This window comes from Clostridium sp. AM54-37XD, from assembly GCF_003478225.1.
GTDB lineage: Bacteria > Bacillota > Clostridia > Lachnospirales > Lachnospiraceae > Coprococcus > Coprococcus ammoniilyticus.
On sequence record NZ_QUEV01000013.1, the window covers coordinates 1 to 57,671 of the forward strand.

Here is a 57,671-nt window from a genome sequence, read left to right on the forward strand (position 1 = left end):
ATTTGATTAAGGATAGACGATACCGCATATCTTGTGTTATAGTAGCCATAGCAGAGAACTCCTTTTTTGTTTTTTTGTTGTGGTGACTAAAATATAACACAAAAGAAGCTTCTCTGCTTTTTTTATATTCAGTTGTAACACATGTATTGTAATCCTACAAAAATCTTTAAGGGAAGGTAAAAACTTCCTTGACATATACAGGCTGCTCAGCTAAAATTTTTATGGGTAAACGCTTTAGTGTGGAAAAACATAAAAGCGAAAAAGCAAAGCCAAGATCAGACATGAGGATAGTCACATATGAGACAGAAGAAGATTCATTACATCTATAACGATGCAATGGAATGTATGGATTTTGATGAAAGAAAAAAGCTTCAGGGAGAGAGACTGAGAGCTACCGTAGAGTTGGAATATAATAATGTTCCGGCTTACAGAAAGAGAATGGATGAAGCCGGAGTAAAACCGGAAGATATTAATGGAATTGAAGATATCGTAAAGCTTCCATTTACGCAGAAAACCGATTTGAGAGATAATTTCCCATATGGACTATTTGCTGCAGATCTTAAAGATATTGTACGTATTCAGGGTTCTTCAGGAACAACCGGAAAGCCGATCGTATCAGGATATACGGAAAATGATATTAAGGTATGGACAGAGATGGTTGCCAGAGCACTGACTGCTGCAGGCGGTACAAAGGATGATATCATTCAGGTTGCTTATGGTTATGGTTTATTTACCGGCGGACTGGGGGCACATCAGGGTGCAACAGAGATTGGGGCTACAGTAATTCCAATGTCATCCGGTAATACACAGAGACAGATTATAATGATGAAAGAGCTTGGTGCTACGATGCTCTGCTGTACACCGTCTTATGCAACATATCTGGCAGAAACCATCCATGAAATGGGAATCAAGCCGGAAGAATTAAAACTGAAATCCGGTTGTTTTGGTGCAGAGCCATGGACAGAGGAAATGAGACAGCATCTGGAAGATCTGCTTGATATTGATGCACTCGATATCTATGGACTTACGGAGATTGGTGGTCCCGGTGTTGCATTTGAATGCATGGAAAAGCATGGTATGCATATCAATGAAGATCATGTGCTTGCAGAGATCATCGATCCGGTAACAGAAGAACCGCTTCCGGATGATACACCGGGTGAACTGGTATTTACTACACTGACCAAGACAGGTGCGCCTATGATCCGTTACAGAACGCATGATATCTGTACTTTACATCACGGAACATGTGCTTGTGGAAGAACAACAGTTAAGATGAGCCGTATCACAGGACGTACCGATGATATGCTTGTTGTTCGTGGCGTCAATGTATTCCCAAGTCAGATTGAAGCTGTACTGATGGGTGTGAAAGAAGCATCTGCACATTATATGCTGGTAGTTGATCGTGTGAATTCACAGGATAAGCTTACTGTTCAGGTGGAATTAAAGGATGATGTTGATATAAACGATGCGGATAAGCTTGAGAAGCTGGTTGCATATATCAAGACACAGATCAAGCAGACTCTGCTGATCAGTGCCAAGGTAGAACTGCTTCCGCCGAAGTCTATTGCTCGTTCCGAGGGCAAGGCAAAGCGTATTACCGATAACCGAAACACCGGCTTCTAAACGAATGTGGCGGCATCCACGATAAATTTTATATCTTGAATATTATTTACACTATAAATGACTCGCGGGGATTTCTATTCGCTGCACATGTCGGATTCGTAAATACTCCTGTGCCAACTCGCCTTTGGCTCAGACAGGCACCCGTATTTACTGACAATGTGCAACTCATAACGAAATCCTTGCGAATGTCATGTTATAGCGCAAATAATATCCTGAGATATTAAAATTTATTGTGGGTGCCTTTTTGTATAGTGCGTTACGGTAAGTACGATTAATTGTGTAGAACATTTCCCCGGTTTTTATATATCGTCAGAAGCCGGATGTGTTCGGTTGTCAGATTATTGTGGCAGAGAAGACTTGCAGATAGCTTCGGTTGTGCCTATAATATAGACTATGAGATGAAACAGGCAATTGCAGAAAGCATAGTATATTCTACAATGCCTGTTTTGAACAGACAACCAGGAGGCAGACAGATATGAAAGCGGAATATATGCTCCGGATCAGATATTTTCTGGCACATAATAAAATAAGGGTGGTACTATGTCAGCTTGCTTTTCTACTGGTTTCGTCGTTTATTCTGGTTCCGGTTGTATTTCGTGGATTCTATCTGGCGATCAAATTGTCCGGATACAGTTCGATCACGAAAGAGAACTTTCTGGATGTCCTGATTAAGCCGGGATCTATTATTTATATATTGCTTCTTATTGTGCTGCTCATGGTGTTTATGTTGTTGAACCTTACGATGTATATTGTATTGTTTGATGCATCACTCCGGCACAGCAGACATGGCTTGATTGAATATCTGGTACAGGTCGAGAAGCATTTCTTCCGTTTCTTTGGGAAAAGGAAAATTGTGCGTATTTTCTACATGCTTCCATTTGCGTTTGCAGTATACATGCCACCGTTCCTGATGGCGTTAAATAATAATACGGTCACAAAATACCTGTTGAAATTGTGTATTCGGGGAACCGGAAAGAAAGCATTTTGGATCGGATTTGCAGTGATCTATCTGATCTGTATCTGGGTTATGTCCGTAAAGATTCCATATATCCGGTTGCTGATCCTTGGAAATGTCGATGCATCGAAAGCAAAAGAGCAGACCCGGCTGACACGGCGGGAAAGATTTCATCATTTTATGTTCCAGATGTTATGGGAATTGTTTATTGCTTTATTCTGTGCGGTATTATATGCAGTATTTATTCTGGTAAGTGTTCTTGTTATCAAGGCGAAATCTGATGGCGACAATGTTCTGATACTGTTTTATGAAGTGTATAATCGTATAAACATCGTTGTCGGAGGGTTGCTGCTTTTTATCTGTGGTATGTTCAACATTTCTGCAGCATTACAGCTCGCACGACCAAAGATGCTTATGTATTATGTAGATAATGCTGATCTTAACAAGCAGACCCATTATGTACTGGTCAGTATGGTTGCTGTTGCCTGTGTATTGGCAATATATCTGAATGTCAGATTTTTGTCTGCAGGTACGACACCGACATACGCTTCCCTTGGAGCAACGTTGATCACCGCACACAGAGGTTCCAGCAGTGAAGCTCCGGAGAATACGATCCCTGCGTTTGAAAAGGCAATCGAAGAAGGGGCAGATTATGTGGAGATGGATGTCCGGCTGACTTCAGATGGGGAACTTGTGCTGATGCATGACCCATCAACCGAGCGGACGACAGGCGTTGATAAGCTGGTATGTGATACTACTTATGAGGAACTGCAGCAATTGGATGCCGGAGCAGAATTTTCAGATGAATATGCCGGAACAAAGATTCCGACCTTACAGGAAGCAATCGATACCTGTAAAGGCAAGGTCATGATGAACATAGAACTGAAAACGGTCCGGAATGACGGAGAACTGGAAGCAAAGGTTGCGCAGGTGCTCAAAGAGAATAACATGGAAGAACAATGTATTGTCACATCCTTTAAGCAACGGTCTCTTGTACGGATCAAGAAAGATGATCCGGATATCGTGACGGGCTATATATACAGCTTCGGATACAGCAACCGGACAAATTATGAAGCAATGGATGTGTTAAGCATTGATGCCAGATACCTGACCAGGCAGGTGGTAACCGGAGCACATAAAAAAGGTATTATGGTCTGCGCATGGACGGTAAATACCAGCAGCGAGATGCGTCGCATGATGGCAATTGGCGTGGATAATATCATCACGGACCGCGTGCCGCTTGCAAAGAGAACCTTAAAGCATAAGGACAGTAATGCCGTATCAGATATGGTAAAATATATATTTGAGCAGTAAAAAAATTATCAATACTATGGAAATTGAGAAAAGAATGTGCTATAACAGAAACTATGAATATTATTTTTTTGCGAAATAGAAACTGAAAGGATGAATAGTTATGGAGAAGAAAAATATTGACTGGTCAAGTATCGGTTTTGGTTATATCAAAACGGATAAAAGATATGTATCAAATTATAAGAATGGTGCATGGGATGAGGGAACATTAACAGATGATGCAAACATTGTATTAAGTGAGTGTGCAGGTGTTCTTCAGTATGCCCAGACAGTATTTGAAGGATTAAAGGCATATACAACAGAAGATGGCAGAATCGTATGTTTCCGTCCTGATCTGAACGCAAGCAGAATGGCAGATTCAGCAAAGAGACTTGAGATGCCTGCATTCCCGGAAGATAGATTTGTAAAGGCAGTAGAAGAGACAGTAAGAGCAAATGCTGCTTATGTTCCACCTTATGGTTCAGGTGCAACTCTTTACATCAGACCATATATGTTTGGTTCAAATCCTGTAATCGGTGTTAAACCGGCAGATGAGTATCAGTTCAGAATGTTCTGTACACCAGTAGGTCCTTACTTTAAGGGTGGTGCAAAGCCAATTACGATCAAGGTTTCAGATTTTGACCGCGCAGCACCTCATGGAACAGGCCATATCAAGGCCGGTTTGAACTATGCAATGAGCCTTCATGCAATTGTTACAGCTCATCAGGAAGGTTATGATGAGAACATGTACTTAGATGCAGCAACCAGAACAAAGGTAGAAGAGACAGGTGGAGCAAACTTCATCTTCGTAACAAAGGATGGAACAGTTGTAACCCCTAAGTCAAACAGTATCCTTCCATCAATCACAAGACGTTCACTTATGGTAGTTGCTGAGAAGTACCTCGGACTGAAAGTAGAGCACAGAGAAGTATACTTCGATGAGGTAAAAGATTTTGCAGAGTGTGGTCTGTGTGGTACAGCAGCCGTTATCTCACCAGTAGGTAAGATTGTTGATCATGGCAAAGAGATCTGCTTCCCAAGTGGAATGGAGAAGATGGGACCGGTTATCCAGAAGCTCTATGATACATTAACAGGTATCCAGATGGGCAGGATCGAAGCTCCGGAAGGATGGATCAAAGAGATCAAAGTAGACTAATTATTAGAATAGTTTCTATAAAGAAAGAAAAAAGATATGGCGTAAATTCCTCTGGTGGGATTTGCGTCATATCTTTTTTTAGGCATTTCCATGAAAATCCAGAAGCTCACGAACGTCTACCTCAAGCGCATCTGCAATATTAAACAGCAGATCCAGCGAAACGGATCGAACGATGTTAGGGGCTTCGACGGCGCCCAGATGTTGTCTTGAAATGTCCAGTTTTTCTGCAAGCTGTTCCTGGGTATAGCCCTTATGTTTGCGATAATACGAAATATTATACCCCAGTTCTATATATCGTTTATCATTATGAGTCGCTTCAGCGTGTTTGCTCATATAATCACCTCAACTATGTATTTTATGTAAATTTTTATAAAATATAAATTAGACGTAATATTACATATGATATTAGTTATACGACATATGCCATTTGAAAATATCCGGTTTCCGTTTTCAGGTTAATTATTAAGTCGGATAAAGACGGAAATTTACATAAATATTAAGTTTGTAATTAGCCATATGGTACAAAAATGCCCTTAAAAACAACAAAATGCGTATACTTTATGTGCATCTAGACGAAAATGACCTGGAAATTGTTTTTATTATTGATATTTAAAATACGACAATGTATACTTCTATATTGTGAATTGTCACAAAATAAATAACAAAGAAAAAAGGATGCCATAAGGGATGGTATCCGGAAAATGAACTGTAAAAAAGAAGGAAGGAACAGTTCAGAATGAAGAATGGAGGTAAACTATGAAAAAGGATTTTTTCAAACGTGGAACAGCATTGGCGCTAAGTGCTGCAATGGCGATTAGTTTATTGCCGGTCATAAGCCCACTTTCAAAAGTTGACGCTGCGACAACTGAAACCGAAAAAACGATTACAGGCCTTGGTATAGCTGGAATTGGGAATCCATATGGATCTCATAATGGTGACAAGTTGAGTACAACAGATTCCTGGAAGGGAAGTTATGTGTACTATGGTAAGTATGATGGGGAACCGATCAAGTATCGTGTATTAGATACAGAAAGCCGGTATTCATTTTCTACTGGTGCTTCCAGTATGCTGCTTCAGACAGACAAAGTGGTTGGACCGCAGGTATACTCCTATACTTTTGCAGGTAAGACGACATCTACAGAGCAATATTCCTATGCTGACAGTTCATTAGTTAAATGGATGAATGAAACCGGTTATAAAAAAATGACCTGTTCCATTACAAATAAAGAGATGCCTTATTTTTTAAATGGATTTTCTTCAGTTGAATTGAATGGAATCCTGGCAAGTACAAAAGCATCAAAAAACAGCAGTGATGGCGGCTTAAATTCTGCTGTAGGCGGTTCTGAATATATATATACACCGTTAAATAAGGACAAGGTGTTTGCGCTTGATGTTTCCGAATACAGAAATACACATTATGGATATCCTGATACAGCAAACAAGGCAAAGCAGAGAGAACAGGATGTAAATAAAACACTGTATGGATATTTTATAAGATCTACTGCTAAGAATACCGGACGCGCAGGTGCAGTGGGTGTTCAGGTAAAAGATGGTGTTGAGCTTTGCTTCCAGGGACCACTGGCATCTACACCGGCATTTAACTTGAATAAAAATAATGTATTATTTACATCACTGGTATCCGGTACAGCCGGTCAATATGGAGCAGCATATAAGTTTACAATACTGGATCCGTCAATGGAGCTTTCTGTAGGAGGTTCTGTTGATCGAACCGGTAATGTTGTAACAGTGCCATATTCCGTGGCAGGAGATACGGGAAATCAGATATCATATCTGGTAACAGACAAAGCATATAACGCATCAGGTGTAAAAGTGCTTGCATATGGAAAAGCAGCAACAGCATCTATGGCAGGCGATGTAAGATTAAATCTTGCATCTATAGCAGCGAAGATTGGAAATAGCTGTACCGTTGATCGTTTAGTAAACAATTATAAAATTTATCTGGTTGTTGAAACAATAAGAAAGGATATAGCATCGACATCTGATATTGATGAGAGCCTGTTTACAGATTATGCAAGTAAGCCTGTTCAGGTATCTATTCCAAAAGCGGAAAATGAACCAGATGTAGATCCAGACGGTCCGATCATTGATCCGGATCCAAAGCCAGATCCAACAGAAAAATGGAAAGGAAATTATGTCTGGTTTGGTTCTTATAAGGGCGAACCATTAAAGTTCCGTGTACTTGATACAGATTCCGGAGCAGATTTTAATACTGGCAACAGTTATCTGCTTGAATATGATTCAACCATTAACCACAAATATAATAGTGAAGATACAAATAATAATGTATTTAAGAATGAATGGATGAATGATGACAGTACCGGTTTCCTGGAGACATTTACATCGGTAGAAAAGAGCACAATTGCATCCAGTACAAAGACAGGCGTATCTGCAACAGATGGTGCAGGACTTGCCGGTAAATTATCAGATAAAACACAGTTGAAGGATACCAAGGTTTTTGCATTGAGTGTGGGAGAGGCTACGAATACCAGCTATGGATATCCGGATACGATCCAGGCTTCTATGCAGAGAGTAAAGGGAACCGGTTATAATTTAAGAAGTACTTATACTCCGCCTAATTATCATATAGTGGGAAGTTATGTTACATCAGATGGACAATTGGACAATGTATACGATTTTCAATGTAGAACATCACCGGCTATGAACATCAACAAGGATGCAGTTCTGTTTACGAATCTTGTAGCAGGCAAGGCTGGAACTTATGGTGCAGAATATAAGCTGACACTTTTAGATGATGGAATGACAACAGCAGTTACAGAGACTCCTTCCATGTCCGGTAATGTGGTTACAATTCCGTATAAGATCAGTGGAACCAATAAGAAGAGTGTAAATCAGCTTTCATATCTTGTAACAGATAAGAATTATAATGCAAAGAATGCAAATATCTTGGCATATGGAAAGCTGGAGGATGTAGCAGCAGCTACATTGTCAGGCACAACAAAACTTAATCTTGCAGCAGTTGTTAACAAGATTGGCAAGGCTGGAATAACAACAGAAAATATTTTTGACAAATATAAAGTTTATATTGTTGCAGAAAAAATCAATGTGGATGATCTTACAACGGTGGGTATTGATGAAGGTTTATACACAAATTATGCAAGTGAGCCGACATCTGTTTCAAAGCCTGTTAATACATCCGATGAAAATCTGAAACGTGTAGAAACACCGACCGTAACAGTGTCATCGGACAAGAAGACATTTACTCTTGCTACAAAGACAGCAGGTGCAACCATTTATTACACAACAGATGGAAGTGATCCAGGCAGCAAGAATGGAACCAAGTATACAGGAGCATTGTCAGTTAAGGATAATGTAGGAAAGAAGATTACCATGATCGCTGTAAAATCTGGAATGAAGGACAGCTATATTGCGTACTTCACAGTGAAGGAGCAGCTGGATCCACCAGTGATCGTAATCAAACAGGTTGATAAGCCAACTGCAAAACTGACAGATGATAAGAGTGCAGTAATCCTTTCTACAACTACAGAGGGTGCAGATATCTATTATACAACAGACGGAACAACTCCAAGCAAGACACACGGTAAGAAATATATAGGACCATTTTCTGTACTAGGAGCAGATGGTAAGCAGATTAAAACAGTAAAGGCGGTTGGTGTTAAGGCTAACATGAAAGACAGTGATGTTCGGGAATATGCGGTAGAATCATTGGAGCCTGGCAAACCATTTGGAGGGGATGAAGCTCAGGTTGGTAAGCCATCCGTTAAGGTTTCCGATGATGGCACATCACTGATCATCACAGCAGATCCGAAGGATGCAGATATTTACTATACAACAGATGGATCAACACCAAGCAAGAAGAACGGAACCAAATATACAGGGTCAATTCCTGCAACAGATAAGAATGGAAAGACGATTGATACGATTAAGGTTATTGGTGTAAAAGATAACATGAAGGACAGTGATATTGCAACTGTCAAGGTAGCAGATCTGAAGACCCAGAAGCCAACGATCGCAGCAAGCAGTGACAAAAAGACAATTACTGTTTCAGCAGTAAAGGGTGCAACGATCTACTACACAACAGATGGAAGCACACCAAGCAAGAAGAATGGCAAGAAGTATACAGGCCCGATTGATGCAGCTTCTGTTGCCGGTAAGACAATTAAGGCAATTGCATCTCTTCCGGGTAAGTTAAACAGTGATGTGGTATCAGCAGAAGTAAGCAAACTGATTCCGTCTACACCTGTAAATCCTGTTAAGGAACAGGTTGCAGCACCAACAGGAACACGTTCTAAGGATAACAATACATTTACCCTTGCAACAAAGACAGCAGGTGCAACGATCTACTATACAACAAATGGAAGTTACCCAACAACCAAGTATGGTACAAAGTATACAAAGCCACTTACAATTAAGAAGAATTCCACAACTACGATCACAGCGATCGCAGTTAAGAATGGTATGGAAGACAGTGATGCAGTACAGTTTGTTGTAATCCGTCTTTCAGATGGAAAAGTAACCGTTAGTAAAGAAGAAGTAACACAGCCGGGACCAAAGCCAGGTACAAAAGAAGCCGATAAGTGGATTTCAAGCGACAAGGTAGACAAGTATACCAAGGGACAGCTTACAGGCAGAGCTTCTGCTACAACAAGCAAGGTGACCTTACGTTGGGAACGTCTGAAAGAGGCTGATGGATACATCATCTACGGTAACTATTGCAATAAGAAGAATAAGATTTACAAATATAAGAAGATCAAGACTGTTTCTGCAAGTAAGTTAAAGGGTAAGAAGAACATTAGCTATACACTTACAAAGCTTGCAGGCGGTAAGAAGTTCAAGAAGAATACATTCTATAAATTTAAGGTTATTGCTTATAAGAATGTAAGAAATTCCAAGACTGGAAAGATAGAAAAGAGAATGATCGGCAAGTCCTTCCAGTTACATACAATAACTGCAACAAAGAAATACAAGTACAACAACCCGATCGGTGTTACTGTAAAGAACACAAAGGGTAAGACGGTTTCAAAGGTTACAGTTAAAAAGCGCAAATCCGTTTATCTTGATGCAACAGTCAAGATGGCTAAGAATAAGAAACTGAAAGTTCACTGTGAGAAGGTTCGTTGGATCTCAACAAATAGCAAGATCGCAACTGTTTCACAGGGAGGCAGAATCAAGGGTAAGAAGAAAGGTACATGTTATGTATATGCACTTGCTCAGAATGGTGCCCGTAAGAAACTGAAGATTACAGTAAAATAAAGCCCCAATATATTATGTATTAAATATACAAGGAGACTCGTCTGTCCAAGTTGGCAGACGGGTCTTTTTTTATTCATTTTTTATGGGAATTTAATTGACTTTTATATAGGTAGTGATAGAATACCTCTACATGCGAAAATTATAGAGAGGTGAAAGTATGCAGATAATTAAGAATTTGAAGCCATATTGGAAATCGGTTCTGATCATTGTTCTGTTATTGATCGTTCAGGCATATTGTGATCTGGCATTGCCGGATTATACGTCGAAGCTGATCGATACCGGTATCCAGAATTACGGCATTGATCATTGCAGTCCGTTGCAGATTCCGGAAAAAGCGTATACCATTATTAAAGGGTTTATGGATGAAGATGATGTGACGGTGTGGGAAAAGTATTATGAGCAGTCGGATGATGGCATATACCATATGACAGATGACGGCAAGGATCATATAGATGAGATCGATCAGGCGTGTATGGAGCCGATGATGATGTATTATTATCCATATACGATGGTGGATTCGGATGAAGATAATCAGTTAAAGCAGATGCTTGCAGCAAGCGGTATGACATTGGACGAGCTGCCGCCTGAGATGTGGAGTCAGATGGGAACGCAGATGAAGCAGATGATCGATTCCATGCGTGACAGTATGGGGGATGATATGATGATGTCATCTGCCATTACCTGTACAAGAACCTGTTATGACAGTATGGATTATAATTATAAGGATATCCAGATGTCCTATCTGAAACGTGTCGGTGTAGAGATGATTCTTATGACATTGTTAATGGTTGCATCGGCGATACTTACCGGTCTGGTAGCCGCAAGAGTAGCTGCAGGTGTGGGCTGTGATCTGCGAGAAAGCATTTTCAAACGGGTTATTTCATTCTCGGATGCAGAGATCAACCGGTTCTCGACTGCATCCCTGATCACGCGTTCGACAAATGACGTTCAACAGATCCAGATGGTTACGGTTATGCTGCTCCGTATGGTTTTATATGCACCGGTTCTGGCAGTTGGCGGTATCATAAAGGTTGTAGAGAGCGGCGCCAGCATGGGATGGGTGATCGTAGTTGCGGTAGCAGGCATCCTGGTTGTTCTCGGAGTGTTAATGGCGATTGCACTTCCAAAGTTCAAGATCATGCAGGATCTGGTTGACCGTGTTAATCTTGTGTCCAGAGAGATCCTGACCGGTATTCCGGTTATCCGGGCATTTGGCAGAGAGAAGTTCGAAGAAGAACGTTTTGATAAGGCGAATAAGGATCTGACAAAGACATCATTATTTGTAAACCGTGTAATGACATTTATGATGCCGGTTCTGATGTTTATTATGTATGCGGTTACGATCCTGATCGAGTGGGTTGCGGCTCACAGAATCGATTCGGGTGAGCTTCAGGTTGGATCCATGACAGCGTTTATTACTTATACGATGATGATCATTATGTCCTTCTTAATGATCGGTATGTTATCCGTTATGCTTCCAAGGGCAGGCGTGGCAGCAGACCGAATCAAGGAAGTTATTGATACAGAGAGTACGATCTGTGACAAGCCGGATTGTAAGAAGTTAGAAGCTGTAAAGGGTGTTGTCCGTTACGAACATGTAAGCTTCGCATATCCGGGAGCGGATGAAGATGTTCTGACAGATCTTGATTTTGAAGCAAGACCGGGCGAGACGACAGCGATCATAGGAAGTACCGGCTGTGGTAAATCTTCCCTGGTGCAGCTTATGCCAAGATTCTATGATGTCACAGGTGGTAAGATCACGATCGACGGAACGGATATCCGGGATGTATCAATTGAGAGTCTTCGGGAGAATATCGGTTATGTGCCGCAGAAGGGTGTGCTGTTCTCCGGCACGATCGCATCTAATATCCGGTTTGGTGCAGAGGATGCAAGCGATGAACAGATGAAGAAAGCGGCAGCGATAGCACAGGCAACAGATTTCATCGAGGAAAAGGATAAACAGTATGACAGCAGCATTTCGCAGGGTGGTACAAATGTTTCCGGCGGTCAGAAGCAGAGACTGGCGATTGCCAGAGCAGTAGCCCGGAATGCAAAGATCTATATATTTGATGACAGCTTCTCCGCTCTTGATTTCAAGACGGATGTAGCAGTCAGAAAAGCACTTCGTGAAGACATGACAGACAGTACGGTATTTATCGTTGCCCAGCGTGTCAGCACGATCTTGCATGCAGACCAGATACTGGTACTGGATGAGGGAAAGATCGTAGGCAAGGGTACACACAAAGAACTGATGGAGAATTGTCCGGTATATGAACAGATCGCCCGTTCGCAGTTATCTGAAAAAGAGATTGCGGCGAGCATAGCGTAAGAACTCAGGAAAGGAAGGCAACAGACATGGAAGAAAACAGACCAAGACGTGGTGGACGACATATGGGACCTCCTGGAATGGGAGGCGGCGAGAAAGCAAAGGATTTTAAAGGAACCATATCGAAGCTGGTTCGTTATTCAAGAAAATATCTGCCGGCAGTGATCGTGGTCATGGTCATTGCGGTGTTCAGTACAGTATTCAATGTTGTCTGCCCGAAGGTACTTGGTAAGGCAACGACAGCGTTATCAGAAGGCATTATGCGGAAGATAAATGGAATCGGCGGAATCGATTTCACCTATATCGGTAAGATTCTCCTGTTCTGTCTGGGACTGTATCTGTTAAGTGTATTATTTAACTTTACACAGGGTATCATCATGACAGGTGTGACCCAGAAGTTATGTTATAAGATGCGTAAGGATGTATCTGAGAAGATCAACCGTATGCCACTTAAGTATTTTGAATCCAGAACCTATGGTGAGGTATTATCCCGTATTACAAATGATATTGATACGATGGGAAACGGATTAAATCAGAGTATCACACAGCTTATTACTTCGGTATCGACTGTTATCGGTGTATTTATCATGATGCTTACGATCAGCCCGCTTATGACGATGATCGCAATTATTATCCTGCCGATCAGTGTGGCATTAATGGGTATTATCATTAAGAAGTCACAGCGTTTCTTCAAACAGCAGCAGGAGTATGTCGGACATATCAATGGACAGGTTGAAGAAGTTTATGGCGGGCATACGGTAATCAAAGCATTTAACAAAGAGGAAACAACCTTAAAGGAATTCCATGAGACAAATGAAGTCTTATACAAATCCGCATGGAAAGCCCAGTTCTTTTCCGGTCTGATGCAGCCGGTTATGATGTTTGTCGGCAACCTCGGATATGTAGGCGTAGCTATTTCGGGTGCGGCGCTTGCCATTCGTGGCACGATCACGATCGGTGATATTCAGGCATTTATCCAGTATGTAAAGAATTTTACACAGCCGATCCAGCAGGTAGCACAGGTTACAAATATGATGCAGCAGATGGCAGCAGCGGCGGAACGTGTATTTGAACTGTTAGAGGAAGAAGAGGAGGTTCAGGTTGTTGAGCATCCTGCTTCTGTCGAGGATATAAAGGGTGAAGTAGATTTCCGTCATGTAAAGTTCGGATACGATCCTGAGAAGATCATTATTCATGATTTCAGTGTTCATGTTGATCCGGGCAAACAGGTAGCGATCGTTGGTCCGACCGGAGCAGGTAAGACCACTATGGTTAAGCTGCTGATGCGGTTCTATGATGTAAATGAAGGAGCCATCCTGTTAGATGGTCACAATGTTAAAGAATATAATCGAAGAGAGCTTCGTGATGCTCTCGGTATGGTTCTTCAGGAAACATGGCTGTTTAAGGGGACGATCATGGAGAATATTCGTTATGGAAGACTGGATGCGACGGATGAGGAAGTAATTGCGGCAGCAAAGGCAGCTCATGCACATCGATTTATCTCGGCACTTCCGGGTGGTTATCAGATGGAGTTAAATGAAGAAGTGACGAATATTTCACAGGGACAGAAACAGCTTCTTACGATTGCAAGAGCAATCCTTGCAAATAATCCGGTTCTGATCCTGGATGAAGCGACCTCTTCCGTTGATACCAGAACAGAACACAGCATTCAGCGTGCAATGGATAATCTGATGAAGGGCAGAACAAGCTTTGTTATTGCGCACCGATTATCAACGATCAAAAATGCAGATATCATCCTGGTCATGAAGGATGGCGATATCATTGAACAGGGTAACCATGAGGAACTGATGGCACAGAACGGATTTTATGCAGAGCTATATAATTCACAGTTTGAACAGGTATCTTAGTGCAGTATATAAGATATAAAAACAGAATATGAACAAGTACAGAACAGTCCTGTTTTTCTTTACAGGACTGTTATTTATAATATGACAAATAATATTTTTTTATGTGATACTATGTCGAAATTGTATAAAATGCACAGAAAATAACGCGGTGTAAACTTTTTTTAGTCATTTTTATATACTTTTCTGCTTAATTATGCTAAACTGAAAAAGGATTTTGTATTTTAGAGGGGAGCATATATGGAGCGCAGAAAAATTGGAGTTATTATCGCACAGGCAGAAGAGAATTCACAGAGTCTGTTTATGAAAGGATTAATGGAGGAGGCATATGTCTATGGATATGATATATGTGTATTTTCCATGTACTTAAGATTTCAGGATACGCTGTATAGACAGATTGGGGATTCGAATATTTATAATCTGATTCAATGGGATGCATTTGATGCGATCATTGTTCTTCCGGATACCATTCAGGCAACTGATATAGCAACCCGGTTAGAAGACAAAATTCACGAGGTATTCTCAGGGGTTGTTCTTTTCGTAGATAAGGATAGTCGTTATTTCCCGACTGTAAAGATAAATCATTATAAACCATATAAGAAATTGATCGATCATTTGATCGAGGTTCATCATTATTCCGATATTATGTTTTTAGACGGGTGGAAGAATCATGTTCATTCCATACAGAGAGAACAGGCATATAGAGACAGTCTGACGGAGCATGGAATTCCGGTTGATCCGAATAATATTTATTATGGCAATTACTGGTATGATTCCGGCAAAGAGGTTGTGAAGCTGATATTGGATTCCAGAGAGAAACTTCCGGAGGCGATCGCATGTGCAAATGACTGTATGGCGATCGGGGTAGCGGCGGAATTATTCAGTAATCATATTCATGTACCGGAGCAGGTAGCAGTGATCGGTTACGATTCTACCGAAGAAGGGAAAAACCTGAAATGCAAGTTAACATCCGCTGATATTCCGGCCAGAGAATGCGGCAGATATTGTGCGAAATATATCCATGCATCCTTTGAGAAAGAACCGATACCGGAATTTGAATCAGAATCCGTGATCTTTCAGGGGACAAGCTGCGGATGCGAAGGGAAAATGCAGCCGGAAAAATATTTTGATGAAAAAGAGAATTTCTGGAATACGGATCATGCGAAGACGGGATACTCTTCTTATTATAACAAGTTTATGGAGGATTTGTTATCTGAACGGGATCACAGAGGTTTTTTCAATACGATATTTCAGCATGTATATCAGGTGCGGCCATTCCATTCGCTTAGTATATGCATGAATGATTACTGGAATTCATCGGAGGTTATGACCAGTGAGGATGCGTTGCGCTCTAACGGCTATACGGATAAGATATATCGTATCATAAAATGTGGACCGAGTGAACACACAGACAATCGTATCAGCTTTGATGATATATTTGAAATGAAAGAGATGATACCGGAACTATCTGAGCAAAGAGAATATCCGGAGACATTTTTCTTTACACCATTGTATTTTGATAACCGAAGCTTTGGTTATGCAGTTATTGGTTTTACAGATATAGAAGCACAGTTTACAGAGGTTTACAGAAACTGGTTAAAGAGTATTATGCAGAGTATGGAAGCATTTTATCGTCAGAATGGTCTGCGGGAGTTGCTGCGCCAGATGGAAGCAACACAGATTCGTGATGCAATGACCGGTTTGTATAATTATAAGGGCTTCTTACAGAAGGGAAATGAACTTTGCGAGAATGCGACATTTGATGGTAAATCAATAGCAGTGATCGCGATTGATATTAATAAATTAAAGGATATCAATGCAGGCTATGGAAGAAAAGCAGGGGATGCTGCTATTTTGAAATTGGCACAGCTGATATCGGAAAGTCAGGATGATGATGCTATATGTGCCCGTATCAGTAATGATGAATTCGTTGTTGCGTTCCCGGTTGAAGCATCCGATGAAACATGTGGAGAGGCGTTTATCAAACGTCTGTCGGATAAGATAAAACAGTATAATGAATTGCGTAAAGAGGCATATGAGCTTGAAATCTGCACGGGTATCCGCTGCGATATGATCTCCGGTTCGGAAGCCCTGGATCATCTGATCAATGAAACTATCAATGTGAAGAATAATAAGAAAGCCATAGAGCAGGGAAAAGAGGAAAGGGCAGGTGTTCTGACGGATAAACAGAAAGCGGATGACCATCTGATGGAATTTATTCTGGATAATAACCGGTTTGTTTATCATTTCCAACCAATTATCAATGCCAGAACAGGAGATGTTTATGCATATGAGGCCCTGATGCGTGCGGACACAGAGCGTAGGATTTCGCCGCTTGATATGTTGGAAAGTGCAGATCGTCTGAATCGTTTATATGATATAGAAAAAGCGACATTTTTTAATGTGGTTGATTACATAGAGGAACACTATCAGGATTTTGAGGGTAAGAAAGTATTTATTAACAGTATTCCGGGGTATCAGCTGACAGGTAAGGATAAGAAGAAATTAACAGAGATTATGGAACAGCACGCAGGAGAGCTTGTTGTTGAATTTACAGAAGAAACAGAGATGGGGGATGATCAGTTAAAGGAGCTGAAGAACTCCTTTGCAAAGATGAATATTGAGACTGCTATTGATGATTACGGTTCCGGTTATTCCAATGTAAATAATCTGCTTCGGTATATGCCTCGGTTTGTAAAAATCGATCGTATGCTCATGACAGATATACACAAAGATATCCAGAAACAGCATTTTGTAAAGGATATTATAGAATTTGCGCATGATAATGATATTCTGACGCTGGCAGAGGGAATTGAATTGACGCAGGAACTGAGGGAGGTTATTAAGCTGGGCGTTGATCTGATTCAGGGCTATTATACATCAAGGCCGCAGCCGTATGTTGTGCGTTCAATCGATGAGCGTGTGATGAATGAAATTGTTCAATATAATCAGAGCCTGAATGCCAGACTGTATAAGAAAGAATATGAGACGGATTATAATGATACGGTTTCCATGGTTCAGCTTGCCGCTAATAAATATACAAGCATTAAGGTTAAGAAAGCACGGGGAATCAATAAAAAGATCATAATCAAAGGTTCTGTCGGCTTCCAGCCGAATATACTGATGTCTGTAGAAGATGGATTCCGTGGTACCATCATACTTGAGAATGTCAGTCTTGCGGGAGAACGCGGAATTCCGTGTATTGATATCGGTAAGAAATGTAATGTAAATCTTCAGATTGCCGGAGAAAACGAACTACGTACAGGAGGTATCAGAGTTCCGGATAGTTCAGTGCTTACGGTTGTAGGAGACGGTAATCTGACGATCAATCTGAATTCGGGAAAATACTTTGGCATTGGTAATTCATTGGATGAGTATCATGGCGAACTCAACTTCTATCAGGATGGTGGAATCATCATTAATGCAAATGGTATGAAGGGCATTGGTATTGGTTCCGGACTTGGCGGTGTTATCAATATCAAACGCGGGCATTATGAGTTTGATATGAAAGGTCAGGAAGGAACCTGTATCGGATCTGTAAATGGTGATTCCGAATTGTTTATAGAATACTGCGACATGGATATTTATTCCGGTATATCAAACGGTACGATCATTGGATCTGTAAATGGTGATGCAGATATTAAGCTTGAGAATATATCGGCAAAGCTTCAGGGAGCAGGTAATATCATAACCGGTATCGGAACGATTGCCGGTAACAGCTGTATGGTTCGTCTGGAAAATGTAAATATCTCGTCGAATATCCGTGCAAAGGAATGTTATGGCATCGGATGCCGTGCAGGAAGAACGAATATCTATATCGGATATGCGGCAGTTAAAAGCGTGGTACAGGGCAAGGCGGCGGTTGCCTTTGGTAATTCGATCATGTCTGCCAAGCTGTACTGTTCCAATGCTGATGTTGGGACGAATGCCGTTACAGAGTTTCATTCGGATATCGGAGCACTTGAAAAGAATATACAACTGGAGAACGGTCGTGCAGAGTTTATCCTGAATGGACAGGAGGTCAAACGTCAGATTCTCGCAGCAAGATTATAAATAATTCCCGGCAGACTATTTCTGACAGATGGAATTGCCCCACGACAAATGACGAATTAAGATTTCGTTGTAGGCAGTTCCATTTGTCAGGAAATGTTTGCCGGGACTTTTTGAATTATAAAAAGGCTGTTCGTAGGTGACGGTGTTGGAATAAAAAAACAGGTTTGCTTTTTTGAAGCAAACCTGTTTCAGTTTACGTGCATGAGAGGATTCGAACCCCCGACACCTTGGTCCGTAGCCAAGTGCTCTATCCAGCTGAGCTACATACACACGTTGTTCAACAACAGATAGTATTCTATACCAGTTCTATAAATTTGTCAAACAAAATCTAAGATTTTCTTAAAAATTTTCTGTATTTTTTTCAAGACACAATTTGATCTGTGGCTGAGCACCATCTCCGTAGATCATATTTTTAATCTCCTGCATTTCGAGGTCTGTCTGAGAGATAACATCAGCACAATGTTTTAAGCGACCGGAGATAAGTTCGGGATCGGCGACATCCTTTTTATAACGGAGCTGGTGGTCAAGACTTGCCCAGAAGTCCATCGCGATGGTACGGATCTGAACTTCTACCCGCATATTTCTCGTATGGTCGGCAAAGAAGACAGGAACTTCTATGATCAGATGAAGACTACGGTAACCATTTGGCTTTGGATGGCTGATATAGTCTTTTGCTTCAATCAGAGTAATGTCATTCTGACTGATGAGCTTCTCTGCAACGGCGTAGATGTCATCGATAAAGGAGCAGATAACACGAAGCCCCGCAACATCATTCAAATTATATACGATATTTTCTACGGATACCTGACATCCTCTTGACGACAGCTTTGTTGCGATGCTGACCGGTTTCTTGATGCGCGATTGGATAAATTCAATCGGATTTCGGTTATAGCGGACGCTGAAATCTGTATTTAATACATCCAGCTTGGTCTGAACTTCCTTGATCGCACAGGAGTACATCATCATAAGCTCCTCAAATCGTTTCATGTCTTCTATAAAAGGATTCTGTTCCGGATATAGAAGAGCGTCAATATAGCTTCTGTATATATTTGTATTTGTATTATTATCTTTAGCAGACATATTCATAATCTCCGTTTCTGTTTTAGGCAATCTTTATTTTATCAATTTGCATGAATAAACAAAATAATATTATCCATATTATTCTACTACATTTTAAAGGTAGAGTATACTATAAAAACGTGATAAAATGAGCATTGCGATGGATGTGCTTGCACAAGCCGGCATAATGCGAAAAAAACATGGACCGACAGGTGACATGATAAAATGAGCATTGCAACGGATGTGCTTGCACATGCCGGCATAATGCGAGAAAGAAGTGAATTATATGAGATATTTGGATCGGCTGATTGCATCAGAGGTTCTTCCGAATGCTTATAAAGAGTGGCGGGGATACCGACAGAAGCTGACAGACTTTATAGAAGAAAATTGTGTGGCCGAAGGAGGGTGTAAGCCTGTTCTTGCTATATGGGGAGCAGGACGGTCAAATGACATCGATCTGGCAAGACTTACAGAGAGATTTAAGCTGGTTTTGATCGACCGGGATGCAGAGGGACTTGCACAGGCGTGTAAGACCTATGGATTGGAGGCAACAGATGCTATTTGCGTGGATCTTCCATTCTGGAATGTGGAGCTGGAGACTTATGAAATGTTTGAAGCATTGCTTGCAGAGGGGGAAGAAGCAGAGATCGTGATCGAGCATTTGAAACAGGTTGCATTTGACAACAGCCACAGGGTATTGCCGGATATCGGACGAAGGTTTGACTACAGCGTCTGCATAGGACTTCACAGCCAGTTGAATGCGAGATTTGCAGGTCTGTTATATATGTATCGGGAGAATTATGACGAGGAAGAATTGCAGATGATCGAGAATGCGATCCGGGCATTAAACGAAGCCGCGGTTACCCGGACAAATGATGTCATCTATATGCTGACGGAGAAGTTAATGGTGTTCGGGTTAGAATGGGCAGTTGTAAATGAATCCGCTATGGATCAGTGGGAGAATCTTGTCCCTGAAGAAATTGAAGGAGCATTGCAGCTTCGTCATGACATCGGAATGCATAAGGATTTTGATATCCGGATTGAAGCGGAGCGGCGGTTGTTCTGGCCATTTGCATGGAAGGAGCGAAAGAAGGGGTATGTGATGGAATTGCTGGCAGTACAGCCTCTTGAATAATAGAGAATTGGGTCTATACGAAGCCGGACAGAATATTAGCAAATTGAAGTGGAATGAACAGTAATAGAAAATCGGAAAAATTCCATAAAAAACAGGGGTAAAAACGTATAGCGGTTATAGGGAGAGACAAATGACAGACAGAGAATTTGGAAAATATATGTCTGCGATCGCACAGGGAGACAGGGAGAGCCTTCGGGCAGTGTATGACGAATATCTGAAGCTGATCTTTGCGGTGGTCTATGATACGATCCGGCAGAGAGAGGAAGCGGAGGATGTGACATCGGAGTTCTTCATCAAGCTTTATCGGATCGCAGACAGTTATAAGAAGGGAACCGGTCATAAGAGATGGCTTGTGACAATCGCAAAGAATATGGCGATCGATCGGATACGCAAGATCGATCGTGAAATGCTGGTGGATGAAATGCCGGAGCGAAACGAAGGAAAGACGATGGAGAGTCAGATAGTGGAGAACCTGACATTGAAGCAGGCAGTTGCCACGTTAAAGCCGGAGGAGCAGGAGATTCTGGATCTGAAGGTAGTCGGAGGATTTACATTTAAAGAGATCGCGGACATGAAAGGGCGACCGATCGGAACGATCACATGGATCTATAATCAGGCAATACAAAAATTAAGGAGGTGCAGGCTGTGAGAGATGAACAGAATAAGAACAGACAGACGGAAGAAGACAGACTCATAGAAGCTTATCTGAACCGGATCGATGCAGAAGCACCGGATCTGTGGGATCGGATCAATGCAGAACTTGACAGTGAAGCGAAGGATGCAGAAGAAAGACAAAAGAAAACCTCAAAGGTAAAATATGTAATTCCGGTTCTTGCGATCGCAGCGGTTCTTCTGGCCGCAGTGATCGCGACACCGTTGCTGTCTGATTCTAAGCGACATTCGAAAGAAATAAATGCAGGCAGGACAACGGATGTTTCAAATGATGGGCTGGATGCAGCAGAGAATTCAAATATATCCGATCGGGCGGAAGATTATGTGGATGAAACAGCGGATTCCATACCGGAGACAGTACAGAATGAAACTGCCAACAGACCGACACAGAATACAACAGAAGCTATACTGATGAATGGAGCCGGTGGGGATTCGTCCGATGTTCAGGCGGAAGCAGACCATACAAAGAGTCAGACAGATGCACAGGAAAATGCGGGATGTACAGATCTTCAGGTGTCGGAATCAGCTGATATGGATGCATGGCAGGAAATGAGTAATATAGCAGTTACACTTCAGATCACAGAGATTGTAACAGCAGAGCCGGATGCGGTACAAAAATATGCCGCAAAACTCTTGCAGGTATCTGATGCATCCGGGGAATTAATAACCGGTCAGGACATCGTATTGCAGCCGGAAGAAGCAGAGACATTTTCAGTAGGGGAAGAAGTAACAGGTACACTTCTCCGATATGATTCTGAACGACAGGCATGGATCTTAAACAGACAGTAGTTGATCTGTAAGAAAAAAATCCATAAAAAGAGGATACCCATCCGTATCTTAGTCATAAATAGAACAGATAGCTGTAAAATTTCGTTTTTACATTCGACAATTGCTAACGTCAGAGGTGATCAGAGCAGAAATTATGCAGCTATCGGATAGTGACTAAGATAAGGAGGGTATTTTTTATGAGAAAAATCAGACGGATGGTAAGTGTGGTTATAATCTCCTGCATGATGGCGGGCTGCCTTGCAGGCTGCGGAAGTGGGAGAGAAACAGGAGGCACGCATGGAGAACGACAGGGAACGGAAAGCCGGTCGGGTACGGAGCGGGAGAGCATCGCAGAAAGATACAGACAGAAAGCCATAAAAGAGGAATTTGAAGAAAATATAGCGGAATCCGGACAGTCACAGCAAAATATGGCTGTGCCGGAATGTATAGAAGAAGAGGCTTGTGATAGTGTGGTTTCGGCTGCCGATACATATAACTCGGTAATGGATAGTGCATCAAATTCTGAATATGTAAAAATCGGATATGGAGAATCCGGTTATGATACCAGAGAGTATGACTATCAGGAAGAACATCGGTTTGTGTCTACTAAAGATTCACCGCTTTCAACATTTGCGGCAGACTGTGATACAGCATCCTACAGCAATATCAGAAGTTATATCGAAGAAGGAACGCTGCCGCCGACAGGAGCAGTCCGGGTCGAAGAAATGATCAATTATTTTGATTATGACTATGTATCAGACCCGGAGGCTGGGAAGAAGTTTGCAGTATATACGGAATATGCGGATTGTCCATGGAATAAAGATACAAAGCTGATGATGGTAGGACTGAATACGGCCGCGATCGATATGAGTGAGAAGAAAGCATCCAATCTGGTATTCCTGATCGATACATCCGGTTCTATGTATGAGGAAAATAAACTGCCGCTGGCACAGAAAGCATTTAAGATGCTGGCGGAGAATCTGGATGAAAATGACAGGATCAGTATTGTTACATATGCGGGTTCAGATACGATTGTTTTAAATGGCGTGGCAGGTTCGGAGGCCTATACGATATGCGAGGCACTGGATTCGCTGGAAGCATCCGGCAGCACAAATGGAAGTGCGGGACTGATCACGGCATATGAGATCGCAGAGCAGCAGTTTATAAAAGACGGAAATAATCGGGTGATCCTTGCGACGGACGGGGATCTGAATGTCGGGCTGACAAGCGAGAGTGATCTGGTAGGATTGATCACTGAGGAGAAGGACAGCGGTATATTCTTGAGTGTTCTGGGATTTGGCTCTGATAATCTGAAAGATAACAAGTTAGAAGCATTGGCAGATCACGGAAACGGTAATTACTCGTATCTGGATTCAGTCTATGAAGCAAAGAAGGTTCTGGTTGATGAAATGGGTGGAACCTTATATACGGTTGCAAAGGATGTCAAATTACAGATTGAATTCAATCCGGAGCAGGTGAAAGGTTATCGGCAGATCGGATATGAGAACCGGACGCTTTCTGCAGAAGATTTTGCAGATGATATGGTGGATGGCGGCGAGGTCGGAGCCGGTCATGTGGTGACTGCACTCTATGAGGTGGTTCCAGTCGATTCGGAATTTGACGTGCCGGAGACAGAGACAAAATATACATCGAAAAAGCAGAGTACAGATTATTCCGGCGAACTGGCAACCGTGAATATCCGTTACAAAGAGCCGGATGGAGATAAGAGCACACTGGAAACAGCCGTTATAAAGGCAGAAAGCGGTCAAAAGGGAATGTCTCATGACCTGAGCTTTGCATCGGCGGTTGCGGCATATGGAATGCTGCTTACGGACAGCACATATAAAGGAACAGCGACGTATAAGATGGCGGAAGAACTTGCGGAAGCAGGAATCACGGTTGAGATAAATGAAAGGGACATGGCTCAGGCAAGCAACGATCAGTTATACCGGAGCCAATTCCTTGAACTGGTGCGGAAGACGGAGAAGTTATCTCAACGTGAACCTGAGGCACAGATGTGGCAGTGCGATTAACAGACGGCTGGTTATTTATACTCGAAATTCATAATAAATATAAGCCGTAAAAGGTGTATTTTTTCTCTGATATATGCTTTTTTATTTTTAAACGTATAGAAGCACTTCCCTTTTATTGATAATTCTTGTATAATAAAGCATTAGAGTTGCCAAAAGGCAAATATGAGAAATGACAGGAAGGATAAATTAATGGGTGAAAAAAAGATAATGCTCGGTAATGCAGCGATCGCCAGAGGCGCATATGAAGCCGGTGTAAAGGTATCAGCAGCATATCCGGGTACTCCAAGTACAGAGATCAGTGAGAATATTGTAAAATATCCTGAGATATATGCAGAATGGTCTCCAAATGAAAAAGTTGCAACAGAGGTTGCGATCGGAGCATCATTTGCCGGTGTCCGTTCAATCGTATCAATGAAACATGTAGGTGTGAATGTAGCTTCAGATCCATTATTTACAGCAGCATATACCGGTGTAAAGGGTGGTATGGTTTTAGTAGCAGCCGATGATCCGGGTATGTATTCATCACAGAATGAACAGGATTCCAGACTGGTAGCAAGGACAGCGATGATTCCGGTGTTTGAACCATCTGACAGTATGGAAGCAAAGGAGTTCACAAAGTATGCATTTGAATGCAGCGAGAAGTACGATACTCCGATCATGCTCCGTACAACAACCAGACTGGCACATTCACAGGGCGTTGTTGAATTAAATGACAGAGTAGAAGTAGAGGATAAGCCATACGAGAGAGACATTAAGAAGATGGTTATGATGCCGGGTAATGCGATCCCTCGTCATGTATTTGTAGAACAGAGATTAAAGGACATGGCAGCAGACGGTGCGGATATGCCGATCAATCGTGTAGAGATGAATGATACCAGCGTTGGTGTTATCACCAGCGGTATTCCATATCAGTACGTAAAGGAAGCAATGCCAAATGCCTCCGTATTAAAGCTTGGTATGGTAAATCCGCTTCCTAGAAAGTTGATCGAAGACTTTGCGGCAAAGGTTGATAAGCTGTATGTTATTGAGGAGTTAGAGCCTCATATCGAGACACAGGTAAGAGCCTGGGGCATCGATGCAGTAGGTAAGGAGCTTCTGACCGTTCAGGGTGAATACAGTGCAAATATGTTAAGAGAGAAGATCCTCGGCGAGAAGGTTGAGCAGGAAGAACCTGCAAAGGTTGCGCCTAGACCACCTATCCTTTGTCCGGGATGTCCGCATAGAAGTGTATTTTCAGTATTAAACGAACTGAAGATCCATGCAGCAGGAGATATCGGATGCTATACACTGGGAGCAGTTGCGCCGCTTAGCGTAATTGATACAACCGTATGTATGGGATCTTCCATTTCTACATTACATGGTATGGAAAAAGCAAAAGGAAAAGATTATATCAAGAACTGGGTTGCGGTTATCGGTGATTCCACATTCATGCATACAGGTGTAAACTCTCTGATGAACATGGTTTACAACAAGGGTACAGGAACCGTTATCATCCTTGATAACTCAACAACCGGTATGACAGGACATCAGGATCATGCAGCGACCGGTAAGACCTTGCAGGGTGAACCTACATATGCGATCAACATTTATAAATTGTGTAAGGCGATCGGTATTGACAGTGTACATGAGATCAATGCATTTGACATTGACGGTTTAAAGAAGCTGATCAAAGAGGAAGTTGCAAAGGATGAGATCTCTGTTATTATCACCAAGTCTCCTTGTGTTCTTTTAAAGACAACCAAGGTAACAGGTGTATGCAGAGCTATCCCGGAGAAATGTAAGAAGTGCGGTATGTGCTTAAAGCCGGGATGTCCGGCAGTTATCAAGCAGCCGGATGGAACGATCCAGATCGATGAGACCATGTGTAATGGTTGCGGACTGTGTATGAAGCGTTGTAAGTTTGATGCGATCGAAAAGGAGGAATTCTAATGGCTGTAAAGAATATTATGATAGTTGGTGTCGGTGGACAGGGAACTCTTCTTACAAGCCGTATCCTCGGTGGTATTACGACAGCAGCAGGTTATGATGTAAAGCTCTCCGAGGTTCATGGTATGAGCCAGAGAGGCGGTAGTGTTGTTACATATGTAAGATATGGTGAGAAGGTTGCGGAACCGATTGTAGAAGAAGGTCATGCAGATGTTCTGATCGCATTTGAGAAGCTGGAAGCTATGCGTTATGCTCATTTTCTGAAGAAGGATGGCGTAATTATTGCAAATGATCAGAGAATCGATCCGATCACGGTTGTAACCGGTCAGGCAGAATATCCGGATCACATCTTAGAGACATTATCAGAGAAGCATAAGGTGATCTCGATCGATGCGATGGCAGAGGCAAAGAAGCTGGGCAATCCAAAGGTATTCAATACGATCATAATCGGTGTTGCCGCAAAGCATATGGATTTTGACCATGACAAATGGGTTGAGGTCATCAAGGCAACAGTTCCTCCAAAGACTGTTGAGATGAATCTGAAAGCATTTGAAGTTGGTTATGCATTATAATAAAAAATATAGATACAGATCAAACCAAGGATGCCTCCTGTTCAAAAGACAGGAGGTATCTTTGTGTCAGCTGGCGTTTGTATAGTAAATGTCGCTGACTACTTTAACCGGAAGATACGAAAATCAACCTGATTAATGAGAAAAATCCAACGTCAAAATTGGTAAATGTTACATTATGTATAGGTTTTCATCTGTAAAATGTGTTTTTTTAGGTATTTTTGACAAAAAAGAGTGGACGATACAGAGGATATAGTGTAAAATCATCTATGTGAGTGTTTTCACATGGGAAAGGAAAACTGAGGGCTATTTAAGGAGAATTCGTGATGAACGATACAATCACTGTTAATATCAGCAAAAAATGGCAGATGTTGTTATGGAAGGTATTTCTGACGTTAGCGTGTATATTCATGGTTGTTGAATTGATCATGTGTATGACGAATATAGGAAATGATAAGGCAGATCTCGGGATGTCCGGTGGAGCATATATTACATTATATGTTGTAGTGCCATTTCTGATATATGCAGCAGCATTGACAGGAACGCTGGTCGCTTTAAAGAAGAATAAATTAACCGATAATGGTGCAGACTGGCTGGTTTCCCTGATGATGTTTACAGTGTTGGCAGTACCTGCATTTGAACATTACAATTCGATCATTCTGGTGCTGATGCCAACGATCGCTATCGTGATCACGGCTATCTTTGCGAATCAGAATATTACGATCGTGATCGCACTTCTTGCATCGGCAAGTCTTATCATCAATGAGATTCATCTGCATCATTTATATGACTGGACACAGATGCGGTTCAGTGGATATGTTGTTACATCATTTGTATTGGTATTTATACTGACCTTTGTAACGTGCTTACTGAATATGCATACGAAGGAACTGATGGAATCCATCGGCAATTTCACAGTTCGTCAGATGAGTCTTATGACAGAGCTTCGTAAAGATCCGCTGACAGGATTATATAACAGACGTTCCTTTGAGGAGAGTCTGGAGAAAGAAATCCTGCAGACCGAGGAGACCGGTGAGAAAGCATATATTGCGATCTTTGATATCGACCATTTCAAGAATGTAAATGATACATACGGACACAGCAATGGTGATGTGGTTATCAAGGCTCTTTGTAAGATGCTGAAGGAGAAATCAAAAGACTATGGTCTTGCATTCCGTTACGGTGGAGAGGAATTTGTTATATTGTTCAGCAACATTGAACTGCCAAAGGTGATCAATGTCGTAGAGGATGTAAGAACAGAATTCCGATGCTACTACTTCCAGTTCATGAATAACAGTGGAATCACCTGTAGCTGTGGTGTTGCGGAATATTCCAAAGGAGAGAGTGCAAAGGCATGGTTCAATCGGGCAGATAATTCGCTGTATCAGGCGAAGGAAGCCGGACGTAACCGTACGGTTGTAAGTGAATAAGATAATTAAAAAGATGCAATCCGTAATTTAAAAAATGATATCAAAAAAACAGAGAAATTGGTACTATAAGTATACCGGTTTCTCTATTTTTTTGCGAATTTTCAAGTTGGTATAAAAAAATATAAAATTGGTATTGCAAAACCAGTTGATAGGTGGTATATTATATTTACAAAGTGGTTCACAAAAAGAACCACAAAAGGAGATGGAAAATGAAGAAGGATATGGAATATTATATTCAGGTTTCCGGTCGTATTATGAAAGATAATCTTGATAAGAGAAAGTCTCTTACCAAAAAGATATGCGACTGGTATCTGGATCAGGACAAAGAAGATATATGTCTGATCGCATCCGGATCGTCCCTGAATGCAGCATATGCAGCTCGACCGTTTCTTTTAAAATACAGTAAATTCGATATCAGTGTATTAAGTACAGTGGAATATCTGGATGTTTACCGGGAGAGAGAAAAGAACCGGTTTACGATTTTAATATCCCAGAGTGGCTGCAGTACAAACATAATAGAAATTATGAAGGAGCTAAATAAGGAGCATCAACCATTTGTTTTGTTAACCGGGAATGAAAATGGCAGTGCAAGCAGATACACGGATCGTCTTGTGGAGTATGGAGTTGGAAATGAAACCATTGATTATGTAACGCTTGGATATTCTACTTTGATCGAGTTCCTCATGCTTATGATATTGGAGATAGGTTTTCAAAAAAGAGAAATTAGTGATCAGAAATATGAAACTGCAGTAAGCCAGATCCGGAATGCTTGTGAAATGCAGGAGCTTTGCCTGATGCAGGCGAAAGAATTGGTACAAAAACGATATCAGGATCTGTTGTGTATGGAAAAAGCAATACTGGTCGGCGATGGAGCCAATCTGGCAACGGTCAGAGAGGGAGCGTTGAAATTTCAGGAAACTCTGAAAGTTCCGACGGTATATTATGAAAGCGAAGAATTTATACATGGACCGGATATGCAGCTTACTCCGGATTATTCGGTTTTCTTTATAGATTGTGGTAAAACCTCTGATCGACTGTATGATATTTATAAAGCAACATTGTTGATCACGGAGCACTGCTATATGATTACGGATCAGGTTCACGATAAACGAGATGGACAGATTCGGATACCATGCCGGCTTCCGGCAGAGATCACACCGTTATATACAGCTGCATTGTTTCAATATATAGCGGCTCATGTAACAAAGGAAAAAAATAATTTTACTTGTCATCCGCTGTTTTCCCGGATGGAACAGGCTGTTTCGCCAAAAACAGAAGACTATGACAGGATTATGAAAGAAAAGCTTGAAAGGAGCAGAAGGGAGGAGAACGGATGAGAAAATATGTTTTAGCAACACACGGAAAGATGGCCGAAGGAATGTTGACAACGATTGAAATGCTGGCAGGTGCACAGGAAAATCTGACCTGTATCAATGCTTATACAGATGAATGCCCGGATCCGCTTCCGGAATTAAAGAGAATTGTTGAAGCGGATTCAGAGGCAGAGATTGTGATAATGACAGATCTTTTAGGCGGAAGTGTGAATAATAATGCATCCGCATTATTGTCTGATCCAAGGATACATGTTGTTGCCGGTGTGAATCTGGCTGCAGTGATCGGTATCCTGCTGAGTGCAGAGGATCAGGATACGGCGTCTGTAATTGAGAGTGCGGTTGCAGAGGCTAAAGATATGATGGTTTATTGTAATACAGTAAATACAACGTATGATGATGAAGATTTTTAATCTGTGTATTAACAGAAAAGAAAGGAGAAGGTTTATATGATCAAATCAATTCGTGTTGATTATCGTCTCTTACATGGACAGGTAGCAGTATCATGGACAGCATCATTAGGGGCAGATTGCCTGCTACTGGTAAGTGACACGGTTAAAAATGATCCGCTGAGATTAAACGCACTAAAGATGGCGAAACCATCCGGAACAAAGGTTGTAGTAAAAAATACAGCGGAAGCTGTAGAGCATTGAAAAGCGGGGTAACTGATAAATATAAATTATTTATCATCTGTGAAACGGTAGAAATAGCCAAAGCAATCATTGAAGCTACAGGAGAAAAGACATTAAATATCGGCAACATTGCATACCATGAAAATGCAAAATTATATGGTAGAAGCGCATATATGGATGCAGCCGAGCTGGCTCTGGTAAAAGAGATGGTTGATGATGGCGTTGATGTATTTATTCAGATGATCCCGGCTGATAAAGTAATTAAATGCAAATCGCTGTTTTAACGGATGAATGGAGGGACAGATTATGATATTAAAAACAATACTTATTTTTCTGATCGGCCTGCTTGGTTATTCAGAATGGCTGCTTGGTACAAGCTGCCTGCAGCGACCGATCGTTCTTGGACCGTTAGTAGGTCTGGTAATGGGAAATCTTCCGGCCGGTATTATTATGGGGGCAACTATGGAACTTGCACTTGTAGGAGCCGTATCGATCGGTGCATATAATCCGCCGGATCTGATCGCAGGCACTGTGCTCGGTGTTTCACTTGCGATTCAGTCAGGAGGCGGAGCGGAAACAGCTTTAGTACTTGGTATTCCGATCGCAACCGTAATGCTTGCGGCAAATACCGGTATCTGCCAGCCGTTGATGCTTGTTATGATCCACAAATGTGACCGTGATGCTGAAAAAGGTAATATACGGGCATTTAACAGAGATTATCTGATCGCAGGATATCTTCAGAATCTTTTTGGTATTGTCTGCATCCCACTTGCATTTTATTTTGGCAGTGATGCAGTAACAGCACTTCTTGGTAAAATACCTGAATTTGTTCAGTCCGGTATGGATATAACAGCAGCACTGCTTCCTGCACTTGGTTTTGCAATGCTTGCACAGCAGATGATGAATCGCAAGGTTGCACCATTTTTCTTCCTTGGCTTTTTCCTGGTATCATACCTTGGAATATCCACAACAGGAGTTGCGATTTTTGCCGTACTTATTGTGATAATCGGAGTAACATTTGGCATATTCGGAGACAAGCAACAGGGGGCGGTACCGGTAGTTGAAACCGCAGATAACGGAGGTGATTTTGATGAGTTCTAAGATACATGCAGACTACGATAAGGTAGTTACGAAAAAAGATCTCACAAAGGTGTTTTTAAGAGAGATCACATATGAACATACATGGAATTATGAACGAATGGGAAATGTAGGATTTTGTTTTTCCATGTATCCGGTTTTAAAGAAACTATATCCGGATAAGAAGGATCTGGCAGCTGCTATGAAGCGTCATCTGACGTTATATCAGACCAGCCATTATCTTGCAACATTTCAGATGGGTATCACAGCCGCAATGGAAGAGGAAAATGCACAGGATGCAGATTTTGATACAGATTCGATTGGCGCAGTAAAAACAGCATTAATGGGACCTATAGCAGGAATCGGCGATTCTCTGTTCTGGGGCACGATCAAGGTAATCGCAACAGGAATTGGATGTTCACTTGCCTTGCAGGGGAACATTCTCGGACCTATTCTCTTCCTTTTGATCTTTAACATTCCGGCATATCTCTGCAGATGGTTTGGAGTATTCCTTGGATATAAAATGGGTCGTGAATCCATGGCAAAGATTGTTGAATCCGGTTTGATGAAGGTAGTTATGGAAGTAGCCTCTATCATGGGTATTATGGTAGTTGGCGGCATGACGATGGATATGACGTCGATTAATTTTATAACGCAGATTGGAAGCGGCGAAGAAGCAAGTACAATTCAGGATCTGTTAAATGGCATTGTCCCGGGCCTTCCGGTGCTGTTGCTATTTGGAGTTACTTATTGGTTATTGAAGAAGAAGGTTAATCCGTTGCTTATTATGTTGATCATGCTTGTACTTGGAATAGCAGGAGCATTCTTTGGCTTCCTTGGTTAAAAAGGAGGTAGTAGTAAGGTGAAAAAAATAGTAATTGATATGCATGTACATCCTGCATTTTTAGAGCCGGTATGCAAAACGGAATATCAGAATGAATTTGCAAAAAAGATGTATGGCTTATACAAGACGGATCAGATCCCGGTTGATGCACTGTTAACCTTGATGGATTGTTCCGGAGTGGATAAAGCGGTTTTGCTTCCACTGGATCTGACTACGGAATATGGAGGCATACTAGGAACAAATGACCAGGTAAAGGAATTGACAGCAACATATCCGGATCGTTTTATCGGATTTGCCAGTGTAGATCCTCACAGGCCGAATGCGACAGAGATACTTGAAACAGCATTTGCAGAGTATCATCTGGCAGGCCTGAAGCTTCATCCGTCAAAGCAGAAGTTCTATCCGGGAGATGAATACATGGAGCCGATATATCAGATATGCGAGAAGTATAATAAACCGATCGTGTTTCATTGCGGAATGTCGGTAGAGCCGGATACCTTATCTAAATATGCGAGGCCGGTTGAGTTTGAAGAAACAGCATACAGACATCCAAAGCTTCGAATCTGTCTTGCACATTGCGGATGGCCATGGGTGCAGGAAACTTGTATGCTGATGCTCAAATACAGAAATGTTTATGCGGATACAGCATTCCTGTATTTTGATACAGCCCCGGAGTTTTATCACAAGGTATTCGAAGTGGATATGGGACCGCACTGGATCGATCGAAGCTTCAGACATCAGATCATGTTTGGCTCTGATGATCCGCGGTTAGAGATGCGGAGAATGAAAAAGGCTATAGAAGCTATGGATATAAGAGAATCTACCAAGGATCTGATATTTGGACAGAACGCGATTGAGTTTCTGGGATTGGAGGTATGATGGTAACACATGGCAGTATAGAGGTGCTGACAAAAGAATATAACTGTCTGGTGAAAATTACAGATGATATCAGGCAGGTTGTAGAAAAAAGCAAAATCAGAAATGGAGTTGTATATGTTATAACAGCACATACGACAACAGGAATTGCAGTTAATGAAGGACTGGAGTGCCTGGAATATGATATTGGGCATCTGATGGAAAGACTTGTTCCTGAGGATGGAGAATATGCCCATGGAAGGCTGTTAGATACCTACGGTGCGATGGCAGGCAATCCGACCGGACATTTAAAAGCCCATCTGACCGGAAATCATTGTGTATTCCCGGTTATAGATGGAAAGCTGAAAAGTGGAAGTGCACAGGACATATATCTGTGTGAATATGATGGACCACAATATAGAACAATTTATATAACAATTATAGGGGAATAAAAAATAACAGGAGGAAAGAACTATGGCATTAAAAAAATTTGACGCAGAGAAATATTTAAAGGACGGAGCAAAGACATACTCATTAAGAGGAGAGGTTGAGGCATTGATTGACCGGATCACGGCAAAGGAATATGACAGCGTATGTATGCTTGGTATCGGTGGAACATGGGCAGAATGGTATCCGGTTGTAGAAGTAGCCAAGAAATATACAGATCTTCCAATCTATCTTGAAAATGCAGGTGAATTTCTGGTAAAAAATAAAAAACATATTACAGATAAGACTCTTGTATTTACCTCTTCTGCATCAGGCAATACTATGGAGATCTTGAAGGCAGTAAAATATTGTAAGGATCAGGGAATCAATGTATATGGATTTACAAAGGATGAGACAACTCCTTTAGCAAATCTGCTGACAGACCCGATTTATAATGCATGTGGTGACTGTGAGCATTCTTACTTATTATACTATTTTGTAATGCTCCGTATCTTAAAGAACAGAGGAGAATTTCCACATTATGACAGATGGGCAGATCAGATGGAAAATCTGTTTAAGGATCTCCTTGCGGTAAGAGAAAAATTTGAGCCAAGAGCGATCGAGATCGCAAAGACATATGCACATGAACCATATACAATGTTTACAGGCTCCGGTGTCCTTTGGGGTGAGACCTATCTCTTTACAATGTGTATCTTAGAGGAGATGCAGTGGGTTCGTACAAAGACTGTTTCATCTGCTGATTTCTTCCATGGACCATTGGAGTTAGTTGATGACAGAGTTCCGGTATTTGTAATAAAAGGTGAGGACGAATATCGACCATTAGATGAAAGAGTAGAACGATTTGTAAAAGAACATACAAAGAAAGCTGTTATTATTGATACCAAGGATTACATTCTGGATGGTATCGATGATGAGTTCCGAGTAATCTGCTCTCCGATGATCATTACCGCGATATTAACAGAACGACTTGCTATTCATTATGAGCAGAATACAGGACATAGTCTGGAATTCAGACGTTACTATCGTCAGTTTGAATATTAAAAAGGTCAGGCGGTTATTATGGTTGAATTCACATATGTAATTACAGATGAGCAGGGACTTCATGCCAGACCGGCTTCACAGTTTGTTATGGCTGCTGCAAAATGTAAGAGCACAGTATCCGTAACATTTGGATCCAGAACCGTAAACGCAAAAGGAGTTATGGCAGTTATGAGTCTGGGAGCAAAAAAAGGTCAAAAGATCCTGATAAAAGTAGAAGGTGAAAACGAGGCAGAAGATGCAGCAAACCTGAAAGCGTTCGTTCAGGAACATCTGTAAAAGGATCGGATTTTAAAGAGGTGACAATATGGTAATATTACAGGGTAAAAGTGTATTTGGCGGAGTTGCTATCGGGAAGATACAATTCTTTAAAAGGGACGAAATCCAGATAAAACGACGTCATGTCGATGATCCGGAGGCGGAAATACGCCGCTTCCGGACTGCAAAGGAAAAAGCACTTTCTGAATTGCAGCAGTTATATGACAAGGCACTTACTGATGTGGGAGAAGCAAATGCCATGATCTTTGAAGCACATCAGTTAATGCTTGAGGATCCGGATTATAATGATTCTGTAGAGAATATTATAAATACACAAAAGGTAAATGCTGAATATGCAATAGGTGTCACATCTGATAATTATGCAGCAATCTTTGAAGCGATGGATGATGCCTATATGCAGGGAAGGGCAGCAGATGTAAAGGATGTATCGAACAGGCTCCTTTCCCAGTTTGCAAAAAAACAGAATGCTTCATTTGAAATGACGGAGCAGGTAATCATCGCGGCAGATGATCTGGCACCAAGCGAGACTGTTCAGCTTGATAAAGATAAGGTGCTGGCATTTATTACAGTGGAAGGCTCGGCAAATTCCCATACAGCGATTCTTGCCAGAACCATGAATATTCCGGCTGTTATAGGAATCGGTGATACATTAACACCGAAATATGACGGAAGACTTGCAATCGTAGACGGTCAGGAAGGAAAGATCTATATTGATCCGGATGAAGAAATCCTTGTTGCCATGAGAAAAAAGCAAGCTGTCGAACAGGAACAGCGTGAGCTTCTGGAGACATTGAAGGGCAAAGAAAATGTAACCAGATCCGGGCAGAAGATTAACCTTTATGCCAATATTGCCAATGTATCAGATGTAGGAGCGGCACTCCGAAATGACGCCGGTGGTATCGGGTTATTCAGAAGCGAATTCTTATATCTGGAAAATGAAACTTATCCAACAGAGGAACAGCAGTTTGCAGCTTATAGACAGGTAGCGGAAATGATGGCCGGAAAAAGGGTGATCATCCGTACGTTGGATATCGGAGCAGATAAACAGGTTGGATATTTTAATCTGGAAAAAGAGGATAATCCGGCAATGGGGTTCCGTGCGATCAGGATATGTCTGACCAGACCCGAATTATTTAAGACCCAGCTTAGAGCTATTTTCAGAGCATCCGCGTATGGCCAGATTGCGATCATGTTTCCGATGATCATTTCGGTATCAGAGGTTCGTCGTATTAAAGAGATAATGGACGAGGTGAAGACCGGACTTCGTGCAGATGGAATAGCATTTTCCGATCAGATTGAAACCGGTATAATGATTGAGACTCCGGCTGCGGTTATGATCAGCAGAGAGTTGGCAAAGGAAGTGGATTTCTTTAGTGTCGGAACAAATGATCTGACGCAGTACACTCTGGCAATTGATCGCCAGAACCGGAATCTGGATTCCTTCTATGATTCACACCATCCGGCGGTGTTATCTATGATCCAAATGGCAGCAGAGAATGCTCATGCAGAAGGAAAGTGGATTGGAATATGCGGTGAACTTGCAGCCGATCTAAGTCTGACAGAAAGGTTTTTACAGATGAACATTGATGAGTTATCAGTTGCACCGGGTATGATACTTCCGTTAAGGAAAAAAATAAGAGAGTTATAAAAAGTATACAGAGACAGATCCGCACATGTACGGGTCTGTTTTTGGTCTTATAAACTGACATTTCCTGCTTGTTTGCGTTTGGAAAAGTTGCTATACTTAATAGAGTACAGGAGGGAGTTTGCCATGAAATTGATGAATAAAGATGAGTTTATTGCGTATGAATTAAAATTTTACTTTATGAAAAATAAACTGAAAGAAGGAGAAAAACTCCCATCTGAACGGGATCTGGCTGAACAGTTTGGGGTACAGAGAGCTACCGTCAGATCTGCATATAAATTATTAGAGGATGAAGGGATCATAGAATGCAGGGAACGGAGCGGCAACTACATAGCCCACAGAAGAATGATATCCAATCTTGACCGAATTCGATCATTCAGTGAAAAGCTGGAAAAGATGGGGGCACAAACAAGAAGCAGACTGTTGGCGTTTGAGCGTGTGGAAGTAGATAAGGAACTGAATAAAAGTATTAAGCTTCCGTTAGGAACTCCGTTATTCAAAATTACCCGTATCCGTATGGTCGTAGAAGAAGACAGGGCTGTTCCGATCACCATAGAATATTCATATATACCGGAAAGCAAGGCTCCTAAGCTGATGCGGTTTGATCTGGAAGATAATTCGTTATTTGATATTTTGATTCAGGAATATCATCATATTCCCAAAAAACAGGAATTAACAGTTGGAATTGTATATGCTGATGAAAATGAAGCCAAAGCCTTGAATGTTGACAAGCTGACTGCTCTTGTAAAAAAAGAGGGAATCACATATGACGAGAAAGGTGAGGTTATGGAATATCTGCAATCGGTGATCAATAAAGAATGGGTTGCATTTGAAAAAGAAGATCCTGTCATTAAGCAAAAGATGGAGGAGGTGCTCCATGGATTATAGAATGCCATTATATATTCAATTACAGGATTCTATTATCAAGAAAATAGATGAAAAAAAATATCTGCCGGGTGAAGCAATACCAAGTGAGAGAAAAATGGCGGAAGCCTATGGTGTGAACCGTATGACCGTAAAACGTGCGATCAGTAAGCTTGTAGAAGAAGGATATCTGGTTTGTAAACCGGGTTCTGGAACGTATGTTGCACAAAGAGATAAGAAAAAGATCGATCTGGATAATTCAAATGAAGCAGGAAATACCGGCATCACAGCGACGCTCCGTAAGGGTGGAATGGAGGTAAAAAATCGCCTTCTCGGGACCGGTGAGATCACAGGAAGTAAATATCTGGGATATAAGCTCGGAATTTCGGATGATGAGATGATATATGGAATTTACCGGGTACGATCAGAGGGTGATATACCATTTGCAGTGGAGTATACATATGTACCGAAAAAATATTTTGATGATCTGGATGAATTTGATTTCGCCAAAGTGTCTTTATATGATTATATGGAAGCAAAAGGACATATGCCATGCCATTTTGGACAGAAGCTGGTCATATGTGAGGCAAATGAACGGCTCGCAGAGCTGCTGCAGGTGGATCGTGGAACTGCGATTTATAAGATCAATTATCAGGGTGCGGATGCAGATTATAATATTGTAGAGTTTACCATGAGTTATCTGAATCCTGCTTATACAAAATTCCGATTTGATGTTGAGGTCTCTTAAAGGAAAGACATAAGCGTTTCTGTTACGGATCATATGGATCTTGTTATGCCGGCTTCGGTTTATAATATTAGTACTTGAAAGGTGTTATTTGAAAATGCAATTCAAAAAAGTAGAAAAGAAATGCGAAGGTAAATTTATTACCCGCTATGATATAACATATGAGACAGTGGATCATCAGAAGAAGGTATATGAGATGATCAGCCGGAATGGTGACATTACGGATTTTGAAGGACTGCATGGCAAAATGGCAGATGCAGTTGTGATCATTGCTACGGATGAGACCAGCGAGAAGATACTGATCGATAAGGAATTCCGTCTTGCTCCGGGAGAATGGGTATATAACTTTCCGGCAGGTCTGATCGATCCGGGTGAGACGCCGCAGGAGAGTGCGAAGCGTGAGCTTCGTGAAGAGACAGGGCTGGAATTATATGAGATCGATGATTTCATCGGAACCAGCTACAGTGCGGTCGGTTTTTCAAATGAAACAAATGTCTGCGTTGTTGGAAAGGCACGGGGAGAGTTCCATAAGAGTACCTCTACATTAGAAGAGATCGAAGCCGGCTGGTATACAAAGGCAGAAGTCAGAGAACTTCTTAAGAAAGCAAAATTTGCAGCGAGAACACAGGCATACTGCTATGTGTGGAGCAGAGAATAGAGGATAAAAAGTAGAATCTAGAGGGGCACAGGGGACGGAGCTTAAAGTGAAAGATGGCACAACGGTTCTTACAGCCTGCAGCAACCGTATCGTTTGCAGATAAGGGTTGTAAATATCTGGACAGAAAGGAAAAATACGATGTTTCACAAAGATTATGAAAGAAAGATCGATCAGTTAGTAAATGAACTGACATTAGAAGAGAAAATAAAGATGATCCATGGTGCGGGTCTGTTCCGCACCGGGGCAGTAGAAAGACTTGGAATCCCCCCAATCGTGATGTCGGACGGCCCGACAGGGGTGCGGTTCGAATTCTTTAATGATAACTGGGGCAGAGCCGGACATAATGATGATGGAGTTACATATTGTCCGAGTAACAGTGCGATCGCCGCAACCTGGAACCGGGAACTGGCAGGAAAATCAGGAACGGTACTTGGTGAAGAAGCCAGAGGACGTGGCAAGGATATCATACTTGCGCCGGGTGTCAATGTTATGCGGACGCCACTTTGCGGAAGAAATTTTGAATATTTCAGCGAAGATCCTTATCTGATATCAGAGATGGCGGTTCCGGTGATCGAAGGGATCGAGAGTTCTGACGTGGGTGCCTGTGTGAAACATTTTGCTGTTAATAATCAGGAAACAGAGCGGAACTGGGTGAATGTCGAGATCGATGAACGAACGCTCCGTGAGATATACTTGCCTGCATTTGAAGCAGCAGTAAAGAAAGCAAAGGTAAGATCTATTATGGGTGCTTATAATCTGTTCCGTGGGGTTCATTGCTGTGAAAATAATGAACTGCTCGGTGAGATACTGCGGAAAGAATGGAATTATGACGGCCTGATCGTTTCGGATTGGGGTGGCATCCACGATACAAAGGCCGCAGCAGAAAGCCCGATCGATGTAGAGATGTCAATCTATGCAAACTTCGATGAATACTGCATGGCAGATCCATTGTTAAATGCGGTAAGAAATGGTGAGATCGAAGAGGAAAGAGTTGATGAAAAAGTAAAGAGTATTCTCCGATTCATGCTTCGTGTCAAGATGATAGATATCGTAGAAGTCGAAAGTGGGGACAATGAACAGACGGCTATATCCGCTGGCTGCACGGAACAGAAGCCGGCTGTCTATGCGGTTCGTGACCGGAGCCGGAAGAAAGGAAGTTATGATACTTCAGCACATCAGGATGCAGTGTTAGAGACAGCCAGAGAATCAATTGTACTGTTAAAGAATGAAGAACAGAGACTGCCGCTTGCACCTGAGAAGACACATCGGCTTCTGGTGATCGGACATAATGCAGCAAAGCTTCATTCAAATGGTGGCGGAAGTGCGGAGATTGCGGCACTTTATGAGATCAATCCACTGCTTGGTATTAAGATGGAGCTTGGTGGTAACTGCGAAGTGACATATGCAGAAGGTTATTATGTGCCGGATAAGAACAGGCAGCAGGTACTGAATTGGCAGGAGGTAAGTCTGGATGAACTGGCATCGGAGCAGGGGGCTTATGAAGGAAATGATCCGGAAGGACGGAAGATCCAGAAGGCACTTCGTGAAGAGGCGGTTGCCCTTGCTTCAGAATATGATGATGTGATCTTTGTTGGCGGTTTAAATCATGATACAGATGAAGAAGGATACGACAGACCGGATCTGAAGCTTCCATATCATCAGGATGAACTGATCACGGAGCTCTTAAAAGTGAATCCGAATATGGTCATTGTCATGATGGCAGGTAATCCGGTTGATATGAGCGCATGGATTGATGATGCAAAGTCGATTGTATGGATGAGTTATGCAGGAATGGAAGGTGGCAGAGCACTCGGTGAAATCCTGTTTGGTGAAGTAAATCCATCCGGTAAACTTGTGATGACCATGCCGAAATCTCTTGATCAGGTACCGGCGATGGTTTTTGGAGATTTCCCCGGAAGAACCTTAACGGAAGAAGAACATGAAAGAATGAATGCAAAATTGACGGAAACATACAGAGAAGGTGTATTTGTCGGATATCGGTATTATGACAAATATCAGATCCCGGTACAGTTTCCATTTGGCCATGGATTATCTTATACGACATTTTCCTATGGTGATATGCAGGTAAAAGAGCCGGATGGTCAGACATTCAAGGTACAGATCCCGGTAACAAATACCGGAAAGCTTGCCGGAAAAGAGACGGTAGAGCTGTATGTCGGAGAAACGGAAGTAAGTCCGGAGAATCCTGTGAAGGAGTTGAAGGGCTTCTGCAAGTTATCACTTGCACCGGGAGAAACAAAGTATGCGGAATTTGAATTGACAGCCGAGGCATTCCGTCATTTTGATGAGAAGACGGATGAGTGGAAGGTCGTGGCAGGAAGTTATACAATCTATATCGGAAGTTCTGTTTCTGATATTCGGTCGGTAACAACCATAACAATAAAATAATTAATAAATAAAATGCTGGTATGAACGGTCTGTCTGCCGGTACTATGAACATCACGTGTGCCTACCTTCTTTCATACAATTTTATATGCATATGTCTCTGCTGCGATAAAGTCGTTTGCAGCTTCGACATAGCACAAAATTGTATGAAAATCAGTCGGCTTCTCTATGGATGTTTCATAGTACTGGCAGACAGACCGTTTATACCGGCATTTATATACATATTGTTTTATTGATATTCGTTGAGCCATTCGATAATGCCGTTAGCGATGGCGGCGGCATAATCATCCATGTTATTATCGTAAAGCTCTACGTCTTTTTCGTTGCTGATAAAGCCCATCTCGATGATCAGACTTGTCATATTTGTCTGTTTGATAACGATGTAATCGTTGTCACTGTCAAACTGTGTTCCGGTACGGACACCACGGTTATCGGAGATTCCGACCTTTTCCAGATTGGACAGGATGGTATCTGCGATCGCATGGTTCTTTTCGGAACCGGAGCTGTAGATCCATGCTTCTACACCACAGGCCTCAGGGTTGGCTGCGTAGTTCCTGTGGAGCGCCAGATAGAGATCTGCGTTGCAGTCATTTGCAATCGCAGCACGATCTTCGGAAGAAACGGTAGAATCATCATCACGAGTCATAACAACCTTTACTCCGTTTTTCTTTAATAGTTTTGCAACCTTTAAGGAAAGCTTCAGATTTCCGTCTTTTTCATGAATGTTATTAATTCCGGTTGCCCCGATGTCGGAACCGCCATGTCCCGGATCCAAACAGACTGTGTATTTTCCGTCCGGTTTTATGATCGAGACAGCATCCTTGCTGCTTTTTGACCGACTGACCGCCAACAGGACGGACAGAACGATAACGGCGATGAGCAGGACGATGTTGACACCGATCAGGAATTTTATGACAGACCGCATCTGTGTAACGGTCAGTTTCTTTTTTGTTTTTCCAGCCATAATGTATAAAACTGCCGGAGCAGCCCTTTCTGTTTCTAGTTTATTCTCAACTAAGATACTCTAAAATGATCGGATTTTCAATACGATAGAAAAGATTTAATATTTACATATATCGGTGAAATGCGGTGTAACATGGAACCGGCAGGCGACATAATTTGGCATTTTATATAGAAAAGTGCGAAAGAAATTAATAAATTTCTGAAAAATTTAATATTGTCAAATGAAAACCTGGGTGTTACCCTAAATACAGGGTGGCAGGGAGAAGATAAGAAAAGGAATAAAAGATGATCGTAGATTTTCATACTCACACATATCCGGATAAAATAGCTTCAAAGACACTTGAACTGTTAGTAAGTAGATCAAAGACAAAGCCGGCATCGGATGGTACACTTGCAGGCTTGCAGCATTCAATGGCGCAAAGCGGCGTTGATATCTCTGTTGTCCTTCCTGTTGTAACCGCACCTCATCAGGTGGAGCGGATCAATACCGTTGCAAAGACAGTAACAGCCCAGTTTACGGGAAGTGGCGTCTGGTCATTTGGCGGAATCCATCCCGGAAATGATAACTATAAAGAGATTTTAAATGGCATCAAGTCTGCCGGATTAAAGGGAATTAAGCTGCATCCGGATTATCAGGATGCCATGTTCAATGATATCCGTTATAAACGGATTATCGGTTATGCAACAGAACTGGGTCTGGTCGTTGTGGTTCATGCCGGAGTAGATATCGGACTTCCATCTGTAACACATTGTACACCGGACATGGTGTGTGAAGTATTAGATGAGGTTCAGCCGGAGCGGCTCGTTCTTGCACACATGGGTGGCTGGAATCTCTGGGACGAGGTACTTGCGAAGCTGTGCGGAAGAAATGTATATATGGATACAGCATTTTCCTATGGAGAGATTGCATGGCTTTCGGGTGCTGAACATCGTTGGAAGCTGGCATCAGAGGAGATGTTCCTGAAACTGATCAGAGCACATGGAGCAGACCGGATCGTATTTGGAACAGACAGTCCGTGGACAGATCAGAAGCGGGCCATAAAGGACATACAGGCACTTCCGTTATCAGATGAAGACAAGAAAAAGATCCTTGGAGAAAACGCATTGCAGCTTTTGGGACTGCCGGATGCAGAATAGAAAATATAAAGTGAACTATACAATATATTTGAAAGCATTAGAGGATTCATATATAAAAGTAAAATAAATTTCCGATAAATTAGTAAAAATAGACATTGCACAAAAATTAAAAATGTGTTACAATTTTGTTACAATAAGAAAAGGAGAGAAGACAGCTCCTAAGACATCCGAAATTTAAGTCGTTGTTTTTTTCACAAAAAAATATTCATAAATACAAGGGACTGCCTGTAAGACGGCGGTCCCTTTCCTTTTCTTGTGCAATCAGGTACCTCTCGTCTGACGACTCGATGATTAGCGGTCGTCAAATTGAAAACAATTTTGTGCAATCAGGTTCCTCTCGTCTAACGACTCGATGAACATTGACCATCATATAGAAATTTGTGCTCTTGCGTTGCAAGCACAATTTCTGCATGATGGTTGATTGCACAAAAAAAGAACCAGATCACATCTGGTTCTTAAGAGCTGGGCTACAAGGATTCGAACCTTGAAAATGCTGGAGTCAGAGTCCAGTGCCTTACCATTTGGCGATAGCCCATTGCTGTCAACAGATGATATTATATTACAACAGTTTGAAAAAAGCAAGCACTTTTTTAAAAAAATTACAAAAAGTTATTTGTACGCAATGAACACGAAAAATTTGAGAATAAAAATCAATGGAAATAGAAAATCCAGGTAGAAATAATAGTCTGGCTGTTGTATAATGGGAGCACTTGTGGAGATGACATTATAATAGGAAATGGAGAATACATATGTACAGTTTTGATGCGATCGTAAGATACAGCGAAACGCATGGAAGACAGGAAGCAAATGCGGCAACGATAGCAAATTACTTTCAGGATTGTGCGATCTTCGATTCAGAACAGGCAGGAATTGGAATTGAATATCTGAAGGACCATAACCGGGCCTGGTTTCTGATCTCATGGCAGATCGATGTGGAGCGGTATCCGGTATTACAGGAGAAGATCAGGGTTGGAACCTGGGCATATGATTTTAAAGGTTCCATGGGATATCGTAATATAGTTATTCGGGATGAGAATGGAGCGAATATTGTACAGGCAGCTTCCCAGTGGAGTTATATTGATACTGATACGCTTCGTCCTGTAAGAATTGAGCCTGAAGTAGGAGCAGCATATCCTCTTGCAGAAAAGCTTCCGATGGAATATGCTCCGAGAAAGATCCGGCTGATCGAAGGCATGGAAGAGACAGACAGAAGGGTTGTTCTGCCTTATCAGATTGATTCGAATAACCACATGAATAATGAAGCATATATTGCGCTGGCGTTGGAATATATCGATTCGGATGACATGATCTGTCAGATCAGAAGCGAGTATAAGCGGCAGTTTGTAAAAGATGAATGTATCGTAATAAAGAAAGCAGAAAGAGATGATCTGATACAGTTTGTATTTGCAGATGAAGAAGATCAGACCAGATGTATAGTAGAATTTAAAACAAAGAGAACGGGGAGACAGACAGCATGATCAAGATTGGCGAATGGAACCATTTAGAGGTTGTAAAAGAGAAAGATTTCGGCATTTACCTTGCCGAGAAAAAATACGACGACGAGGAAGTCCTGCTTCCGAAGAAACAGGTACCTGCGGGAACAAGAATGGGAGATCAATTAGATGTATTTATCTATCGTGATTCCGCAGATCGTCTGATCGCAACAACAAATCATCCGATCATAACGATGGGAGAACTTGCAGTATTAAAATGTGTCAATGTGACGGGCATCGGTGCATTTATGGACTGGGGACTGGAAAAAGATATCCTGCTTCCTTTTAAAGAGCAGACAAGCAAGGTAAGGGAAGGTCAGTCGTATCTGGTCCGGATGTATGAGGATCGTTCCAAGCGTTTGTGCGTCAGCATGAAGGTATATGCCTATCTGGAGACACAGTCCCCATATAAGGCAGGGGATTCTGTAAGTGGAACGGTATTTGAATTTAATCAGAATCTGGGAGCATTTGTTGCGGTTGATAATCGTTATTCAGCCCTGATCCCGATGAAGGAGATCCATTCCCGGATCAATGTGGGCGAGACGGTAGAAGCCCGTGTGGCAAATGTCAGAGAAGACGGCAAACTCAATCTGAGTTTACAGAAGCCGATCCGTGAACAGATCAACAATGACAGCGAGATGGTATACAATATCATCGAAAGCTATGGAGGAACCTTACCATTTAATGACAAGGCAGATAAAGAAGTGATCGAGAAAGAGTTCGGACTCAGCAAGAATGCATTTAAGCGTGCGGTTGGACATCTGTTAAAAGAGGGTAAGATCCGGATCACAGAGAAAAACATTATCATCAAATAATGTATTCGTAAATGAGCAGGAATGTTCAGGAGAAACAAAAAGACAGCTATGCGTGTTATATGGCTGAAAAGTACCAGGAAATGAAAGGATGAAGATGAGTAATTTCAAGGTTGAATTAAAAAAAGTAGTAGACGACAGCTATGAGATCGAGATTGGATATGAGCTGGAACAGAAGCTGATCGATGATCTGAAAGCCGGTCTGGTTGGAAAAATATCCAAATTTGTAGTAGTTACAGACAGCAATGTAAAAGAGCTGTATGCGGACAAGATTTATAAGATGCTTGAAGAAGCAGGATACAAGACAGATCTTATAAGTTTTCCGGCAGGAGAACTGAGCAAGACCAGAGCGACAAAGGAGTATGTAGAAGATACCATGCTTGCAAAGGGATATCGGAGAGATTGCTGCATTATCGCCGTTGGCGGTGGCGTGGTGACAGACCTTGCAGGATTTGTAGCCGGAACCTACGGCAGAGGAATTCCATTTATCAATTATGCAACGACATTACTTGCGGCAGCGGATGCATCCGTGGGAGGAAAGACAGCGGTCGATACACCGCTTGCAACCAATCTGATCGGACTGTTTAATCAGCCGCAGAAGGTATATCTGGATATCGCAACATGGAAGACACTTCCACAGCGGCAGTTATCTTCAGGTCTTGCAGAGACGATCAAGCACGCCTGCCTTGCAGACAGGGAATTCTTCGATTATCTGTCAGAGCATATCGAAGATGTGTTTGCAGTAAAGGACGAGGTATGCAGACATATCGCGGAGAAGAACTGCGAGATCAAATATCAGGTCGTTATGAAGGACGAGCGGGAAAGCGGTTTGCGTGAGGTTTTGAACCTTGGACATACGGTTGGAAGAGCCATCGAGACAGTCAGTGATTATAAGCTGCTGCATGGAGAGGCCGTTGCGATCGGTCTGGTTGCAGAGGTGAAGATGGCAGAACATTTTGGCTACTGTACAGCAGAGGATGAAGCAGCTATGGTTGCCATGTTGAAGCAGGCAGATCTTCCAACGGAGATTCCGGATTATATTGACCGTGACGCTCTGGTTAAGAAGCTGTATACCGATAAGAAGGTCAGAGACGGACATTTGCGTTTCGTTTTACAGCATGGAATCGGCGCAATCGAGGTATTTGATGGTGACCAGTATGCAAAAGCCATACCGGAGAGTCTGGCAAGAGAGATCATTATGGAGATATAGGCATTAAATTTCAGGAGGATATAAAAATGGATAAGAAGATAATAAGCACAGAGAAAGCACCACAGGCAATCGGACCATATTCACAGGCAATCGTTGCTAATGGATTTTTATTTACGTCAGGAATGGTTCCGATCGATCCTGCAACGAATCAGTTAGTAGAAGGAGATATCACAGTTCAGGCAAAACAGGCAATCTCAAATCTGAAGAATCTGATCGAGGCATCCGGTTCATCCTGTGACAAGGTTGTAAAGACTACAGTATTTATTAAGGATATGAACCAGTTCTCAATTATCAACGATATTTACAAAGAATATTTCAACAAAGATTTCCCTGCACGTTCTTGTGTAGAAGTTGCAAGACTTCCAAAAGACGTACTGATTGAGATCGAAGCAGTAGCAGTTGTATAAATAAAGATTTTAAAATGATGGTGTGGCAGATGTATGAATGATATCTGCCACATTATTATAAGAGGGTATATGGAGACAAGAAAGAAAATTTTTGGAGCTGAATGTTTGTTTACAGCTTTGATCGCAGTTTACGAGGTCGTAACGGTGCTGGCGTTATTTACAGATCTGTTTTCCGGCATCACGATAAAACAAAACATATTATTCAGTCAGAGTCTGATATTTGTACCAACAGTGTTATATCTGTTCATCATGAGAAAGCATGTAAAGGATATCATCTGGTTTCGGAGATTTCATCCGTTGACACTCCTGCTGATTCCACCACTGGTTCTGTTTATGGAGCCACTTATTACATTGTTAAATGCAATCTCAATGTTATTTGTGCGAAATGAGATCAGCAATGCAGCTTCAGCACTGGTTGATCATAATACACTTGGGACTTCGCTTTTTTTCATGGCATTTTTGCCGTGTGTGATAGAAGAACTGGCGTATCGTGGTGTCATGTTCGGAAGCTTTCATGAAGCCGGCAGATTAAAGGCCATATTGATGTCAGGCTTTTTATTTGGACTGATGCATATGAATTTTAATCAGATGGCATATGCGGTTGTGATCGGTCTGATCTTTGGATTTGTTGTAGAAGCAACCGGAAGCATTATTCCAACAATGATCATGCATTTTCTGATCAATGGTTTTTCTGTTGTTATAAAGCATATTGCAAATATCATTCCGGCGTTAAAAGATCAGGCAGAAAATACAGAAGTAACACAGACGATGCTGCTCAGCACCATCCGGGCATATATACCTATGGCACTGGTTGGCACTGTAATATCGGCAGGAATTATTTATCTGCTTGCAGTTATAAATGGTAGAAAGGAGAGTTTCACCGCTGTATTCACCGAACCTTTTAACCGGTACGATGAAAATGGCAAAAAGCTTCGACTGCTTACCCCGCTTATGATCGTGGTCATCCTCTACTGCCTGATCCGCTGCGTTGTCGAAGAATTTTTATTTTAACTATAGAAAAACGCCTACCAAATGAATCTGATCTGATACCTACCCTATTATAAATGACTTGCTGCGGTTTCTATTCATTGCACATGTCTTATCCGCTCATGCTCTTGTGCTAACTCGTCCTTCGGACTCAGACAAGCACCCGCATTCGCTGACAATGTGCAATTCATCAAGAAATCCTCGCTAATGTCATATTATAATAGAGCAGGTACCAGATCAGATTTGTTTGGTGGGCGTTTTGTTGCTATATGTAAATGAGTAATAAAAAGATAAACAGAAAAATACACCATTCGATATACAGGGATTTATCCAGTTTCGAGTGTTGGTGTTTTCACTATGAAAAAACATTCGCGAGTTTTTCATAGTGGGAATATCAATAGCAGAAAAAATCCTTCATTGTGGATAGTAAATCCCTCTTTGTATGCTGGTTCTTCCACTAAAATATGACATATGCGAGGCTTTCGTTGTATGGTGCACATTGCCAGTAAATACGGGTGCCTGTCTGAGCCGAAGGCGAGTTGGCACAGGAGTATTTACGGATCAGGCATGTGCAACATACAGAAAACGCAGCAGGTCATTGTTAGTGGAAGAACCAGCATATGAAGAGGGCACACAACCATAAGGGGGATTTTTTGCGTGTTCGGCTAGTCCTCGTTGCAGATCAGACCGTAGAAGGAGATCAGGTACAGTCCGGCGATACCAACGAGTGTGTAGATGATTCTGGAAAAGGCGGAGCCGGTTCCGAATAAAGCATCTACAAGATTAAAATTAAAGATTCCGATGATACCCCAAACGATCGCCCCAACGATCACAAGAGTAAGACAAATAACATTAAATACTTTCATGGCATTCCTCTCTGATTTCTAATTATTTGGACATTAGTTTTTGGCAAGGCGTCGCAAAATTAATGGTTCCATATCTCTAGTTTGTGCGAACATGAAAAAAATATACTGCCATTATAAGGGAAAATGTATACACAGGATGAAGGTATAAAATGAAAAAATATAACATAATGAATCTGGCGACAAAAATTTATTTGAAGCAAATATAAAAATCAGTTGACAGGGTACAAACATAATGTTATATTAAAAACAACATATGAACAGATATTCAAATGTTCAATAAAACAACGAGAGGAGGAACAGAATGAATACGGACAGCAGGGAAGCATGTGAATGCAAAGAGAACGATATTGCTGAGATCACCGCTGAGATTAATGAGATGATGCCGGACGAAGAGAATCTGTATGATCTGGCCGAGTTGTTTAAAGTATTTGGCGATTCTACCAGAATCCAGATCTTATACACACTGCTGGATCACGAAAAAAGTGTTGGTGACATCGCAGAAGAGCTTGGAATGAATGCATCTGCCATTTCTCATCAATTAAGAGTGTTAAAACAGGCGAAGCTGATCAAGAACCGCAGAGCCGGAAAGAATATGTTTTATGAGCTTGCCGATGACCATGTAGCAGTGATCATGCGAATGGGACTTGAGCATATATTTGAATAATAAGAAAGGTTAAAGGTGGATATTATGAAGAAGAGATATAATTTAAGTGATGTAGATTGCGCAAATTGTGCAGCAAAGATGGAGGAGCAGATCAGCAAGTTACCGGGAGTTAACAGCGCATCTATCAGCTTTATGGCACAGAAACTTACATTAGACGCAGATGAAGACAAATTAGACGAGATCTTAAAGCAGGCAGAAAAGATCATCAAGAGCATTGATGAGGAAGCTACGATCGAATATTAGAAATAATGCAGATCTGAACATTAAGACGTTACAGATTTACATAAGCTGAAAGAGAAGATAAAATAAGAAAATTATCGCAGATAGCAGAAAAAAGGTGATGGATTATGAGTAAGAAGCAGAAAAAGATGTTAATTCGAATCATCGTTGCACTGGTGGTATTTATCGCATGCGAGATTGCAGAGAAGCTCATCCATTTGAATGGAGTGTGGGATACAGTTGTAAAGGCTGCGATGTTCGCAGTACCATATCTGATGGCAGGATATGATGTCCTTTTAAAGGCAATCAAAAATATCAGCAAGGGTCATGTATTTGACGAAAACTTCCTGATGGCAGTTGCAACTGTAGGCGCATACGGAACCGGAGAATTTGGCGAGGCGGCAGCCGTTATGCTGTTCTATCAGGTCGGAGAATGGTTCCAGAAATATGCAGTCAACAGATCAAGAGCCAGTATCACAGATTTGATGAACATTATGCCGGAATATGCAAATATTGAAAAAGATGGACAGATCGTTCAGGTAGAACCGGAGACAGTTGCGATCGGTGATATCATCATCGTGCAGCCGGGTGAAAAAGTTCCTCTCGATGGTACTGTTATCGAAGGTGAAACATTTGTAGATACAGCAGCGCTTACCGGTGAATCCGTACCTAGAAAGCTGTCTGTTGGTGACGAAGTGTTAAGTGGTGTGATTAACCAGAACGGTGTGATCCGTGTCAAGGTATCAAAGGAATTTGACGATTCGACCGTATCGAAGATTTTGGAACTGGTGGAAAATGCAAGTACGAGAAAAGCACAGTACGAGCAGTTCATTACCAGATTTGCAAAATACTATACACCGATCGTATGTTTCCTTGCACTTGCAGTAGCGATCATTCCGCCGATCTTTGTAGGTGAATTTGGTAAATGGTTCCACCGTGCACTGATCTTTCTGGTAGTATCCTGTCCATGTGCATTGGTCATCTCCATTCCACTTAGTTTCTTCAGTGGAATCGGCGGAGCATCCAAGGCAGGTATCCTTGTAAAAGGAAGTAACTATCTGGAACTTCTGGGTAAAGCAAAGATTGCCGTATTTGATAAGACCGGAACTCTGACAAAGGGTGTATTCAAGGTTGTAGAGACATGTGCAAATGGAATCAGTGAGGATGATCTTCTGGAACTTGCAGCATATGGCGAATATTACTCCAACCATCCGATCGCAGCATCGATCAAGGCTGCATATAAGGGAACGGTACAGATCGACCGCCTCGATGGATATGAGGAAATCTCCGGAATGGGTATCAAGGTCTTAAAAGATGGAAAAGAAGTGTTAGTCGGAAATAAGAAGCTTCTGGATTCCAGAAAGATATCTATGGCAGGAGCAAAACAGCCATCCAAGGTTGGAACAGTCCTTTTCGTAGCGGAAAATGGTGCATATAAGGGATGTATCACGATCGCTGATGAGATCAAGGATGGCGTTAAGGATGCGATCGCATCAATCAAGAAATGTGGAATTGATAATGTTGTTATGCTGACCGGTGATAAGAAAGAGGTTGCTGACAGTGTAGCAAAAGAGCTTGGCATTGATACTGTATGTGCAGAGCTGATGCCGGGTGATAAGGTAGATAAAGTAGAACAGCTTCTCCGCGAGAAGGATGAAGACAGTACATTGATCTTCACCGGTGACGGAATCAATGATGCGCCTGTTTTAATGCGTGCCGATGTCGGTATCGCAATGGGAGCTATGGGTCAGGATGCTGCGATTGAAGCAGCAGACATCGTTTTGATCGATGATGATCCGGGCAAGATTGCCGTAGCATATGCAATTGCCAGAAAGACGGTTCGTATCGTGCAGCAGAACATTGTGTTTGCACTTGCTGTCAAGATCATTGTTATGGTACTCGGTGCCCTTGGTTTTGCAAATATGTGGGCAGCGGTATTCGCCGATGTCGGTGTTGCCTTCCTCGCGATCATCAACGCAACCCGTGCACTGAAGCCATGATGATGTATAAATAAAAATACCATATAAGAATGAGACATCTATATCTTTATTACGCAGAACACTTTCGTTCTATTCTCACGCAGCGGTTCTAACCTCACTGCCTATGGCAGTTCACTAAGAACCGGCGTTCGAATAGGTCTGCTACATAAAATATAGATGTCTCATTTCTTTTATATGGTATTTTTAATTTGTTGCTTGTGACGAGAGCGTTTCAAACTATAGATCTATGAATAAATCAAGATGATTCGAAAGCGAATACTTTATAACTGGTGTGTTTGCATATTGAGAATTTGAATAAAAAGAGAAGATCGTCTTACTATTATGAAGCAAGCCTGTTTCAACGCCGGTTCTTAGTGAGTCGCCAAAGGCGAGGAGCTTAGTACCGTTGCGTTGAAATAGAGTGCAAACGACTTGCGCAATAATAGGTAAGACGATCTTCTTTTTTTCATAGATTTATGCAAACACACCAGTTGTAAAGTGTTCGCATAAACTACTGCTCTTCGTGAGCGAGTGCCGCAGCAACAAAGCCTTTGAAAAGCGGATGTGCTTTATTTGGTCTGGATTTGAATTCCGGATGCGCCTGAGTTCCGATAAACCAAGGATGATCCGGAATCTCGATCATCTCAACGATGTGACCGTCAGGAGAGAGACCAACCAGTTCCATACCATTATCTGTTAAAGCCTTACGGTAGTCATTGTTGACTTCATATCTATGTCTGTGACGCTCATGGATATATTCTGTGCCATAGAGCTCATAGGATTTGGAATCTTTGCTGAGTACACATGGGTAAGAACCAAGTCTTAATGTTCCACCGAGGTCTGTTACATCATGCTGATTCGGCATGATATGAATAACCTGATGGAAAGAGTTCGGATTGAATTCTGAACTGTGGGCATCTGCATAACCAAGGACATGTCTTGCAAATTCAACGATCGTGAGCTGCATACCGAGACACAGACCAAGGTAAGGAACCTTTTTCTCTCTTGCATACCGGATCGCTGTGATCATGCCTTCGATACCTCTGTCACCAAAACCGCCCGGAACAAGGATTCCATCGACGTCACCCAGTGTTTCTTCCACATTTTCAGGAGTTACAAGTTCGGAATCTACCCATTTGATCTCAACCTCGGCATCGTTTGCAACACCGGCATGCTTTAAGGATTCAACAACGGAAATGTATGCATCATGCAGTGAGACATATTTGCCGACGAGAGCAACACGAACCTTTTTTTCCGGATTCTTCCAGGCAGTGATCATATCATTCCATTCCTTCCATGCATGTGGTTCCGGAGCAGGACAATCCATATGTAAGCATTTGCATACAACATCAGCGAGATGCTCTTTCTCCATAGCGAGAGGAACTTCATATAATACATCAACATCCAGATTCTGGATGACATTCTGGCTAGGTACATTACAGAATAATGCGATCTTATCCTTTAAGCCCTGATCCAGTGGATAATCAGAACGGCAGACCAGAATATCCGGCTGGATACCCATTCCCTGCAGGTTCTTAACACTCGCCTGCGTTGGCTTTGTCTTTAATTCACCGGAAGCTTTCAGATAAGGAATCAGAGTAACGTGGATCATAATGCAATTCTCATGTCCGACATCATGTGTGAACTGACGGATCGCCTCTAAGAAAGGCTGGCTCTCGATATCACCGACTGTACCGCCAATTTCGATGATCGCAACCTCGGTATCCTTTGCATCCGGATTCCGATAGAAGCGCTCTTTGATTTCATTTGTTATATGTGGAACTACCTGTACGGTGTGTCCGCCGAAGTCGCCGTGGCGTTCTTTCTGTAAGATACTCCAGTAGATCTTACCGGTCGTAACATTCGAATTCTTATTCAGACTTTCATCGATAAAACGCTCATAATGACCAAGATCCAGATCAGTCTCCGCACCATCATCGGTTACGAATACTTCACCATGCTGGATCGGGTTCATAGTACCCGGATCCATGTTGATGTATGGATCGAATTTCTGGCTGGTAACCTTGTAGCCTCTCATTTTGAGCAGACGACCAAGGGAGGCAGCAGTGATACCTTTACCAAGACCGGATACGACACCGCCTGTGACAAACACGTACTTAATAGGCATAATAATTTCCTCCTGATATATTCTAAAAACGCATAGACATACGCTCTCATTAAAAAAACACTCATTATTATACGAGAGCATTTTTCAAAAGTCAATCAGCCGTATCGAAAAACAGGATGTATCCGGCATAAAAATATGGTATGATAGTATATAAGAAGTCAAACTTAATAAAATTATGGAAAATTATTCACGAACTTTAGAAAATAAAGTGAAAAATATACATTTGACAGGAAAATGAAGTGAGAAGACGGGAGATCTCGATGGAAGCAATTCAGTTTATCCATATCAGTGATGTGAATATCGGACGAAAAGCAGACAAATTACTGTTCGGACAGACCTGTGAAAAGGACGGGATAATGACCTTGAAACAGGTTGTTTCTGATGCAGGAAAATTACAGGCTGATTTTGTATTTATCACAGGGGATCTCTTTGACCATCCGGCAACAGAAGAAGATCTTGCCTGGATTGATGAGATATTTCTGCCGCTTGATAAAACGGCGGTCATTTATTGTCAGGGAGATCATGATTACATGAAATCAGATAGTGCACTTACGGGCTATTCTTTCCGGTCAAATATTTATGTGGCAGGCTGCAGCGAGTATCGGAATCCGGTTCCGGCAGGCTCTGCAATATATGGAGTAAAACATGAAAATGCAACTGCCATGATCGATGTTATCCGGTTTCCGAAAAAAAATGCGGTACTTTATTGTGCCGGCTATTATAGTGCCGGAGCGCAGATGGCAGTTTTAGATGAACTGACACCGGCGGATAATGAGATGACAAATATTCTGCTGGCTCATGCCGGAAATCATGGCGCGATACCGATCGATTATCCGACAATCCGGAAAGCAGGATTTGATTATATCGGATTAGGACATGAAGCTTCCTATAAAAATATGTACAATGGCAGGATTTGTTATCCGGGTGTATTGGAACCGGACAATAACAGGGAGACCGGACCGCATGGCTATGTGCAGGGAAAGTTATCAGATGGCGTGGTATCGGTACGGCTTGTGCCTGCATCACAAAAAGAATATAAGACGATCCGCTATCCGGTCAGTAATTATATTTCAGATGAAGAACTGGCAGATGAATTGCATCGTATTATTGCAAGAGAGGGAGAAAAAAACATTTATTCGATCTATCTGGTACGACCGGAAAAATGTGAGAAGACCTTTCATTTGCAGGAGGCACTGGTCACTTACCGGATTGCCGCGCTGATCGGAGAAGTGTATCAGCGTGAGGATTATGATGAATACAGAAAAGCAAACCGGGGAAATGCATTTGGACGATTGCTTGATAAACTGGATGCCGACTCTCCGATCCGGGAGGATGGGGCGAAGCTGGCAGTTGACCTCGTTATAGAACGATCAAAGATATACACCAGAAGCAGCCGGAAAATGAATGACCGGCTTTATGAGGAAACGATCCGGGTAGTGATTGAGAATCTGAAACAGGATATGGATAAACTCCGTACCTCAAAGGATATTCAGGCATATGAACAGGCAAAGGAACGGCTGGCAGAAAGTCCGGATGTACTGGAACGCTTAAATGAAGCATGGGCAATGGAACGGAAGAACAAACTGGAGCTTCTGACTGCTCGGAACAATCAGGCGCAGATCGTACCAAGACACAGAAGCAAATGGATACGAACCGGTATCCGTGCCGCCATTGTTCCATTTGTCATATTCTGTATCATGGAATTGTTCCTGATGCCACGGGCGTACATTCAAATGTCAGAGCGTATGAATGGTACAGATGTGGTTCGTTTTCTGGTTACATCAATACTTGCGATCGTGCTCTGTTTTGTGATCGGTTACGTATTTGCGCGACTGATCGATCAGAATAAGGCAGACGGAATACGAAAAGAACGCGCAGATGCAGAACGGCTTGAACGCGAGTTGGCTGCAAAAGGCGAGCAGCTTCACGAAGTCAGAACCGGATATCAGTTACAGGACACGAAGCGGCGAGAAATCCAGTCGGATGTGAATGCCAGAGAAGATCTTGTAGCGCAGACGATCTACAAGCTTCAGGTGATGGAAGAAGCGATGCGGATGTTAGAATAAAAAGAAAAAGGGCACTTGAAAAACAGGTGCCCTAGGATACTAACATATTTGCCAGCAGGATACTTACGACGATCCCTGCACCGAGAGACAACAGGGCGCAGGGGATGATATATCGGGATTTGCGGACTTTAGCAGCCATCAGATATACAGACATCGTATAGAATAAAGATTCCGTACAGCTAAGGATAATGGCAGCGGTGAGCCCTTCTCTGGAATCAGGTCCATAGTCGTTAAAGATGTTAAGCATCAGACTGGTGGCAGACCCGGAGGAGAACAGCTTCGTTATGATGACGGGGATCACACAATCCGGGGTATGTATGAGAGAAGCAATCGGCTTCAGCGCGGTTGTGATCAGGTCAAGGGCGCCGGAATCATTCAAGATTCGCACAGCCACAAATAGACCAATCAGTGTTGGAACTAATTCGACTACGATCTTCATTCCATCAAATGCCCCATCAATAAAATCTTCATAGACATTCGTCTTTTTAATACAGCCATATAACACAACAGCAGATATGACCATCGGGATGATACTGTTTGAGATTGTTGTCAGCATGACAAGCCTCCATTAAGATTCTGTGTATGTTTATTTCGTTTTGGCAGGTTATTTAGCAGACATGTCGATTTTGAAAGTCAACTGCGCTGTCTATTATGAGTTTTCTACGCGAACTCGCCTGTAAACAGGCTCAAACATGCTTCGAAAACTCAAACGATGCTCGTTGACTTTTCCAAAATCAGACATACGTCTGCGATAAATAACCTGCCAAACCGAAATATATACACAGATATATTCTGTATTATGAAAGTCAACTGCGCTGCTTATTAAAGATTTCTAAGTGAACTCGCCGCTTCATTTTCCTCGTTTGTTAATAATGACAGCCAGCAGGACGGCGACGGCGGTGGAGCAGACCGTTGCGATGATGCCGGGCAGGATAATGGCGGTAGGATGTTCAGAGCCATAGGTTGCACGATAGGCAATGATATTTACCGGGATCAGTTGCAGCGAAGAAATATTCAGAATCAGGAAGACGCACATCTCACGGCTGGCAGATTTGCTTCCCTTGTTGTCCTTAGCCAGCTCCTGCATCGCCTTTAGTGCCGGCGGTGTTGCAGCCCACCCAAGCCCTACAATATTTGCAATGATGTTCGTACACATATATTCATATGCCGGATGCTCCGGGGAAAGTCTCGGAAATAAGAATCTCATGACAGGGGACATTTTCGACGACCATTTTTTCATCAGACCGGTGCGTTCTGCAATCTTCATAATTCCACACCACATCGTAACAATTCCAAGCATGGTAATACAGAGTGAAACGGCGTCACTCCCGGCATCAATGATACCTGCATTCACATCTTCCATATGCCCAGTCAGAAGTGCGGTGATAATACCGACTAAGATCATGGCAGCCCAGATCAGATTAATCATAGAAGCCCCTTTGATTTTGCTTTTACATAATGAATATATGCGGGAATATGGGGGAAGTATGCTATAGTATTATCGATTTTTAAATTCATACAATGTGAATTTTATATATTCTATATTGCAATAATATCAGAATAACGATAAAATAATGATAATATATTAACAACAAGAAGCATGGAATAAAAAGGAGTGATAAAAATGATACAGATTAGACCGGTTTCAGATCTTAGAAATAAGTTCCCTGAAATTGAAACAATTGTGAATAGTGGAAAGCCTGTATATTTAACGAAAAATGGATATGGGGCGATGGTTGTTTTAAGTATGGAAGAGTATGCTAATCTTACAGAGAATGTTGAAATGAAACTTGATGAAGCTGACAG

The 57,671-nt window shown here is 41.9% G+C and carries 44 protein-coding genes, 2 tRNA genes and 2 pseudogenes (1 of these 48 running past the window's edge); 39 read left to right on the forward strand and 9 right to left on the reverse strand.

Annotated features, from left to right (window positions below):
- The first annotated feature begins 297 nt into the window (after positions 1–297).
- The 3 genes from DXA07_RS11245 to DXA07_RS11255 all read left to right on the forward strand — a co-directional run bounded on the left by DXA07_RS11245 (position 298) and on the right by DXA07_RS11255 (position 5,024).
- Complete coding sequence (locus DXA07_RS11245; protein ID WP_118484664.1) at positions 298–1,623, forward strand: phenylacetate--CoA ligase; 1,326 nt, start codon at positions 298–300, stop codon at positions 1,621–1,623.
- A gap of 475 nt (positions 1,624–2,098) precedes the next feature.
- Positions 2,099–3,892, forward strand: coding sequence for a glycerophosphodiester phosphodiesterase family protein (locus tag DXA07_RS11250; protein WP_118484666.1), 1,794 nt, complete (start codon positions 2,099–2,101; stop codon positions 3,890–3,892).
- 100 nt (positions 3,893–3,992) lie between these two features.
- Positions 3,993–5,024 (forward strand): branched-chain amino acid aminotransferase, encoded by a 1,032-nt coding sequence (locus DXA07_RS11255; RefSeq protein ID WP_117808716.1) that lies wholly within the window; start codon positions 3,993–3,995, stop codon positions 5,022–5,024.
- Between the two features lie 78 nt (positions 5,025–5,102).
- On the opposite strand, the gene DXA07_RS11260 is transcribed toward DXA07_RS11255, so the two are convergent.
- On the reverse strand, positions 5,103–5,357 hold the full coding sequence (locus tag DXA07_RS11260) for a helix-turn-helix transcriptional regulator (protein WP_117808715.1): 255 nt from the start codon (positions 5,355–5,357) through the stop codon (positions 5,103–5,105).
- Between the two features lie 423 nt (positions 5,358–5,780).
- Between DXA07_RS11260 and DXA07_RS11265 the strand changes: the two genes are divergently transcribed.
- From DXA07_RS11265 to DXA07_RS11280, 4 genes and pseudogenes are all read left to right on the forward strand, one after another.
- Positions 5,781–10,277: a chitobiase/beta-hexosaminidase C-terminal domain-containing protein gene (locus tag DXA07_RS11265; RefSeq protein WP_118484668.1), complete on the forward strand. Its 4,497-nt coding sequence runs from the start codon at positions 5,781–5,783 to the stop codon at positions 10,275–10,277.
- Between the two features lie 157 nt (positions 10,278–10,434).
- A pseudogene (locus DXA07_RS11270) lies at positions 10,435–12,594 on the forward strand (ABC transporter ATP-binding protein); the annotation flags it as partial.
- A gap of 38 nt (positions 12,595–12,632) precedes the next feature.
- On the forward strand, positions 12,633–14,471 hold the full coding sequence (locus DXA07_RS11275) for an ABC transporter ATP-binding protein (protein ID WP_117808713.1): 1,839 nt from the start codon (positions 12,633–12,635) through the stop codon (positions 14,469–14,471).
- A gap of 237 nt (positions 14,472–14,708) precedes the next feature.
- The gene (locus DXA07_RS11280) at positions 14,709–18,521 is read left to right on the forward strand and encodes an EAL domain-containing protein (RefSeq protein ID WP_118484670.1); all 3,813 of its coding nucleotides are present in this window, start codon (positions 14,709–14,711) and stop codon (positions 18,519–18,521) included.
- A gap of 196 nt (positions 18,522–18,717) precedes the next feature.
- On the opposite strand, the gene DXA07_RS11285 is transcribed toward DXA07_RS11280, so the two are convergent.
- Together DXA07_RS11285 and DXA07_RS11290 are read right to left on the reverse strand one after the other, a co-directional pair.
- A tRNA-Arg gene (locus DXA07_RS11285) sits at positions 18,718–18,791 on the reverse strand.
- A gap of 69 nt (positions 18,792–18,860) precedes the next feature.
- Complete coding sequence (locus tag DXA07_RS11290) at positions 18,861–19,601, reverse strand: GTP pyrophosphokinase family protein (RefSeq protein ID WP_330584342.1); 741 nt, start codon at positions 19,599–19,601, stop codon at positions 18,861–18,863.
- Positions 19,602–19,866: 265 nt separating this feature from the next.
- On the opposite strand from DXA07_RS11290, the gene DXA07_RS11295 reads away from it, so the two are divergent.
- The 21 genes and pseudogenes from DXA07_RS11295 (at position 19,867) to DXA07_RS11395 (ending at position 40,937) form a co-directional block, all read left to right on the forward strand.
- The gene (locus DXA07_RS11295) at positions 19,867–20,715 is read left to right on the forward strand and encodes a hypothetical protein (RefSeq protein ID WP_118484672.1); all 849 of its coding nucleotides are present in this window, start codon (positions 19,867–19,869) and stop codon (positions 20,713–20,715) included.
- A gap of 130 nt (positions 20,716–20,845) precedes the next feature.
- A complete protein-coding gene (locus DXA07_RS11300) occupies positions 20,846–21,364 on the forward strand; it encodes a sigma-70 family RNA polymerase sigma factor (RefSeq protein WP_117808709.1) in 519 nt (172 codons plus the stop codon).
- Positions 21,361–22,176, forward strand: coding sequence for a hypothetical protein (locus tag DXA07_RS11305; RefSeq protein ID WP_118484674.1), 816 nt, complete (start codon positions 21,361–21,363; stop codon positions 22,174–22,176). The genes DXA07_RS11300 and DXA07_RS11305 overlap by 4 nt, the downstream gene beginning before the upstream one ends.
- A gap of 176 nt (positions 22,177–22,352) precedes the next feature.
- Entirely contained in the window at positions 22,353–24,188 is a 1,836-nt protein-coding gene (locus DXA07_RS11310) for a VWA domain-containing protein (protein WP_243013964.1), read from the forward strand.
- Positions 24,189–24,377: 189 nt separating this feature from the next.
- Positions 24,378–26,117, forward strand: a complete 1,740-nt coding sequence (gene iorA, locus DXA07_RS11315) for an indolepyruvate ferredoxin oxidoreductase subunit alpha (RefSeq protein ID WP_021943606.1) — start codon at positions 24,378–24,380, stop codon at positions 26,115–26,117.
- On the forward strand, positions 26,117–26,686 hold the full coding sequence (locus DXA07_RS11320) for an indolepyruvate oxidoreductase subunit beta (protein WP_117808707.1): 570 nt from the start codon (positions 26,117–26,119) through the stop codon (positions 26,684–26,686). The genes iorA and DXA07_RS11320 overlap by 1 nt, the downstream gene beginning before the upstream one ends.
- 323 nt (positions 26,687–27,009) lie before the next feature.
- Complete coding sequence (locus tag DXA07_RS11325) at positions 27,010–28,113, forward strand: GGDEF domain-containing protein (protein ID WP_117808706.1); 1,104 nt, start codon at positions 27,010–27,012, stop codon at positions 28,111–28,113.
- Between the two features lie 209 nt (positions 28,114–28,322).
- Complete coding sequence (locus tag DXA07_RS11330; protein WP_117808705.1) at positions 28,323–29,450, forward strand: SIS domain-containing protein; 1,128 nt, start codon at positions 28,323–28,325, stop codon at positions 29,448–29,450.
- Positions 29,447–29,857, forward strand: coding sequence for a PTS mannose transporter subunit IIC (locus DXA07_RS11335; RefSeq protein ID WP_117808704.1), 411 nt, complete (start codon positions 29,447–29,449; stop codon positions 29,855–29,857). Before DXA07_RS11330 ends, DXA07_RS11335 begins: the two co-directional genes overlap by 4 nt.
- A gap of 36 nt (positions 29,858–29,893) precedes the next feature.
- Positions 29,894–30,360, forward strand: a pseudogene (locus DXA07_RS11340) (PTS sugar transporter subunit IIB).
- Positions 30,361–30,382: 22 nt separating this feature from the next.
- The gene (locus tag DXA07_RS11345) at positions 30,383–31,177 is read left to right on the forward strand and encodes a PTS sugar transporter subunit IIC (protein WP_173783667.1); all 795 of its coding nucleotides are present in this window, start codon (positions 30,383–30,385) and stop codon (positions 31,175–31,177) included.
- The gene (locus tag DXA07_RS11350) at positions 31,167–31,997 is read left to right on the forward strand and encodes a PTS system mannose/fructose/sorbose family transporter subunit IID (protein ID WP_117808702.1); all 831 of its coding nucleotides are present in this window, start codon (positions 31,167–31,169) and stop codon (positions 31,995–31,997) included. Before DXA07_RS11345 ends, DXA07_RS11350 begins: the two co-directional genes overlap by 11 nt.
- Positions 31,998–32,015: 18 nt before the next feature.
- Positions 32,016–32,876: an amidohydrolase family protein gene (locus tag DXA07_RS11355; protein WP_347465475.1), complete on the forward strand. Its 861-nt coding sequence runs from the start codon at positions 32,016–32,018 to the stop codon at positions 32,874–32,876.
- On the forward strand, positions 32,873–33,304 hold the full coding sequence (locus DXA07_RS11360) for a secondary thiamine-phosphate synthase enzyme YjbQ (protein ID WP_008401136.1): 432 nt from the start codon (positions 32,873–32,875) through the stop codon (positions 33,302–33,304). The genes DXA07_RS11355 and DXA07_RS11360 overlap by 4 nt, the downstream gene beginning before the upstream one ends.
- A 22-nt stretch (positions 33,305–33,326) precedes the next feature.
- Positions 33,327–34,340 (forward strand): SIS domain-containing protein, encoded by a 1,014-nt coding sequence (locus DXA07_RS11365; RefSeq protein WP_118484676.1) that lies wholly within the window; start codon positions 33,327–33,329, stop codon positions 34,338–34,340.
- An 18-nt stretch (positions 34,341–34,358) separates the two neighbouring features.
- Positions 34,359–34,616, forward strand: a complete 258-nt coding sequence (locus DXA07_RS11370; protein WP_021943614.1) for an HPr family phosphocarrier protein — start codon at positions 34,359–34,361, stop codon at positions 34,614–34,616.
- 28 nt (positions 34,617–34,644) lie between these two features.
- Entirely contained in the window at positions 34,645–36,264 is a 1,620-nt protein-coding gene (ptsP, locus tag DXA07_RS11375; protein ID WP_008401139.1) for a phosphoenolpyruvate--protein phosphotransferase, read from the forward strand.
- A 123-nt stretch (positions 36,265–36,387) separates the two neighbouring features.
- Positions 36,388–37,149, forward strand: a complete 762-nt coding sequence (locus DXA07_RS11380) for a GntR family transcriptional regulator (RefSeq protein WP_118484678.1) — start codon at positions 36,388–36,390, stop codon at positions 37,147–37,149.
- A complete protein-coding gene (locus DXA07_RS11385; protein ID WP_118484680.1) occupies positions 37,139–37,873 on the forward strand; it encodes a GntR family transcriptional regulator in 735 nt (244 codons plus the stop codon). The genes DXA07_RS11380 and DXA07_RS11385 overlap by 11 nt, the downstream gene beginning before the upstream one ends.
- Positions 37,874–37,967: 94 nt before the next feature.
- Entirely contained in the window at positions 37,968–38,528 is a 561-nt protein-coding gene (locus DXA07_RS11390) for an NUDIX hydrolase (protein ID WP_118484682.1), read from the forward strand.
- Between the two features lie 138 nt (positions 38,529–38,666).
- Entirely contained in the window at positions 38,667–40,937 is a 2,271-nt protein-coding gene (locus DXA07_RS11395; protein ID WP_118484684.1) for a glycoside hydrolase family 3 C-terminal domain-containing protein, read from the forward strand.
- A gap of 226 nt (positions 40,938–41,163) precedes the next feature.
- On the opposite strand, the gene DXA07_RS11400 is transcribed toward DXA07_RS11395, so the two are convergent.
- A complete protein-coding gene (locus DXA07_RS11400; RefSeq protein WP_118484686.1) occupies positions 41,164–41,898 on the reverse strand; it encodes an N-acetylmuramoyl-L-alanine amidase in 735 nt (244 codons plus the stop codon).
- 284 nt (positions 41,899–42,182) lie between these two features.
- Between DXA07_RS11400 and DXA07_RS11405 the strand changes: the two genes are divergently transcribed.
- Positions 42,183–43,034 carry an amidohydrolase family protein gene (locus DXA07_RS11405; RefSeq protein ID WP_117785321.1) on the forward strand — a complete coding sequence of 284 codons (852 nt, stop codon included), beginning with the start codon at positions 42,183–42,185 and terminating at the stop codon, positions 43,032–43,034.
- A gap of 462 nt (positions 43,035–43,496) precedes the next feature.
- Here DXA07_RS11405 and DXA07_RS11410 read toward each other — a convergent pair.
- Positions 43,497–43,569, reverse strand: a tRNA-Gln gene (locus DXA07_RS11410).
- A 214-nt stretch (positions 43,570–43,783) separates the two neighbouring features.
- Between DXA07_RS11410 and DXA07_RS11415 the strand changes: the two genes are divergently transcribed.
- From DXA07_RS11415 to DXA07_RS11435, 5 genes are all read left to right on the forward strand, one after another.
- Positions 43,784–44,512 (forward strand): acyl-ACP thioesterase domain-containing protein, encoded by a 729-nt coding sequence (locus DXA07_RS11415; protein WP_021943622.1) that lies wholly within the window; start codon positions 43,784–43,786, stop codon positions 44,510–44,512.
- Entirely contained in the window at positions 44,509–45,342 is an 834-nt protein-coding gene (locus tag DXA07_RS11420; protein ID WP_021943623.1) for a S1-like domain-containing RNA-binding protein, read from the forward strand. The genes DXA07_RS11415 and DXA07_RS11420 overlap by 4 nt, the downstream gene beginning before the upstream one ends.
- A gap of 94 nt (positions 45,343–45,436) precedes the next feature.
- Positions 45,437–46,549 carry a 3-dehydroquinate synthase gene (aroB, locus tag DXA07_RS11425; RefSeq protein ID WP_021943624.1) on the forward strand — a complete coding sequence of 371 codons (1,113 nt, stop codon included), beginning with the start codon at positions 45,437–45,439 and terminating at the stop codon, positions 46,547–46,549.
- 26 nt (positions 46,550–46,575) lie between these two features.
- Complete coding sequence (locus DXA07_RS11430; RefSeq protein ID WP_008401150.1) at positions 46,576–46,956, forward strand: RidA family protein; 381 nt, start codon at positions 46,576–46,578, stop codon at positions 46,954–46,956.
- Positions 46,957–47,025: 69 nt separating this feature from the next.
- A complete protein-coding gene (locus DXA07_RS11435) occupies positions 47,026–47,967 on the forward strand; it encodes a type II CAAX endopeptidase family protein (protein WP_021943625.1) in 942 nt (313 codons plus the stop codon).
- Between the two features lie 641 nt (positions 47,968–48,608).
- Here DXA07_RS11435 and DXA07_RS11445 read toward each other — a convergent pair.
- Positions 48,609–48,809 (reverse strand): DUF378 domain-containing protein, encoded by a 201-nt coding sequence (locus tag DXA07_RS11445; protein ID WP_008401155.1) that lies wholly within the window; start codon positions 48,807–48,809, stop codon positions 48,609–48,611.
- Between the two features lie 301 nt (positions 48,810–49,110).
- On the opposite strand from DXA07_RS11445, the gene DXA07_RS11450 reads away from it, so the two are divergent.
- The 3 genes from DXA07_RS11450 to DXA07_RS11460 all read left to right on the forward strand — a co-directional run bounded on the left by DXA07_RS11450 (position 49,111) and on the right by DXA07_RS11460 (position 51,692).
- Positions 49,111–49,473 carry a metalloregulator ArsR/SmtB family transcription factor gene (locus DXA07_RS11450; RefSeq protein WP_021943626.1) on the forward strand — a complete coding sequence of 121 codons (363 nt, stop codon included), beginning with the start codon at positions 49,111–49,113 and terminating at the stop codon, positions 49,471–49,473.
- A gap of 24 nt (positions 49,474–49,497) precedes the next feature.
- Positions 49,498–49,716 (forward strand): heavy-metal-associated domain-containing protein, encoded by a 219-nt coding sequence (locus tag DXA07_RS11455; protein WP_021943627.1) that lies wholly within the window; start codon positions 49,498–49,500, stop codon positions 49,714–49,716.
- Positions 49,717–49,820: 104 nt separating this feature from the next.
- Positions 49,821–51,692, forward strand: a complete 1,872-nt coding sequence (locus tag DXA07_RS11460; protein WP_118484690.1) for a heavy metal translocating P-type ATPase — start codon at positions 49,821–49,823, stop codon at positions 51,690–51,692.
- A 490-nt stretch (positions 51,693–52,182) separates the two neighbouring features.
- Here the strand turns inward: DXA07_RS11460 and DXA07_RS11465 are convergent, their stop codons facing one another.
- Positions 52,183–53,799 carry a CTP synthase gene (locus tag DXA07_RS11465; protein WP_117785327.1) on the reverse strand — a complete coding sequence of 539 codons (1,617 nt, stop codon included), beginning with the start codon at positions 53,797–53,799 and terminating at the stop codon, positions 52,183–52,185.
- A 260-nt stretch (positions 53,800–54,059) separates the two neighbouring features.
- Between DXA07_RS11465 and DXA07_RS11470 the strand changes: the two genes are divergently transcribed.
- Positions 54,060–55,865: a metallophosphoesterase gene (locus DXA07_RS11470; RefSeq protein ID WP_118484692.1), complete on the forward strand. Its 1,806-nt coding sequence runs from the start codon at positions 54,060–54,062 to the stop codon at positions 55,863–55,865.
- A 31-nt stretch (positions 55,866–55,896) separates the two neighbouring features.
- Here the strand turns inward: DXA07_RS11470 and DXA07_RS11475 are convergent, their stop codons facing one another.
- A complete protein-coding gene (locus tag DXA07_RS11475; protein WP_118484694.1) occupies positions 55,897–56,421 on the reverse strand; it encodes a nucleoside recognition domain-containing protein in 525 nt (174 codons plus the stop codon).
- Positions 56,422–56,715: 294 nt separating this feature from the next.
- Entirely contained in the window at positions 56,716–57,294 is a 579-nt protein-coding gene (locus DXA07_RS11480; RefSeq protein ID WP_118484696.1) for a nucleoside recognition domain-containing protein, read from the reverse strand.
- A 195-nt stretch (positions 57,295–57,489) separates the two neighbouring features.
- On the opposite strand from DXA07_RS11480, the gene DXA07_RS11485 reads away from it, so the two are divergent.
- Positions 57,490–57,671, forward strand: the 5' portion of a protein-coding gene (locus DXA07_RS11485; RefSeq protein WP_118484698.1) for a type II toxin-antitoxin system prevent-host-death family antitoxin. It continues 64 nt past the right edge of the window; only the first 182 of its 246 coding nucleotides appear in the window; the start codon lies at positions 57,490–57,492; the stop codon falls past the right edge of the window.

Excerpts from the sequence above, each read along its gene's own strand:
- DXA07_RS11245 (WP_118484664.1), top strand. The coding sequence starts at position 298 with ATGAGACAGAAGAAGATTCATTACATCTATAACGATGCAATGGAATGT.
- DXA07_RS11250 (WP_118484666.1), top strand. The coding sequence starts at position 2,099 with ATGAAAGCGGAATATATGCTCCGGATCAGATATTTTCTGGCACATAAT.
- DXA07_RS11255 (WP_117808716.1), top strand. The coding sequence starts at position 3,993 with ATGGAGAAGAAAAATATTGACTGGTCAAGTATCGGTTTTGGTTATATC.
- DXA07_RS11260 (WP_117808715.1), bottom strand. The coding sequence starts at position 5,357 with ATGAGCAAACACGCTGAAGCGACTCATAATGATAAACGATATATAGAA.
- DXA07_RS11265 (WP_118484668.1), top strand. The coding sequence starts at position 5,781 with ATGAAAAAGGATTTTTTCAAACGTGGAACAGCATTGGCGCTAAGTGCT.
- DXA07_RS11275 (WP_117808713.1), top strand. The coding sequence starts at position 12,633 with ATGGAAGAAAACAGACCAAGACGTGGTGGACGACATATGGGACCTCCT.
- DXA07_RS11280 (WP_118484670.1), top strand. The coding sequence starts at position 14,709 with ATGGAGCGCAGAAAAATTGGAGTTATTATCGCACAGGCAGAAGAGAAT.
- DXA07_RS11290 (WP_330584342.1), bottom strand. The coding sequence starts at position 19,601 with ATGTCTGCTAAAGATAATAATACAAATACAAATATATACAGAAGCTAT.
- DXA07_RS11295 (WP_118484672.1), top strand. The coding sequence starts at position 19,867 with ATGAGATATTTGGATCGGCTGATTGCATCAGAGGTTCTTCCGAATGCT.
- DXA07_RS11300 (WP_117808709.1), top strand. The coding sequence starts at position 20,846 with ATGACAGACAGAGAATTTGGAAAATATATGTCTGCGATCGCACAGGGA.
- DXA07_RS11310 (WP_243013964.1), top strand. The coding sequence starts at position 22,353 with ATGAGAAAAATCAGACGGATGGTAAGTGTGGTTATAATCTCCTGCATG.
- iorA (WP_021943606.1), top strand. The coding sequence starts at position 24,378 with ATGGGTGAAAAAAAGATAATGCTCGGTAATGCAGCGATCGCCAGAGGC.
- DXA07_RS11320 (WP_117808707.1), top strand. The coding sequence starts at position 26,117 with ATGGCTGTAAAGAATATTATGATAGTTGGTGTCGGTGGACAGGGAACT.
- DXA07_RS11325 (WP_117808706.1), top strand. The coding sequence starts at position 27,010 with ATGAACGATACAATCACTGTTAATATCAGCAAAAAATGGCAGATGTTG.
- DXA07_RS11330 (WP_117808705.1), top strand. The coding sequence starts at position 28,323 with ATGAAGAAGGATATGGAATATTATATTCAGGTTTCCGGTCGTATTATG.
- DXA07_RS11335 (WP_117808704.1), top strand. The coding sequence starts at position 29,447 with ATGAGAAAATATGTTTTAGCAACACACGGAAAGATGGCCGAAGGAATG.
- DXA07_RS11345 (WP_173783667.1), top strand. The coding sequence starts at position 30,383 with ATGATATTAAAAACAATACTTATTTTTCTGATCGGCCTGCTTGGTTAT.
- DXA07_RS11350 (WP_117808702.1), top strand. The coding sequence starts at position 31,167 with ATGAGTTCTAAGATACATGCAGACTACGATAAGGTAGTTACGAAAAAA.
- DXA07_RS11360 (WP_008401136.1), top strand. The coding sequence starts at position 32,873 with ATGATGGTAACACATGGCAGTATAGAGGTGCTGACAAAAGAATATAAC.
- DXA07_RS11365 (WP_118484676.1), top strand. The coding sequence starts at position 33,327 with ATGGCATTAAAAAAATTTGACGCAGAGAAATATTTAAAGGACGGAGCA.
- DXA07_RS11370 (WP_021943614.1), top strand. The coding sequence starts at position 34,359 with ATGGTTGAATTCACATATGTAATTACAGATGAGCAGGGACTTCATGCC.
- ptsP (WP_008401139.1), top strand. The coding sequence starts at position 34,645 with ATGGTAATATTACAGGGTAAAAGTGTATTTGGCGGAGTTGCTATCGGG.
- DXA07_RS11380 (WP_118484678.1), top strand. The coding sequence starts at position 36,388 with ATGAAATTGATGAATAAAGATGAGTTTATTGCGTATGAATTAAAATTT.
- DXA07_RS11385 (WP_118484680.1), top strand. The coding sequence starts at position 37,139 with ATGGATTATAGAATGCCATTATATATTCAATTACAGGATTCTATTATC.
- DXA07_RS11390 (WP_118484682.1), top strand. The coding sequence starts at position 37,968 with ATGCAATTCAAAAAAGTAGAAAAGAAATGCGAAGGTAAATTTATTACC.
- DXA07_RS11395 (WP_118484684.1), top strand. The coding sequence starts at position 38,667 with ATGTTTCACAAAGATTATGAAAGAAAGATCGATCAGTTAGTAAATGAA.
- DXA07_RS11400 (WP_118484686.1), bottom strand. The coding sequence starts at position 41,898 with ATGGCTGGAAAAACAAAAAAGAAACTGACCGTTACACAGATGCGGTCT.
- DXA07_RS11405 (WP_117785321.1), top strand. The coding sequence starts at position 42,183 with ATGATCGTAGATTTTCATACTCACACATATCCGGATAAAATAGCTTCA.
- DXA07_RS11415 (WP_021943622.1), top strand. The coding sequence starts at position 43,784 with ATGTACAGTTTTGATGCGATCGTAAGATACAGCGAAACGCATGGAAGA.
- DXA07_RS11420 (WP_021943623.1), top strand. The coding sequence starts at position 44,509 with ATGATCAAGATTGGCGAATGGAACCATTTAGAGGTTGTAAAAGAGAAA.
- aroB (WP_021943624.1), top strand. The coding sequence starts at position 45,437 with ATGAGTAATTTCAAGGTTGAATTAAAAAAAGTAGTAGACGACAGCTAT.
- DXA07_RS11430 (WP_008401150.1), top strand. The coding sequence starts at position 46,576 with ATGGATAAGAAGATAATAAGCACAGAGAAAGCACCACAGGCAATCGGA.
- DXA07_RS11435 (WP_021943625.1), top strand. The coding sequence starts at position 47,026 with ATGGAGACAAGAAAGAAAATTTTTGGAGCTGAATGTTTGTTTACAGCT.
- DXA07_RS11445 (WP_008401155.1), bottom strand. The coding sequence starts at position 48,809 with ATGAAAGTATTTAATGTTATTTGTCTTACTCTTGTGATCGTTGGGGCG.
- DXA07_RS11450 (WP_021943626.1), top strand. The coding sequence starts at position 49,111 with ATGAATACGGACAGCAGGGAAGCATGTGAATGCAAAGAGAACGATATT.
- DXA07_RS11455 (WP_021943627.1), top strand. The coding sequence starts at position 49,498 with ATGAAGAAGAGATATAATTTAAGTGATGTAGATTGCGCAAATTGTGCA.
- DXA07_RS11460 (WP_118484690.1), top strand. The coding sequence starts at position 49,821 with ATGAGTAAGAAGCAGAAAAAGATGTTAATTCGAATCATCGTTGCACTG.
- DXA07_RS11465 (WP_117785327.1), bottom strand. The coding sequence starts at position 53,799 with ATGCCTATTAAGTACGTGTTTGTCACAGGCGGTGTCGTATCCGGTCTT.
- DXA07_RS11470 (WP_118484692.1), top strand. The coding sequence starts at position 54,060 with ATGGAAGCAATTCAGTTTATCCATATCAGTGATGTGAATATCGGACGA.
- DXA07_RS11475 (WP_118484694.1), bottom strand. The coding sequence starts at position 56,421 with ATGCTGACAACAATCTCAAACAGTATCATCCCGATGGTCATATCTGCT.
- DXA07_RS11480 (WP_118484696.1), bottom strand. The coding sequence starts at position 57,294 with ATGATTAATCTGATCTGGGCTGCCATGATCTTAGTCGGTATTATCACC.